This is a genomic window from Streptomyces sp. SAI-127 (assembly GCF_029894425.1).
GTDB lineage: Bacteria > Actinomycetota > Actinomycetes > Streptomycetales > Streptomycetaceae > Streptomyces.
In genome coordinates this window covers 9,595,892-9,649,498 of the sequence record NZ_JARXYJ010000001.1, presented here as the reverse complement: position 1 = coordinate 9,649,498, position 53,607 = coordinate 9,595,892, and the positions used below count along the sequence as shown (strand labels likewise).

At 71.3% G+C, this 53,607-nt stretch carries 60 protein-coding genes (2 of these 60 only partly in view); 29 read left to right on the top strand and 31 right to left on the bottom strand.

The features are described from left to right. Window positions 1–749, top strand: the 3' portion of a protein-coding gene (locus M2157_RS44185; protein WP_280855504.1) for a streptophobe family protein. Its footprint begins 529 nt before the window's first position; the window shows 749 of its 1,278 coding nt (coding positions 530–1,278); its start codon lies beyond the left edge, outside the window; it ends in the stop codon at window positions 747–749. Window positions 750–793: 44 nt separating this feature from the next. Then, window positions 794–1,207 (top strand): nuclear transport factor 2 family protein, encoded by a 414-nt coding sequence (locus tag M2157_RS44180; protein ID WP_280868004.1) that lies wholly within the window; start codon window positions 794–796, stop codon window positions 1,205–1,207. Here M2157_RS44180 and M2157_RS44175 read toward each other — a convergent pair whose 3' ends face one another. From M2157_RS44175 to M2157_RS44160, 4 genes are read right to left on the bottom strand one after another with little or no spacing between them, the layout of a single operon-like run. Beyond that, window positions 1,208–2,185, bottom strand: coding sequence for a serine/threonine-protein kinase (locus M2157_RS44175; RefSeq protein WP_280855506.1), 978 nt, complete (start codon window positions 2,183–2,185; stop codon window positions 1,208–1,210). Continuing rightward, on the bottom strand, window positions 2,175–2,723 hold the full coding sequence (locus tag M2157_RS44170) for a hypothetical protein (RefSeq protein WP_266520222.1): 549 nt from the start codon (window positions 2,721–2,723) through the stop codon (window positions 2,175–2,177). Before M2157_RS44170 ends, M2157_RS44175 begins: the two co-directional genes overlap by 11 nt. Window positions 2,724–2,730: 7 nt before the next feature. Beyond that, the gene (locus M2157_RS44165; RefSeq protein WP_280855508.1) at window positions 2,731–5,064 is read right to left on the bottom strand and encodes an FHA domain-containing protein; all 2,334 of its coding nucleotides are present in this window, start codon (window positions 5,062–5,064) and stop codon (window positions 2,731–2,733) included. Between the two features lie 46 nt (window positions 5,065–5,110). Further along, window positions 5,111–5,521 carry a hypothetical protein gene (locus M2157_RS44160; RefSeq protein ID WP_280855509.1) on the bottom strand — a complete coding sequence of 137 codons (411 nt, stop codon included), beginning with the start codon at window positions 5,519–5,521 and terminating at the stop codon, window positions 5,111–5,113. Between the two features lie 331 nt (window positions 5,522–5,852). Here M2157_RS44160 and M2157_RS44155 point away from each other — a divergent pair, with 331 nt between their 5' ends. Beyond that, window positions 5,853–6,236, top strand: coding sequence for a nuclear transport factor 2 family protein (locus tag M2157_RS44155; protein ID WP_280868003.1), 384 nt, complete (start codon window positions 5,853–5,855; stop codon window positions 6,234–6,236). Between the two features lie 71 nt (window positions 6,237–6,307). Beyond that, window positions 6,308–6,592: a DUF1905 domain-containing protein gene (locus M2157_RS44150; RefSeq protein WP_280855512.1), complete on the top strand. Its 285-nt coding sequence runs from the start codon at window positions 6,308–6,310 to the stop codon at window positions 6,590–6,592. A gap of 73 nt (window positions 6,593–6,665) precedes the next feature. Here M2157_RS44150 and mgrA read toward each other — a convergent pair whose 3' ends face one another. After that, the gene (gene mgrA, locus M2157_RS44145; RefSeq protein WP_266520233.1) at window positions 6,666–7,661 is read right to left on the bottom strand and encodes an L-glyceraldehyde 3-phosphate reductase; all 996 of its coding nucleotides are present in this window, start codon (window positions 7,659–7,661) and stop codon (window positions 6,666–6,668) included. A gap of 122 nt (window positions 7,662–7,783) precedes the next feature. Here mgrA and M2157_RS44140 point away from each other — a divergent pair, with 122 nt between their 5' ends. From M2157_RS44140 to M2157_RS44130, 3 genes are all read left to right on the top strand, one after another. Further along, complete coding sequence (locus tag M2157_RS44140) at window positions 7,784–8,701, top strand: LysR substrate-binding domain-containing protein (RefSeq protein WP_280855515.1); 918 nt, start codon at window positions 7,784–7,786, stop codon at window positions 8,699–8,701. A gap of 67 nt (window positions 8,702–8,768) precedes the next feature. Continuing rightward, complete coding sequence (locus tag M2157_RS44135) at window positions 8,769–10,265, top strand: carotenoid oxygenase family protein (RefSeq protein WP_280855516.1); 1,497 nt, start codon at window positions 8,769–8,771, stop codon at window positions 10,263–10,265. 28 nt (window positions 10,266–10,293) lie between these two features. Continuing rightward, the gene (locus M2157_RS44130) at window positions 10,294–10,803 is read left to right on the top strand and encodes a DUF664 domain-containing protein (RefSeq protein ID WP_280855517.1); all 510 of its coding nucleotides are present in this window, start codon (window positions 10,294–10,296) and stop codon (window positions 10,801–10,803) included. Here the strand turns inward: M2157_RS44130 and M2157_RS44125 are convergent. Further along, window positions 10,791–11,855 (bottom strand): adenosine deaminase, encoded by a 1,065-nt coding sequence (locus M2157_RS44125; protein WP_280855518.1) that lies wholly within the window; start codon window positions 11,853–11,855, stop codon window positions 10,791–10,793. The two genes, M2157_RS44130 and M2157_RS44125, sit on opposite strands and share 13 nt — an antisense overlap. A 41-nt stretch (window positions 11,856–11,896) precedes the next feature. Further along, window positions 11,897–12,289: a VOC family protein gene (locus M2157_RS44120; RefSeq protein WP_280855519.1), complete on the bottom strand. Its 393-nt coding sequence runs from the start codon at window positions 12,287–12,289 to the stop codon at window positions 11,897–11,899. Window positions 12,290–12,489: 200 nt separating this feature from the next. Here M2157_RS44120 and M2157_RS44115 point away from each other — a divergent pair, with 200 nt between their 5' ends. Next, window positions 12,490–13,197 (top strand): dienelactone hydrolase family protein, encoded by a 708-nt coding sequence (locus M2157_RS44115; protein ID WP_280855520.1) that lies wholly within the window; start codon window positions 12,490–12,492, stop codon window positions 13,195–13,197. Between the two features lie 1,175 nt (window positions 13,198–14,372). Continuing rightward, complete coding sequence (locus tag M2157_RS44110; protein WP_280855521.1) at window positions 14,373–14,828, top strand: pyridoxamine 5'-phosphate oxidase family protein; 456 nt, start codon at window positions 14,373–14,375, stop codon at window positions 14,826–14,828. 4 nt (window positions 14,829–14,832) lie between these two features. Here the strand turns inward: M2157_RS44110 and M2157_RS44105 are convergent, their stop codons facing one another. Beyond that, window positions 14,833–15,738: an aldo/keto reductase gene (locus M2157_RS44105; RefSeq protein WP_280855522.1), complete on the bottom strand. Its 906-nt coding sequence runs from the start codon at window positions 15,736–15,738 to the stop codon at window positions 14,833–14,835. 52 nt (window positions 15,739–15,790) lie between these two features. After that, a complete protein-coding gene (locus M2157_RS44100) occupies window positions 15,791–17,578 on the bottom strand; it encodes a sugar phosphate isomerase/epimerase and 4-hydroxyphenylpyruvate domain-containing protein (RefSeq protein WP_280855523.1) in 1,788 nt (595 codons plus the stop codon). Between the two features lie 188 nt (window positions 17,579–17,766). Between M2157_RS44100 and M2157_RS44095 the strand changes: the two genes are divergently transcribed. After that, entirely contained in the window at window positions 17,767–18,561 is a 795-nt protein-coding gene (locus M2157_RS44095) for an IclR family transcriptional regulator (protein ID WP_280855524.1), read from the top strand. A gap of 41 nt (window positions 18,562–18,602) precedes the next feature. On the opposite strand, the gene M2157_RS44090 is transcribed toward M2157_RS44095, so the two are convergent. The 7 genes from M2157_RS44090 to M2157_RS44060 form a co-directional block, all read right to left on the bottom strand. Next, entirely contained in the window at window positions 18,603–19,025 is a 423-nt protein-coding gene (locus tag M2157_RS44090; protein ID WP_280855526.1) for a PPOX class F420-dependent oxidoreductase, read from the bottom strand. A gap of 28 nt (window positions 19,026–19,053) precedes the next feature. After that, window positions 19,054–19,938, bottom strand: a complete 885-nt coding sequence (locus M2157_RS44085; protein ID WP_280855527.1) for an NAD(P)-dependent oxidoreductase — start codon at window positions 19,936–19,938, stop codon at window positions 19,054–19,056. A 4-nt stretch (window positions 19,939–19,942) separates the two neighbouring features. Further along, on the bottom strand, window positions 19,943–20,182 hold the full coding sequence (locus M2157_RS44080) for a hypothetical protein (protein ID WP_280868002.1): 240 nt from the start codon (window positions 20,180–20,182) through the stop codon (window positions 19,943–19,945). Window positions 20,183–20,237: 55 nt separating this feature from the next. Continuing rightward, window positions 20,238–21,029: a tRNA-dependent cyclodipeptide synthase gene (locus M2157_RS44075; RefSeq protein WP_280868001.1), complete on the bottom strand. Its 792-nt coding sequence runs from the start codon at window positions 21,027–21,029 to the stop codon at window positions 20,238–20,240. 107 nt (window positions 21,030–21,136) lie between these two features. Further along, window positions 21,137–22,459: an aldehyde dehydrogenase family protein gene (locus tag M2157_RS44070; protein WP_280855530.1), complete on the bottom strand. Its 1,323-nt coding sequence runs from the start codon at window positions 22,457–22,459 to the stop codon at window positions 21,137–21,139. Between the two features lie 97 nt (window positions 22,460–22,556). Then, window positions 22,557–23,747 (bottom strand): RNA polymerase sigma factor, encoded by a 1,191-nt coding sequence (locus M2157_RS44065; RefSeq protein ID WP_280855532.1) that lies wholly within the window; start codon window positions 23,745–23,747, stop codon window positions 22,557–22,559. After that, window positions 23,747–24,103 carry a YciI family protein gene (locus tag M2157_RS44060; RefSeq protein ID WP_280855533.1) on the bottom strand — a complete coding sequence of 119 codons (357 nt, stop codon included), beginning with the start codon at window positions 24,101–24,103 and terminating at the stop codon, window positions 23,747–23,749. The genes M2157_RS44065 and M2157_RS44060 overlap by 1 nt, the downstream gene beginning before the upstream one ends. 94 nt (window positions 24,104–24,197) lie before the next feature. On the opposite strand from M2157_RS44060, the gene M2157_RS44055 reads away from it, so the two are divergent. Then, window positions 24,198–25,244: an acyl-CoA dehydrogenase family protein gene (locus M2157_RS44055; protein ID WP_280855534.1), complete on the top strand. Its 1,047-nt coding sequence runs from the start codon at window positions 24,198–24,200 to the stop codon at window positions 25,242–25,244. Here M2157_RS44055 and M2157_RS44050 read toward each other — a convergent pair. The 6 genes from M2157_RS44050 to sfnG form a co-directional block, all read right to left on the bottom strand. After that, window positions 25,241–26,065, bottom strand: coding sequence for an alpha/beta hydrolase (locus tag M2157_RS44050; RefSeq protein ID WP_280868000.1), 825 nt, complete (start codon window positions 26,063–26,065; stop codon window positions 25,241–25,243). The two genes, M2157_RS44055 and M2157_RS44050, sit on opposite strands and share 4 nt — an antisense overlap. Before the next feature lie 57 nt (window positions 26,066–26,122). Next, window positions 26,123–27,268, bottom strand: a complete 1,146-nt coding sequence (locus M2157_RS44045) for an LLM class flavin-dependent oxidoreductase (protein WP_280867999.1) — start codon at window positions 27,266–27,268, stop codon at window positions 26,123–26,125. 31 nt (window positions 27,269–27,299) lie between these two features. Then, window positions 27,300–28,484, bottom strand: a complete 1,185-nt coding sequence (locus tag M2157_RS44040) for an SfnB family sulfur acquisition oxidoreductase (protein WP_280867998.1) — start codon at window positions 28,482–28,484, stop codon at window positions 27,300–27,302. A gap of 5 nt (window positions 28,485–28,489) precedes the next feature. Then, window positions 28,490–29,044 (bottom strand): NADPH-dependent FMN reductase, encoded by a 555-nt coding sequence (gene ssuE, locus M2157_RS44035; protein WP_266520273.1) that lies wholly within the window; start codon window positions 29,042–29,044, stop codon window positions 28,490–28,492. Between the two features lie 63 nt (window positions 29,045–29,107). Further along, entirely contained in the window at window positions 29,108–30,325 is a 1,218-nt protein-coding gene (locus M2157_RS44030; protein ID WP_280867997.1) for an acyl-CoA dehydrogenase family protein, read from the bottom strand. 30 nt (window positions 30,326–30,355) lie between these two features. Further along, on the bottom strand, window positions 30,356–31,456 hold the full coding sequence (gene sfnG, locus M2157_RS44025) for a dimethylsulfone monooxygenase SfnG (protein WP_280855539.1): 1,101 nt from the start codon (window positions 31,454–31,456) through the stop codon (window positions 30,356–30,358). Window positions 31,457–31,799: 343 nt separating this feature from the next. Between sfnG and M2157_RS44020 the strand changes: the two genes are divergently transcribed. From M2157_RS44020 to M2157_RS44005, 4 genes are read left to right on the top strand one after another with little or no spacing between them, the layout of a single operon-like run. After that, window positions 31,800–32,720, top strand: a complete 921-nt coding sequence (locus tag M2157_RS44020) for a LysR family transcriptional regulator (RefSeq protein WP_280855540.1) — start codon at window positions 31,800–31,802, stop codon at window positions 32,718–32,720. An 18-nt stretch (window positions 32,721–32,738) separates the two neighbouring features. Beyond that, the gene (locus tag M2157_RS44015) at window positions 32,739–32,861 is read left to right on the top strand and encodes a hypothetical protein (protein WP_280855541.1); all 123 of its coding nucleotides are present in this window, start codon (window positions 32,739–32,741) and stop codon (window positions 32,859–32,861) included. Window positions 32,862–32,879: 18 nt separating this feature from the next. Further along, window positions 32,880–33,002 (top strand): hypothetical protein, encoded by a 123-nt coding sequence (locus tag M2157_RS44010; protein WP_280855541.1) that lies wholly within the window; start codon window positions 32,880–32,882, stop codon window positions 33,000–33,002. A gap of 18 nt (window positions 33,003–33,020) precedes the next feature. Continuing rightward, entirely contained in the window at window positions 33,021–33,143 is a 123-nt protein-coding gene (locus M2157_RS44005; protein ID WP_280855541.1) for a hypothetical protein, read from the top strand. A 26-nt stretch (window positions 33,144–33,169) separates the two neighbouring features. Here M2157_RS44005 and M2157_RS44000 read toward each other — a convergent pair whose 3' ends face one another. After that, entirely contained in the window at window positions 33,170–33,358 is a 189-nt protein-coding gene (locus M2157_RS44000) for a hypothetical protein (RefSeq protein WP_059208846.1), read from the bottom strand. 377 nt (window positions 33,359–33,735) lie between these two features. On the opposite strand from M2157_RS44000, the gene M2157_RS43995 reads away from it, so the two are divergent. The 3 genes from M2157_RS43995 to M2157_RS43985 all read left to right on the top strand — a co-directional run bounded on the left by M2157_RS43995 (window position 33,736) and on the right by M2157_RS43985 (window position 37,241). Further along, window positions 33,736–35,262, top strand: a complete 1,527-nt coding sequence (locus tag M2157_RS43995) for an SDR family oxidoreductase (RefSeq protein ID WP_280855542.1) — start codon at window positions 33,736–33,738, stop codon at window positions 35,260–35,262. Between the two features lie 36 nt (window positions 35,263–35,298). After that, the gene (locus M2157_RS43990) at window positions 35,299–36,672 is read left to right on the top strand and encodes a deoxyribodipyrimidine photo-lyase (RefSeq protein ID WP_280867996.1); all 1,374 of its coding nucleotides are present in this window, start codon (window positions 35,299–35,301) and stop codon (window positions 36,670–36,672) included. 128 nt (window positions 36,673–36,800) lie between these two features. Then, on the top strand, window positions 36,801–37,241 hold the full coding sequence (locus M2157_RS43985) for an SPW repeat protein (protein WP_280855544.1): 441 nt from the start codon (window positions 36,801–36,803) through the stop codon (window positions 37,239–37,241). A 65-nt stretch (window positions 37,242–37,306) separates the two neighbouring features. Here the strand turns inward: M2157_RS43985 and M2157_RS43980 are convergent, their stop codons facing one another. Beyond that, entirely contained in the window at window positions 37,307–38,044 is a 738-nt protein-coding gene (locus tag M2157_RS43980; protein ID WP_280867995.1) for a phosphotransferase, read from the bottom strand. A gap of 28 nt (window positions 38,045–38,072) precedes the next feature. Here M2157_RS43980 and M2157_RS43975 point away from each other — a divergent pair, with 28 nt between their 5' ends. Beyond that, entirely contained in the window at window positions 38,073–38,624 is a 552-nt protein-coding gene (locus M2157_RS43975; protein WP_280867994.1) for a GNAT family N-acetyltransferase, read from the top strand. Window positions 38,625–38,667: 43 nt separating this feature from the next. After that, a complete protein-coding gene (locus M2157_RS43970; RefSeq protein WP_280855548.1) occupies window positions 38,668–39,213 on the top strand; it encodes an AAA family ATPase in 546 nt (181 codons plus the stop codon). Here the strand turns inward: M2157_RS43970 and M2157_RS43965 are convergent. Beyond that, on the bottom strand, window positions 39,206–40,645 hold the full coding sequence (locus M2157_RS43965; RefSeq protein WP_280855549.1) for a hydrolase: 1,440 nt from the start codon (window positions 40,643–40,645) through the stop codon (window positions 39,206–39,208). The genes M2157_RS43970 and M2157_RS43965 overlap by 8 nt on opposite strands. Before the next feature lie 232 nt (window positions 40,646–40,877). Here M2157_RS43965 and M2157_RS43960 point away from each other — a divergent pair, with 232 nt between their 5' ends. After that, complete coding sequence (locus tag M2157_RS43960) at window positions 40,878–41,141, top strand: GlsB/YeaQ/YmgE family stress response membrane protein (RefSeq protein ID WP_057611480.1); 264 nt, start codon at window positions 40,878–40,880, stop codon at window positions 41,139–41,141. A 256-nt stretch (window positions 41,142–41,397) separates the two neighbouring features. Then, window positions 41,398–42,279, top strand: coding sequence for a GNAT family N-acetyltransferase (locus tag M2157_RS43955; RefSeq protein ID WP_280858907.1), 882 nt, complete (start codon window positions 41,398–41,400; stop codon window positions 42,277–42,279). Here M2157_RS43955 and M2157_RS43950 read toward each other — a convergent pair whose 3' ends face one another. From M2157_RS43950 to M2157_RS43940, 3 genes are all read right to left on the bottom strand, one after another. Further along, on the bottom strand, window positions 42,280–43,203 hold the full coding sequence (locus tag M2157_RS43950) for an NAD(P)-dependent oxidoreductase (RefSeq protein ID WP_280867993.1): 924 nt from the start codon (window positions 43,201–43,203) through the stop codon (window positions 42,280–42,282). A gap of 77 nt (window positions 43,204–43,280) precedes the next feature. Next, window positions 43,281–44,054, bottom strand: coding sequence for a GNAT family N-acetyltransferase (locus tag M2157_RS43945; protein ID WP_280867992.1), 774 nt, complete (start codon window positions 44,052–44,054; stop codon window positions 43,281–43,283). A 41-nt stretch (window positions 44,055–44,095) separates the two neighbouring features. Next, entirely contained in the window at window positions 44,096–44,473 is a 378-nt protein-coding gene (locus M2157_RS43940; protein ID WP_280855552.1) for a MerR family transcriptional regulator, read from the bottom strand. A gap of 60 nt (window positions 44,474–44,533) precedes the next feature. Between M2157_RS43940 and M2157_RS43935 the strand changes: the two genes are divergently transcribed. The 4 genes from M2157_RS43935 to M2157_RS43920 all read left to right on the top strand — a co-directional run bounded on the left by M2157_RS43935 (window position 44,534) and on the right by M2157_RS43920 (window position 48,524). Then, on the top strand, window positions 44,534–45,730 hold the full coding sequence (locus tag M2157_RS43935; protein ID WP_280855553.1) for an MFS transporter: 1,197 nt from the start codon (window positions 44,534–44,536) through the stop codon (window positions 45,728–45,730). 32 nt (window positions 45,731–45,762) lie between these two features. Continuing rightward, window positions 45,763–46,242: a nucleoside deaminase gene (locus M2157_RS43930; RefSeq protein ID WP_280855554.1), complete on the top strand. Its 480-nt coding sequence runs from the start codon at window positions 45,763–45,765 to the stop codon at window positions 46,240–46,242. Window positions 46,243–46,363: 121 nt separating this feature from the next. Then, window positions 46,364–47,950 carry an alpha/beta hydrolase gene (locus tag M2157_RS43925; RefSeq protein ID WP_280855555.1) on the top strand — a complete coding sequence of 529 codons (1,587 nt, stop codon included), beginning with the start codon at window positions 46,364–46,366 and terminating at the stop codon, window positions 47,948–47,950. Between the two features lie 25 nt (window positions 47,951–47,975). Continuing rightward, a complete protein-coding gene (locus tag M2157_RS43920) occupies window positions 47,976–48,524 on the top strand; it encodes a GNAT family N-acetyltransferase (protein ID WP_280855556.1) in 549 nt (182 codons plus the stop codon). Here M2157_RS43920 and M2157_RS43915 read toward each other — a convergent pair. Continuing rightward, window positions 48,521–48,949, bottom strand: coding sequence for a MarR family winged helix-turn-helix transcriptional regulator (locus M2157_RS43915; protein WP_280867991.1), 429 nt, complete (start codon window positions 48,947–48,949; stop codon window positions 48,521–48,523). The genes M2157_RS43920 and M2157_RS43915 overlap by 4 nt on opposite strands. Before the next feature lie 80 nt (window positions 48,950–49,029). Here M2157_RS43915 and M2157_RS43910 point away from each other — a divergent pair, with 80 nt between their 5' ends. After that, window positions 49,030–49,458: a PaaI family thioesterase gene (locus M2157_RS43910; protein WP_280855558.1), complete on the top strand. Its 429-nt coding sequence runs from the start codon at window positions 49,030–49,032 to the stop codon at window positions 49,456–49,458. 71 nt (window positions 49,459–49,529) lie between these two features. Then, window positions 49,530–50,627, top strand: a complete 1,098-nt coding sequence (locus M2157_RS43905) for a chemotaxis protein (protein ID WP_280867990.1) — start codon at window positions 49,530–49,532, stop codon at window positions 50,625–50,627. A gap of 23 nt (window positions 50,628–50,650) precedes the next feature. Here the strand turns inward: M2157_RS43905 and M2157_RS43900 are convergent, their stop codons facing one another. Continuing rightward, window positions 50,651–51,064, bottom strand: a complete 414-nt coding sequence (locus tag M2157_RS43900; RefSeq protein WP_280855560.1) for an SsgA family sporulation/cell division regulator — start codon at window positions 51,062–51,064, stop codon at window positions 50,651–50,653. 384 nt (window positions 51,065–51,448) lie between these two features. Here M2157_RS43900 and M2157_RS43895 point away from each other — a divergent pair, with 384 nt between their 5' ends. Next, window positions 51,449–52,879 carry a PP2C family protein-serine/threonine phosphatase gene (locus M2157_RS43895; RefSeq protein ID WP_280867989.1) on the top strand — a complete coding sequence of 477 codons (1,431 nt, stop codon included), beginning with the start codon at window positions 51,449–51,451 and terminating at the stop codon, window positions 52,877–52,879. A 5-nt stretch (window positions 52,880–52,884) separates the two neighbouring features. On the opposite strand, the gene M2157_RS43890 is transcribed toward M2157_RS43895, so the two are convergent. Next, on the bottom strand, window positions 52,885–53,607 hold the 3' end of the coding sequence (locus tag M2157_RS43890) for a hypothetical protein (RefSeq protein ID WP_280855562.1). It continues 771 nt past the right edge of the window; only the last 723 of its 1,494 coding nucleotides appear in the window; the start codon falls outside the window, past its right edge; it ends in the stop codon at window positions 52,885–52,887.

The window sequence follows — 53,607 nt, the reverse complement described above, 5'->3', positions numbered from 1 at the left end:
TGTTCGGCCTGCTGTGGATGGCCGGCGTACTGGTGCTGGCCCTGCTGGTGTCGGCCCGGGCTCCGCTGCCCGGTCGGCTGCTGCCGTTCCAGGAGTCGGTACGGCCCGCCGCCCACGCCATGGTCGTCCTGCTGCTCGCCCACGTCGTGCTCGGCACCCTCATCGCCCTGGTCGTCGCCGTGACGCGCGGCCCTGCGCGCGAGACGATCGCGGTGATCCTGCTGGGCATGCCGAACCTGGTCTGGCTCACCCTGACCATCGGTCTCGGCGCCACCTGGAACGGCCGGGTGGAAGGGCCCTTCGGACTGCCCATGCCGCACGTCCTGGACGAGGTGCTGCGCTCCAAGGACACCGCCACGCTCGATCTGAGCACCCTCGCCGAGCACGACGGCCGGGTCTGGTGGCTGGTGGTCGTCGACGCGGTCCTGCTGCTGGCCGTGGCGTTCCTGATGGCGGCCCGCTCACCCGCCCGGGTCCGCGCCTGGCGGCACGCCGTGCATATGGCCGTCGCCCTCGCCCTGACGGTTCTCATGATCTGCCTCATGGGCCGGATCTCCGCCCACTACGGGCTGTCGGTACTCGGCATCGGTGACCTCGGGGGCGGTCTGGGCGGAAAGCTGTTCCTCGAGCCGGAGCTCTGGACGGCGGTCGGCCTCGGCGCCCTGTGGGGCCTGGTCACCGGTTTCCTCGGCGCGCTGATGGCACGGCCCGTGCGACGCAAAGGAGAGATCAAACCGGCTCAAGCGTGACGCGGGGCGTGGCAGGGTGCGCTCAGCCGAGGAAGGGGTACCGCATGACGTTGGCTCTCGAAGACCGCCTTGCCGTGACCGAGTTGATCGCGCTGCACGGACACCTGGTGGACGCCGGGGCGCTGGACCGGATGTACGAGGTCTTCACCGCGGATGTCGTCTACGACCTGTCCGACTTCGGCCAGGGCGAACTCACCGGGCTCGTCGCGGTCAAGGAGGCGGCCCTTGCCCTGGGTGCCGGAAACCCCGTGGCGCACCACGTCACCAACGTGTTCGTCGAGGAGATCACCGACGACCGGGTCCACGCCCGCTCCAAGGGCCTCGGCATCATGGCGGACGGCTCGTGCGGCTCGGTCACGTACGAGGACACCGTGGTCCGCGTCGGTGGGCAGTGGCGGATCAGCCACCGCAGAATGCTGGCGCGGAAGGTGCCCTTGAACGGGCTGGGCCAGGGCTGACTACCGTCCCCGGACCACCGGCTCCGCCCAGCGGGGTGGGGGCTTCGGTCGGGTTTCCTGCGGTTTCACGGTCGGCAGGGCGACCTCCGTCGGCGGGTGAGCGCCCATCGCCGCCGAGCGGAGGGCCGCGACGAAGGCCAGGCAGGAGTCGTGGCGGTCGTCGGGCGTCTTGGCGAGGGCCTTGGCGAACACCGCGTCGAGCGGTGCGGGGAGGCCGGGGCGGGACTCGGACAGGGCAGGCGGGGCGTCGTACTGGTGGGCCCACAGCAGGGCCATGTCGTCGTCGCGGCGGAAGGGCGGGTGGCCCGTGAGGGACTCGTAGACCACGCAGGCGAATCCGTAGACGTCGCAGCGGCCGTCGACCGGGCGGCCCGAGATCTGCTCGGGTGCCACGTAGTCGAGGGTGCCGACGAACTGGCCGACCGTCGTGAAACCGGTCAGCGACAGGGACTTCTTCGTGAGGCCGAAGTCGGTGAGGTAGGTGTGCTCGGGGTGGTCGCTGTCGGTGCCGCGGGCGACGAGGATGTTGCCGGGTTTCACGTCCCGGTGGACGAGCCCGTGCTCGTGGGCCGCGTCGAGCGCGGAGGCGACCTGCGCGGCGATCCGCAAGGCGGTCGGAAGGGGCAACGGTCCCTGGCGGTCCAGGAGATGACGCAGGTCGCTGCCGGCGACGTACCGCATGGCGATGTACAGGACGCCGTCCGTCTCGCCCGCCTCGAAGACGGGGACGATGTGCGGGTGGTCGATCGCGGCGGCCACCCGGGACTCGTGGCTGAAGCGGTTGCGGAAGGTGTCGTTGCGGGCGAGTTCGGGGGCCAGCAGCTTCAGCGCCACCGTGCGGTCCAGGCGCAGGTCCCGGGCCCGGTAGACGACGGCCATGCCACCGCGGCCGATCTCCTGCTCGATGCGGTAGCTCGCGACCTGTCTGCCGACGAGTTCGGAGGGGCTGCCGGAGAAGAGGCTGGTCTCACGTGCCATCGCGCGTCACGACCTGGGTCGGGGCGTGTCCGCCCGCTTGAGGCCCGTCCGCTTGTGGCCCGTCATCGGTGGCGTAGGTGTTCAGCCGGGTCCCGTCGGCGTACACCCAGCGTCCGTGCTGGGCGTCGTACAGCCACATGTGCTCTCCGTCGACGACCACCCCGATCCGCAGTCCCCGCGTGCGGCCGCGGAACGCCTCCCCGTCCAGGCCGCCGCCGGCCAGCTCCTCGACCGCGGCCCGGTAGCGCGCGAGGGTCTCGTCCGCGCGGGCCAGCAGGGGGCGTGGGTCGGCGGCTCGGGTGAGCGGGCTGTCGGGGGCGGGTGGATCCTGCGGTACGGCGACCAGGTGGCGGCCGTCGACCCAGGCCGACCAGCCGTTGGCGCACAGGACGTGGGCCCAGTCACCGCGTCGCTCCACGAGTTGCACGGGCAGGAGCGGGTCGAAGGGGACGGTGGGCCGGGCCGGGTCGGGGGCCTCCCAGGCGGGCATGCCCTGGCCGGGGACGACGTGGGTGGGCCGGAAGCCGGGGGTCGTCATCGGCGGCCTACTTCCGCATGACCGCGGGTTCGTGGCGGCGCAGCAGCCGGGAGACGACGTATCCGAAGAGCACGGAGAGGACGACGAGCATGCCGATGTTCAGCAGCCACACGCCCACCGAGTGCTTGAACAGCGGATCGCCGGTGAGGTCGCCCGGCACGATCCGGGCCAGGCCGATCGTGCCGGCCATCGCTCCGAGCGCCCAGCGCGAGGGCACCAGCCAGGACAGCTGTTCCAGGCCGGGCACACCGTCGAGCTGCAGCAGGGCCCCGCAGAAGACGACCTGGACGATGGCGAGCAGCACGAGCAGCGGCATCGTCACCTCTTCCTTGCGCACCACCGCGGACACGAGCAGACCGAGCATCATCGCCGTGAACGCCAGGAGGGCCACAGCGATCGTGATCTCGGCAAGGGGCGGCATCAACACGCCTTCGCCACCGGGCGCGTTGAGGTCGACCCCGAGGAGGGCGACCAGGGTCAGGACCACCGCCTGCACGACGGTGATCGTGCCCAGCACGACGACCTTGGACATCAGATACGCCGATCTGGAGAGGCCGACGGCTCGTTCGCGCTGGTAGATGACCCGCTCCTTCACCAGCTCGCGCACGGCGTTCGCGGCGCCGGTGAGGACGCCTCCGACGCACAGGATGAGCAGGGCGTTCATCGCGGTGTCGCGGGTGAGTTGGCTGCCCGCGAGGGCCCGGGCCATGGCGCCCATGACGAACGGCAGGGCGATCATGATGACGAGGAAGGTGCGGTCGGCGCCGAGAGCGGCGCAGTAGCGGCGGATCAGGGTGCCGAGTTGGGCGCCGCGGCTGCGGGGCCTCGGCGGGGGCGCGATGATGACCGGCTCGGAGCGGGGCATCCGGGGCTGCGCGGTGGCCTCGGTGACGTACTGGTGCTGGAAGGGCGAGGTGCGGAAGTCGCCGGACCAGTCCCGGTCCTGGTCCCGTTCGAAGGCCTCGAAGGCCTCCGGCCACTGCTCGAAGCCGAAGTAGGCGAGAGCGTCCTCGGGCGGGCCGTAGTAGGCGATCTTCCCGCCGGGTGCGAGGACGAGGAGGCGGTCGCAGACGTCGAGGCTCAGGACGCTGTGGGTGACGACGATGACCGTGCGGCCGTCGTCGGCGAGGCCGCGCAGCATGTGCATCACCGAGCGGTCCATGCCGGGGTCGAGGCCGGAGGTCGGTTCGTCGAGGAACAGCAGGGAGGGCTTGGTCAGCAGCTCCAGGGCCACGCTGACCCGCTTGCGCTGGCCGCCGGACAGGCTGTGCACGGGCTGGGCGGCTCGCTGTTCCAGGCCGAGTTCCCGGATGACCTCGTCGACCCGCTCCCGGCGCTCGGACTTCGCGGTGTCCTGCGGGAAGCGCAGTTCGGCGGCGTACGTCAGGGCGCTGCGGACAGTCAGCTGGGCGTGCAGGATGTCGTCCTGCGGGACCAGGCCGATGCGCTGGCGCAGCTCGGCGTAGTCGCGGTAGAGGTCGCGGCCGTCGTAGAGGACGGTGCCGTGGTCGGCGGGGCGCTGTCCGGTGAGGGCGTTCAGGAGGGTGGACTTTCCGGCGCCGCTCGGGCCGACGACCGCGAGCAGGCACTTCTCACCCACCGGGAAGGACACGTGGTCGAGCAGGGTCTTGCGGCCGTGGTCGACGGCGACCGTGAGGTCCTGGACGTCGAGGGAGACCTCGCCGGTGTCGACGTACTCCTGGAGCGTGTCGCCGACCAGGCAGAACGCCGAGTGGCCGATGCCGACGATGTCACCGGGGCCGAGGGCGGCGCCGGTGACGGGCCGGCCGTTGAGATAGGTGCCGTTGTGGCTGCCGAGGTCGGCGATCTCGTAGCTGTCGTCGGGCAGGGCGCGCAGCTCGGCGTGGTGGCGGGAGACGACCAGGTCGTCGATGACGAGGTCGTTGTCGTCGGCGCGGCCGATACGGACCGTGCGGGTGGGCAGCGGGCGTACGGCGGTGGGCCGCCGGAAGGTGCCCGTCAGGCCCGGCATCGAGACGGCGGAAGGGCGCTCGGGGGCGGGACGGCCCAGCAGGACCGCGCAGGGACCGTCGGCGGGGCTGCCGAAGTGGATCACACTGCCGGGGCCGACGTCCCACTCGCGGACGCGGCGGCCGTCGGTGTAGGTGCCGTTGGTGCTGTTCTCGTCCTCGAGGGTCCAGTGGTCGGCGTCGGGCCGCAGCACTGCGTGGTGCCACGAGACCCGGGCGTCGTCGATGACGATGTCGCTCAGCGGGTCGCGCCCGACGTGGTAGTCGTGGCCCGGGCTCATCACCGTGGAGCCGGTGTCGGTCTCCAGGACGAGCTCGGGCGCCGTCGGTGCAACCGGCCGCTCCGCCATACAAGAATTCTACCGATTCGAACCTTTTGTCGCCCGGTGGCGCGGATCAGGCGACCGGCGTGAAGAGCGCCGAGGCCATCCGGTGCATTCTCACCGCGTCCACGGACTCGGCGAGCAGTTCGTATTCGGTGGTGTCGTCACTGGCGGCGATCCTGACCAGTCGGCCGGCCGCCAACTCGTCGGCGACCAGATCCTGTTGGTACAGGTCGGCACACCAGGCCCGCATGACGGCGGGTACGTCGAGCACGGTGCCGGCGACGGGGGCGAGGGCGCCTGCCGGGAAGTGCTCGGCCTCGGGCTGGGGGTCTAATCGGTCGGCGATCCACGAGGCCCGGTCACGTAACCACCACAGGGCGAGGGCGAGGGTGGGGGCGCGATAGGTTCCGAGCGGTACGCCGATGCGCCGCCCGTCGCAGATGCCGTACCCCGTGACATGGCACAGGAATTCGTCGTGCACGATCCACTCCCCCGCTTGCTCCGTTCACCTGACGGCAGGGCCTCGCTTTCGTGCGGCTCATGTGCGGTACGCGGTCCTCAGTGCTGTACGTGACGGGCTCTTCGCTCGATGTGAAGGACCTGTCAGTCGAGTATGTTCACTACTGAAACACTGTCACCACATCTTTTTGGCCAGTCTCCTGGCATATTCACCCACCCTTCTGGCCGAAATCTGACGGGTACACGCTCAAACGTCATTACCCGGGAAGTAATCGACGGTTCCGAGAGTCGCGGGCAGGGTTGCGGTACCAGGTCCCACCAGCACAGACGACCTCGACGGAGGCTGATCACCCATGTCCGCGAACACCGATCGTTACGAGAACGCCGTCAGCCGCTACTTCGAAGCCTGGAACGCCAGGGAGCCGAAGGCACGTACGAAAGCCGTGGCGGCCGCCTGGGCGGTGGGCGGCGGCTACACCGACCCCCTCGCCGACGTGGTCGGCCACGAGCAGATCGCCGGGGTCATCGCGACGGCCCATGAGCAGTTCCCCGGTTTCGCCTTCCGGCTCACCGGCGCCGTCGAAGGGCATCACGACACCGCGCGGTTCTCCTGGGAGCTCGTGAGTGAGGTCGACGGCTCGGCGCCCGTCGCCGGATCCGACGTGATCACGCTGGCCGGTGACGGCCGGATCAGGGCCGTGCTCGGATTTCTCGACCGCGTTCCGGCCGGGGCGTGAGCGACGGCGGCGATGAGTTCTCCCCTCGCCGGTGGTCTCTTGGAGAGAAGCCATCGGCGAGGGAGGACCTCATGGCCAGTACCGGAAAAGTGGACGCGGAATTCACCGCGGTCCTCAGCAGGAAACCGGAGAAAGGCAGCTGGACCTGTGTCCACTGGCCCGCCTCCGTCGAGTTCTTCGGCACCCACGGACTGGTGAAGGTCCGCGGGACGATCGACGGACACCCCTTCCAGAGCTCCTTCATGGCGCTCGGGGACGGCACGCACATGCTGCCCGTGAAGGCCGACGTGCGGAAGGCCATCGGGAAGGAGGCCGGGGACACGGTCACCGTGCGGATCGAGGAGCGGACCGGCTGATCGGGCCTTCCCCACGGGATCGCGAGGTACTTGTACGCAAGCCGGCCTCCCGCGGCCATGACGGCCGCGCCGGTCATGCCTTGACGATCGCCTCGATCCTCGCCAGTTCCTCCGCGTCGAAGTCCAGGTTGGCGATCGTGCCCACGCTGTCCTCGATCTGCTTCGGGCTGCTGGCGCCGACGAGGGCCGAGGTGACGCGGCCGCCGCGCAGGACCCAGGCCAGGGCCAGCTGGGCGAGGGTCTGGCCACGGCCCTTGGCGATGTCGTTGAGCTCGCGGAGCTGCTGCACCAGGTCCTCGGTGACCGCGTCCGAGTTCAGGAAGGGGCTGTCGCTCGCGGCTCGCGAGTCCTCGGGGATGCCGTCCAGGTAGCGGCCGGTCAGCAGGCCCTGCTCCAGCGGGGAGAAGACGATGGAGCCGACCTGGAGCTCGTCCAGCGCGTCCAGCAGGCCGCCGTCCTCGGGGCGGCGGTCCAGCATCGAGTAGCGCGGCTGGTGGATGAGGAGCGGGGTGCCCAGCTCACCGAGGATGCGGGCGGCCTCGCGGGTCTGCTCGGCCGAGTAGTTCGAGATTCCGACGTAGAGCGCCTTGCCCTGCTGGACCGCGGTGTGCAGGGCGCCCATCGTCTCCTCCAGGGGAGTCTCCGGGTCGGGCCGGTGCGAGTAGAAGATGTCGACGTAGTCCAGGCCCATCCGGGTCAGGCTCTGGTCCAGCGAGGACAGCAGGTACTTGCGGGAACCCCACTCGCCGTACGGGCCGGGCCACATCAGGTATCCGGCCTTGGTGGAGATGATCAGCTCGTCGCGGTAGGCCGCGAGGTCTGCCTTGAGCGCCTCGCCGAAGGCGGACTCGGCGGCGCCGGGCGGCGGGCCGTAGTTGTTGGCGAGGTCGAAGTGGGTGACGCCGAGGTCGAAGGCGCGGCGCAGGATGGCCCGCTGGGTCTCGACGGTACGGTCCGCCGGGCCGAAGTTGTGCCACAGGCCGAGCGAGATCGCGGGAAGCTTCAGGCCACTGCGTCCGGTGCGCCGGTAGGGCATCTCCGCGTAGCGGTCGGGGTGTGCGGTGTACAACGCGACTCCAGAGGGGTTGGCACGGTGGAACCAGGGTCTTGAACCTGTCCACTCTTTCGCGACCTGGGGGCATTGGTCCAACAGAAGAATCCGATGGAATTCAGCGGATAGGCTTCTCAATCATGGAACTGCGCCATCTCCAACACTTCGTGGCCGTCGCCGAGGACCAGCACTTCACCCGGGCCGCCGAGCGGCTCCTGGTGTCCCAGTCGGGACTGTCCGCGTCCATCCGGGCGCTGGAGCGGGAGCTGCAGACCCCGCTGTTCGTGCGGACCACGCGCCGGGTGACGCTCACCCCGGCGGGGCGGGCACTGCTCGGCGAGGCCGAGCGGATCCTCGCGCAGGTGCGCTCGGCCCACGAGGCGGTGGCGGCCGTGCAGGGGGTGCTGCGCGGGATGCTCGCGCTGGGCTCCGAACAGTGCATCGCCGGGCTGCACGTGGCGGGGCTGCTCGCCGCTTTCCGGCGGCAGCATCCGGACGTCGAGATCTGTCTGCGCCAGGCGGGGTCCGCGGCCCTCGCCGAGGAGGTCGCCGCCGGACGGCTCGATCTGGCCTTCGCCGTCCGGGCGGCGCAACAGGACACCGACCAGCTGCGCGTCGTACCACTGTCGAGCGAGCCCATGACCGTGCTGTGCCACCCCAGCCACCGGCTCGCGGCCGTCGGCGCGGCCGTGACGCCGGAGGATCTGGGCGGCGAGGTCTTCGTCGACTTCCATCCGGACTGGGGCCCGCGCCGCACCACCGACGCCGCCTTCGCCGCCGCGGGACTGCGCCGCAACGTCGCGCTGGAGGTCAACGACGTGCACAGTCTCCTCGACCTCGTGGACGAGAACCTCGGCGTGGCCGTCGTTCCCCAGCACTTCCGGCACAAGCGGGCGTCGCTGACGGCTCTGCCCGTCAAGGGCACCGGCGAGACCGTGTACGAGACCGTCGCGCTGCTGCCGCCCTCGCAGGCGACGAGTCCTGCGGCCCGGGCACTGATGTCCCTGCTGGAAACAGGGGGTCTGAGTACACCCCCCGACGGGGTCCACACCTCGTGACCTGATCCGTCCCGCGCACCAGACTCATGACCGTTCCCGAGGACAACCACGGTCAGGAGCAGGGAAGATGACGGACCCCACACGACGGAACGTACTGCGCGGCGCGGCGGCGATCACGGCGGCCGGCGCGCTCGTCGGCACCGGAGCGGGCTCGCTGCCCGCCTCGGCGGCGCCCCGGACAGCGCGCCGCTACCCCTTCCTGGAGGGCGCGTTCGAGCCCGTCACCGAGGAGCTGACGGCCTTCGACCTGCCGGTCACCGGCCGCATCCCGCGCGAGCTCAACGGCCGATATCTGCGCAACGGCCCCAACGCTCTGGGCCTTGAGGACCCGCGTGCCCACCACTGGATGCTCGGCGAGGGCATGGTGCACGGCGTCCGGCTGCGCGAGGGCCGTGCGGAGTGGTACCGCAACCGCTGGGTGCGCTCGTCCCAGGTCGCGAAGAAGCTCGGCGAGACCTACCCCGGCCCGGTGCCGCCGGACGACTTCCCCTGCAACACCCATGTGATCCCGCACCGGGGGCGGATCCTGGCGCTCCAGGAGAGCGGGCCGCTGCCGTACGAGCTCGACGACGATCTGAACACCGTGGGCACGTACGACTTCCGGGGCACCCTGGAGGGCGCGTTCACCGCGCACACCAAGTACGACGTCCACGCCGGTGAACTGCACGCGATCGCCTACTACCCGACCTGGGACCATGTGCGGCACCTGGTCGTGAACCCGGCGGGCCGCGTCTCGCGCAGTACGCGGATCCCGGTGGCGGACGCGCCGATGATCCACGACTTCGCGCTCACCGAGAACCATGTGGTGATCCTCGACATGCCGGTCACCTTCGACCCGGCGGGCGCCGAGCGCGGCGACATCGTGCCGTACGTCTGGAACGACCGGCATCCGGCACGGGTCGGTGTGCTGCCTCGCGCCGGGGGCGCGGTCCGCTGGTTCGAGGTCGACCCGGTGTACTACTCGCACACCCTCAACGCGTACGAGGAGGGCCCGAACCTCGTCATCGACATGACCAACTTCGACGCGCCCTTCCTCGTGGCGGGCAACGGCTCGGGCGGGCCGTACGGGGCGAGTACCCCCCGGCTTGACCGCTGGACGGTCGACCTGCGTCAGGGGCGGGTACGGACCCGGACCCTCGACGACCGCCCGCAGGAATTCCCGCGCGTCAACGAGGCGTTGGTGTCCCGCCGGCACCGCTACGGCTACTCGGCGGCGGCCGCGGAGATGGTGCTGGCCTATCAGGCGGTCGACGGCAATCCGCCCGACCGGGCGTTCAGCAACGCGCTCATCAAGCACGACCTGCTGCGCGGCACCTCGCAGGTGCACCGGCTGCCCCGGGGCGCGGCGGCGAGCGAGGCCGTGTTCGTGCCGTCCGACCCCTGCGACGAGCGGGCCGCGGAGGACGACGGGTACGCGATCGCGTATGTGCACAACCCCGGTCGAGGGGCGTCGGACCTGGTGATTCTCGCGGCCCAGGACTTCAGCGGCGAGCCGGTCGCCCGGATCCATCTGCCGGGACGGGTGCCGTTGGGCTTCCACGGGAGCTGGATTCCCGACGCGTGACGCGGCGCGATGCGCGATGGTGGACACCATGCATGCAAAGGACATCCTCATCGACGCGTACACCCGCATCCAGGAAGAGGTCCACGCGGCCGTCGAGGGCCTCACCGTCGACGACCTCCACCGTCGCCCCGGCCCCGACGCCAACTCCGTCGCCTGGCTGGTCTGGCATCTCACCCGCGTCCAGGACGACCACGTGGCCGGCGCCTTCGACCTCGAACAGGTCTGGCTGACGCAGGACTGGGAGAAGCGCTTCGGCCTGGACCTGAAGCCCCATGACATCGGGTACGGCCACACCTCCGCGCAGGTCGCCAAGGTGCGGGTCGACTCCGCCGACCTGCTGACCGGCTACTACGACGCCGTGCACGACCAGACACTCGCAGCCCTGCGCGGCCTGACGGCCGAGGACCTGGACCGGGTCGTGGACGAGAACTGGGATCCGCCGGTCACGCTGGGCGTCCGGCTGGTCAGCGTCCTGTCCGACGACTACGAGCACGTCGGACAGGCCGCCTATCTGCGGGGGCTGTATCAGAGCGCGTAGCCCGGCAGGACGACGTCCTCGATGAGGGCCGTGCGCTCGTCGAAGGGGATGAACGCGCTCTTGAGAGCGTTCACCGTGACCGTGCGCAGGTCCTCGACCGTCCAGCCGGCCTCCTCCACCAGCAGGGACATCTCCCGGGTCATCGTCGTACCCGACACGAGCCGGTTGTCGGTGTTGAGGGTGACCCGGAATCCCAGGTCCTTCAGGGCGGTGATGGGGTGCTCGGCGATCGAGGTGGCGGCGCCGGTCTGGAGGTTGGAGGTCGGGCACATCTCCAGGGCGATCCGGTGGTCCCGCACCCAGCCCGCGAGCCGGCCGAGCTTGCCGTCGACGATGTCCTCGGTGATCCGTACCCCGTGGCCGAGGCGCTGGGCGCCGCACACCTGCACGGCCTGGTGGATGCTGGGCAGGCCGTGGGCCTCACCGGCGTGGATGGTGAACGGCACGCTCTCGCGGCGCAGGTGCTCGAAGGCGTCCCGGTGGTCGGCGGCCGGGAAGCCGTCCTCGGCGCCGGCGATGTCGAAGCCGACGACACCGGCGTCCCGGAAGGCCACGGCCAGGTCGGCGGCCTCGCGCACCCGGTCGAACATCCGCATCCCGCACAGCAGCGTCCCGACCCGCACCGGAGTGCCCGCGGCGGCGGCCTTCGCCATACCGGCGGCCAGGCCCTCCTGGACCGTCTCGACGACCTCGGCCATGGTCAGTTCGCCGTTGGTGTTCAGCTCGGGGGCGTAGCGCACCTCGCCGTACACGACCCCGTCGGCGGCCAGGTCGAGGACGTACTCCTCGGCCGTGCGCAGCAGGCCCTCGCGCGTCTGCATGACGGCGAGGGTGTGTTCGAAGGTGGCTATGTAGCGCACCAGGTCGCCGGAGTTGGCGGCCTCGAAGTACCAGGCGGCGAGCTCGTCCGGGTCGGTGGTGGGCAGGGTGTGACCGGCCTCCGCCGCGAGCTCCACCACGGTCGCGGGGCGCAGGCCGCCGTCGAGGTGGTCGTGCAGGACGGCCTTGGGGAGGCGGCGGATCAGGTCGGCGTCTACGCGCGTAGCGGTCATGGCGGGGTCTTCCTCGGACTTCGAACAGGGTGGCGTGAAGGTCAGTCGGCGGGCTGGAGCAGGTCCCAGCGGTTTCCGTAGAGGTCCTGGAAGACGGCGACCGAGCCGTAGGGCTCGTGGCGCGGCTCCTCCAGGAAGGTCACGCCCGCGGCGAGCATGCGGGCGTGGTCGCGGGCGAAATCGTCGGTCTGCAGGAAGAATCCGACGCGCCCGCCGGTCTGGTCACCCACCCGGGCCTGCTGAGCCTCGCCCTTGGCGCGGGCGAGCAGCAGGTCGGTGCCGCCTTCGCGCTCGTCCGGCCGTACGACGACCCAGCGGGAGCCGTCGGAGCGGGGCGCGTCCTCGACGAGCCGGAAGCCGAGGGCTTCGGTGTAGAAGCGGATCGCCTCGTCGTAGTCGTCGACGACGAGGGTGACCAGGGCGATGCGTCTCATCGGAACCTCTCGGGACGGGTGCTCGACGGGTGGTTGACAGGTGATTGACGGGAGAGGTTATACGTAAAACGTCGTCGGCGCCAGTCCGGTCGCCGGGGCTCCTGTGCGTGGGCCGTACGCCGCGTGACAGGCTGGTGATCACCGCCGGGGTCACGGCTCCGGCGCCCCATCACCGGACTGCCGCACAGGAGTCGAGCACCATGACAGAACTGCCGAAGTCGACTGGAGCTCCCGCCCGCCAGAACGTCACCTTCCCGAGCGGCGGCACCACCGCGCACGGTTATCTGGCACTGCCGCCGTCCGGGAGCGGGCCGGGCGTCATCGTGATCCAGGAGTGGTGGGGCCTGACCGACCACATCGCCGACGTCGCCGACCGGCTGGCGGCGGAGGGCTTCGTGGCCCTCGCCCCCGATCTCTACGGCGGCAATGTCGCCCACGAGAGCGCCGAGGCCCTGCGGATGATGCAGGACCTCCCGGTCTCCCGGGGTGTGGAGCTGCTCTCCGGCGCGGTCGACCACCTGCTGGCCCTGGACGAGGTCACCTCGGACACCGTCGGCGCGGTCGGCTTCTGCATGGGCGGCGGATTCGTGCTGTACCTCGCGGCGGCCGACCCCCGGGTGAGTGCCGCGGTGCCGTTCTACGGCGTGATCCAGGGCGAGCTGCCCGACTTCTCGGGCCTGAAGGCGGAGATCCTGGGCCACTACGGCGAGCTCGACGAGAGCATCCCGGCGAAGAGCCTCGACGCTCTGCGCGAGACCGTCCAGGAGCAGTCCGGAATCACCCCGGACCTGCGCCTCTACCCGGCGAACCACGCCTTCTTCAACGACGGCCGCCCGGTCTACGACGCCGAGTCCGCCACCCGCGCATGGGAGAGCACGGTGCCCTTCCTGCACGAGCGGCTGGGCTAGGGGCTGCGCTGAGGAGCGGGGCTGCTGCGAGGCGGGTGCCTTGCGGAGGCTGGGGCTGCGGCATGGCGCGGGCGCGGACGGACCGGACCGGCTGTGAAGCGAGGTGCCCTGCGGCGGCTCGGGCTGCTGCAAGGCACGGGCGCCGACGAGCCGAACCGGCAGCAAGCGCAGGCACCCCGCGACGAACCCGACCGGCTGCAACGCGAGGTGCCCCGCGACGGACCGGGCTGCTGCAAGGCACGGGCGCCGACGAGCCGAACCGGCAGCAAGCGCAGACACCCCGCGACGAACCCGACCGGCTACAAAGCGAGGTGCCCCGCGACGGACCGGGCTGCTGCAAGGCACGGGCGCCGACGAGCCAGACCGGCAGCAAGCGCAGACACCCCGCGACGAACCCGACCGGCTACAAGACGAGGTGCCCAGCGACGGCTCAGACTGCTACAAGGCACGGGCGCCGACGGACCGAACCGGCTGCAAGCGCAGACACCCGCGACGAACCCGACCGGCTGCAACGCGAGGTGCCCCGCGACGGCTCAGACTGCTACAAGGCACGGGCGCCAGCAGGCCGGACCGGCTGCAAGGCGAGGTGCCCTGGGACGGATCGGGGCTGTGGATCAGCGGGCCCGGTCGGCTGAGGCGGGCGGGGCCCGGTGCCCGCAGCCGCACGGCGGAGAAGCCCCGTGACAGCCGGCGTGCCCGGTCAGCTCAGACGCGACTGGTAGTACGCCCAGGCGCACAGCGCAGGAGCCCATGACGGCCGGCGCGCCCCATCAGCCCAGACGGGACCGGTACGCCCAGGCGCACAGCGCAGGAGCCCATAGCGGTCGGCGCGCCCCATCAGCTCAGACGGCACCGGCGCGCCCAGCCGCACAGCGGAGAAGCCCATGACGGCCGGCGTGCCCAGTCAGCTCAGACGGCACCGGCGCGCCCAGCCGCACAGCGGAGAAGCCCATGACGGCCGATGTGCCCAGTCAGCCCAGACGGCACCGGCACGCCCAGCCGCACAGCGCAGGAGCCCGCCACGGCGGACGGGGCGCTGACCGGTGGGTCCCCGCTCGAGCGAGTCCGAGTCCGAGTGCGGGGACGGTGACTGCAGCGCTGCCGGTGAGGGTGGTCGGCGGTCGTAGGGCCCCGGACCGAGGCGCCGGGGTGAGGCGGCCGGTAGCGTCCCGGCCATGACGATCACCGAGAGCCGCACCCTCGAACAGCGCAAGCGCGACGTACTGACCAGGCTGGAGCGGGAGACGGACATCTGGGTGGCCTCGGCGGACGCCGACGGGCTGCCCTGTCTGGTCGCGCTGTGGTTCGTCTGGGACGGCGAGTCCGTCTGGCTGTCCACGCGGATCACCAATCCCACGGGCCGCAATCTGCGCGACGGCGGGCGCACCCGGCTGGCGTTCGGGGACACCCAGGACGTCGTGCTCATCGACGGGGATGTGCGTACCTACGGCGGGGAGGACGTGCGGGCCGCGGCGATCGACCTCTTCATGGCGAAGACGGGCTGGGACCCACGCCGCGACAGCGCCTCCTACGCCTTCTTCCAGGTGCGCCCGCGCACCGTGCAGGCCCTCAACGGACAGCACGAGATGCGCGGGCGGCACGTCATGCAGGACGGCGTGTGGGCCGTCTGATCTCTCAACCGGCTTTCTGATGCAGTGCGTTCAGGACGTCCAGCTCGTCGTCGGTGAGCCTCAGCGCGCCTGCCGCGATGTTCTCGGTGAGATGGTCGGGGTTGCCGGTGCCGGGGATCGCCAGGACGTGCGGGCCCTGGGCGAGGGTCCAGGCGAGCCGGACCTGGGCGGGGGTCGCGTCGTGCGCCCGTGCGACGGCGAGCACCGCCTGGTCGTGGGCGGTGGTGGCGCCCTCGGCTCCGGCGTCCCCGGCGATCGCGAAGAACGGCACGAAGGCGATGCCCTGTTCGCCGCAGATCCGCACCATGTCGTCGGTGGCCCGGTTGCGGGAGTCGAGCCCGAAACGGTTCTGCACGGACACCACCGGCGCGATGGCCTGCGCCTCGGCGAGGTGCCGGGGCTCGACGTCGGAGATGCCGAGGTGCCGGATCAGGCCCTTGTCGCGCAGTTCGGCGAGGGCCCCGAAGTGCTCGGCGATCGACTCCTGGCGCATCCGGCGGAGATACACCAGGTCGAGCTGGTCGCGGCCGAGCTGGCGGAGGTTCTCCTCGACGTGACCGCGCAGGTCCTCCGGTCGGGCCGAGGTGCCCCACTCGCCCGCGTAGTCCCGGAAGGGCCCGACCTTTGCGGCGATGATGAGGTCGTCGGGGTACGGGGACAGCGCGCTGTTGATGATCTCGTTGGCGGAGCGCAGCGAGGAGAAGTAGAAGGCGGCCGTGTCGATGTGGTTCACGCCGAGCTCGATCGCCCTGCGCAGCACGGCGATCGACCGCTGCCGGTCGCTCGGGGTCCCGAAGTGGAAAGCCGCGCTGCCCGTCAGCCGCATCGCGCCGAAGCCGATGCGGTTGACGGTGAGATCGCCGAGTGTCCAGGTGCCTGCCGCGTCCGCGGTGATCGTTTCGGAGGTCATCGGCGGATGATGACACACCTGCGGCCCACCTCCGCGGGCAGTTTCCGAACTCCTACCTTCGCTGGGCGGCCAACCGGATGGGCGCGTTCGCCGCGCCGAACCCCGCATAGCCGCCGGTCCGCTGCACGAACTCGAAGAAGACGTGGCCGACCGTCTCGGTGTAGCAGTGCCGGAACTCGCCGCCCCGCTCGTCACGGTCGTAGAGGATGCCCAGTTCGCGGTAGGTCTCCAACTCGCCCTCCGCGAACTCGAATCGCGCCTCGAGGTCGTCGTAGTAGTTCGCCGGGACGCGCAGCAGCCCGGCCCCGGCCGCCCGGAAGCGGCGCACCGCGGCGACGATGTCGCCGACGGCGAACGCCACGTGCCGGGCGCGGGTTTCGCCGCCCTCCTCCGGAGCGGGCGCGAGGTTGAGGACCAGCCGGGGCCCGTCGGACGAGGCGGACAGGGCTCGGCTGCGGAACAGGCCGTAGGGGTCGGCGAGTTCGACGGTCTCGTGCGGGCTGAGGCCCAGCACCGTGCGGTGGAAGAGCACCGATTCGTCGAAGTGGTGCCACGGCTGGGTCAGCGCGAGGTGGTCGATGACGGTGGCTTCTCCGGGTCCGCTCTCGGCCGTGTACGTGAAGTCGTCGGTCCAGCTGGGGAGTTCGGGGCGGCCGGTCGAACAGAAGAGGACTTCGGTGCCGTCGGGGGCCGCTATCGACTCCAACGGAACGTCCTGTGCGGCACGGCGCTTGGGCAGGGCGGGCGCGAGCAGGGCTTCCGCGCGGCGGGCGGAGGCTGCCGGATCCGCCGTCTCCAGGCCTACGGCGGCCAGGGTGGTGTCCGTACGGCGACCGGCGGCACCCGTGTTGACCAGGATGCGGGCTCCGCCCTGCTCCCAGAGGTCGACCGGCTTGCCGTGATGGCGGGCGGTGCGGGTGAAGCCGAGGGCGGTGAGGAGTTCACCGACGGGTTCCGGGTCGCTGGTGGCGAGTTCCGCGAAGGCGACGCCGGAGGGGATCACCGGGGCCGGGAGCGGGGAGACGCCGGCGTTCTCCTCGAGGGCGAGCAGGGAGCGCAGCCCGTCCAGCGCGGTGCGGCCCGCGTCCGCCTGGCGGAAGACGTCGTTGAAGACCTCCAGTGAAAGGGGGCCGTCGTATCCCGCGTTCAGGACGTGGCGGAGAAGTCCGGCCACGTCGAAGCCGCCCTGGCCGGGGAAGCAACGGTAGTGGCGGCTCCACTGGAGGACGTCCATGGCCATCAGCGGGGCGTCGGCGAGCTGGAGGAAGAAGATCTTGTCGCCGGGGATGTCCGCGATGCCTTTGAGGTCCTCGGGTCCAGAAGCCCGGGAGAGGATGTGAAAACTGTCCAGGCAGGTGCCGAGCGCAGGATGGTCTGCGGCTTCGACGATCCGCCAGGCGTGGCCGTACGTGCTGACGTGCCGCCCCCACGCGAGTGCCTCGTAGGCCACCTTGATGCCGAACTCCTGGGCCAAGTCGGCGAGTCGGCTCAGCTGCTCGGCCGCGAGGGCGTCGTCGTCCACGGCCTGGGGGGCGATGCTGGAGCAGACGAGGACGGTGTCGGCGCCGAGCCTGCGCATCAGCTCGAACTTGTGCCGGGCGCGCCTGAGGTTGCGGGCGAAGATCTCTTCCGGGACCGCCTCGATGTCCCGCATCGGCTGGTAGAGGTCGATACCCAGACCGAGGTCGGCTGTACGGGCGGCGATCTCCTCGGGGGCGAGCGGGCTCGCCAGGAGGTCGTTCTCGAAGATCTCGACGCCGTCGAAGCCGGCCCGTGAGGCGGCCGTCAGCTTCTCGGTGAGGGTGCCGCTGAGGCAGACGGTGGCGATGGACTTACGCATACTCGCTCCCGAGGCCGTCACTGGGACTCCCAGCTGACCACTAGATGGTCCTATTGATCCGCTGTGCGGTCAGAGTAGGGGGCGTAGGCTCCTCGAGCAAGGGCCCAGGTTTCCCTGGTCCGCACAGCGGACTACGGTCGGGAGCAGCATCGGCCGAGGGCCGCGGGGAACGTACGGGGAGGCAGCGGGTGAGTGAGGGACAGTCGCGGGCGGGGGGTGACGCCGATCAGCAGGCGGGCGGGGTGCGCAGTGTGCGGCGGGCCTTCGACATCCTCACCCTGCTCACCGAGGACCGGCCCGTGATCAGCCTGCGGGAGATCACCGAGTCGACTGGGCTCGCCAAGACGACCGCGCTGCGTCTGGTGCAGACCCTGGAGGAGACCGGCCTGCTGGGCTCGCACCCGTCCGGCTACACCGCGGGTCCCGCGCTGTGGCGCTGGGCCTATCTCGCGCGCAGCCAGTGGGAGGTGCCGCAGGAGACCCGGAAGGTCATGCGCGATCTCGCGGACCGGCTCGGCGAGACCGTCAATCTCTTCGTCGCCCGGGGCGTCCACCGCATCTGCGTCGCCCACGAGGAGAGTCCGCACCCGCTGCGCCATGTCGTCGACGTCGGCGACGAACAGCCGCTGTGGGCCGGCGCCTCCTCGAAGATCCTGCTGCGGGACGCCTCCGAGGTGTTCCTGAGCCGGGTCGCCGCCGCCTCACCACAGGGCGAGGCCCATGTCGAGCGGCTGCGGGCCTGGGCCACGGAGGCGGCCGAGCGCGGCTACGCCGTCAGCAGCAGCGAGTGGGACGAGGGGCTCACCGCCGTGGCGGTGCCGGTGACCGGCCGCACCGGCAAGGTCGTCGCCTCCCTCTCCCTGAGCGGCCCCAGCCACCGCTTCCCCTACGAGGCCGTCGAGCGCTTCGCCACGGAGCTCGCCGAGGGCGCCCGCCTCATCTCCGGCCAGGGGTTCAGCCATCCACTGAGCAGCGCCGTCTGAGGCTGGTGAGAATTCCCGGCCGCCGTTGGCCGGTCCTCTCCTCAGCCGGAAGCCTGGTCACTGTCCTTCATCTCGCCCCAGCCGTGCCAGCGCTCGACCTCGATCCGGGCGCTGAAGCGGGTCCGGACCCGGTTCGGGTAGGCACGGCCGCCGTAGTGGGTGGAGAGGCGGTCGATGTCGACGAGGCCCTCGTCCTCGTACGTCTCGATCACGCGGCCGATGAGCGTGACGTGCGTGTACCAGTTGTCGCCGTCCAGGACGGTGAGCGTGACGCGCGGGTCGCGGCGCAGGTGCTTCAGCCGGATCCTGCCCTCGTCCAGGTTGATCAGGACACGGCCGTCCTCCCAGAGGTACCAGGTGGGGGTCGACACCGGCGTTCCGTCGGAGCGGAGGGTCGCCATCACGCACGGGTTGGGGCGCCGCAGCAGTTCGACGGCCGCGGGCGGCAGCGGGGGCTTGGACACGAAGGGTTCCTCCTCGGGAGCCTCGGGTTCAGGCGTTCTCGTCGAAACTCGCATAGTAGGCGGCGGCCATGTCCTCGTCGCCGTGGCCCTGGGCGGCGGCGCGTTCGAAGCGTTCGGCGCTCGCGGCGGCCACGTCCAGGCGGACTCCGCCCCGCTCACCGGCCTCGACGATCAGGCGGGCGTCCTTGGCGGCGGTGGAGACCGCGAACTGGGCCGGTGACAACTGGTCGTTGAGGACCAGGCCCGACTTGGCCCGCAGGTAGCCCATGTCCAGGGGACCGCCGTCGATGGCGTCGAAGAAGCCCTGCGGGTCCACGCCGAGGGCCTTCGCGAGGGCGAGGACCTCTCCGGCCGCGTTGGTCACCGCGAGCACCCAGCTGTTGGCGACCAGCTTCAACCGGGTCGCGCTGCCCTCGGCGCCGTCCTCGCCGGTCCACACCGTGCGCGCGCCGACCGCGTCGAAGACGGGGGTCACGGCACCCCGGCCGTCGACCGGGCCGGCCGCGAGGACCAGCAGCTGTCCGGCCTCGGCGGGCTGGCGGGTGCCCAGAACGGGCGCGTCGAAGAAGACCAGTCGGTGCTCGCGGGCGAAGGCGGCCAGGTCGGCGATCCCCTCGACGCCGGCGGTGGTCGACTGCACCCACGCGATGCCCGGGCGGAGCCCTTCGGTGGCCTGACGCATGACGTCCAGGGCCGCGGGACCGTCGTACAGCATGGTCAGGACCACGTCGGCGCCCCGCACGGCCTCGGCGGGGCTGTCAGCGATCTCGACGCCGTCCGCGGCCAGCGGCTGTGCCTTGCCGGCGCTGCGGTTCCAGGCGCGGACGGTGTGTCCGGCGCGGGCGAGATTGCGGGCCATCGCGGCGCCCATGATGCCGGTGCCCAGGACGCTCACGGTGAGCTTGTCGGTCATGACGTCAACTCTCTGCGGGGGTGCGGATGTGCGGTCGGTCTTCGAGCTTGCCGGAAGCGGCGCGGATCGGGGTGAGACGCTCCTGGGCCGGCGCGGCGGCGGGATTGCCGATCCGCGTCTCCTGTGTCGGGACGCGGGCCCGGTCACCGGGGAGATCCTCCACCGGCCAGGCGTGCGGCACATCGAACCGCTCCTCGGACTCACCGTCCCGCCTGGCGGTCCAGGCGGTCTCGGCGGCCGACACCTGGAACTCTACGACGTGCGTGGTCGGCGTCGGACCTCGCCTGCCCGGTGGACGGTCACTGCGTGGCCGGGACGGGTTCCAACGTGACGAATCCCTGCGTGTCCGCGGCCGGGAGCGGCGCGTCCGGGCCGTAGAGAAATCCGGCGAGGGCCGGTGTCGCACGGTAGGCGAAGACGGACGCCGGTACGCCGAGGATGGCCGGGGTGTCGAGGAGGAAGGGCAGCTCGCGGTCCAAGTACTCGGCGCCGATGGCGAGTTGGTCGACGGTCGGGGTCCAGTCGGCGGGCATCGTGGTGCGCGGGACGCCGGTGACCATGCGGGTGCGGGTGGCGTGGAACGCGGGCTGCTCCTGGAGTGCGCGGGTGATGCGGTCCAGGGCGGCGCGGTAGGCGGGGGTGTCGTAGAAGTCGGAGAACTGCGCGACGTGCAGCCGGGCCGGGTCGATCCGCGCGGCGGTCACGGCGCGGGAGATCCGGTTGACCGTCTGGCGTACGTCGCGGTGGGCGCGGGCGTGCCGGGGTTCGTATCCGCGGCCGAGGTAGGTGCAGGCGACGGTGTCGGTGCCGGGGTGGGCGAGGTCGACCCGGGTGAAGCGGGCTGCGGCCCAGCGCAGCAGGGCGACGAGGCGGTCCTCGGAGAAGTAGCCGTTGCCGGGACTGATGCCGAGGAACACGTGGTGTCCGGCTTCCACGAGGCCCGCGCAGCGCTCGGAGAAGGGGGTGGCGAGGAAGCCGTCTCCCCTCCGGGCCGCGGTGGAGGGTGCCGAGGCCGTCGGCATCGCCCAGTCGTGCATGGTTCCCCCGTGTTCCGCGCGGTCGGTGCGCCGTAGTGCTCGCGTCGTCGACATCGAGGCCAGGAGCAGTCGGTGATGCCGTCGGCCGATCGGCGGGGAACTCCCGCGGATGGCCCAACTGGGATGTCGGGGCGGGTGGTGCCCGCCCCCCACCACTCTCCCTAGCCGAGGGGCTTCTCGAGGATCGCCTTGCGGTGGCTGAAGGTCTCGATGGAGTAGCGGCCGTGGTAGTTGCCCATGCCGCTCTCCCCGACTCCGCCGAACGGCAGGTCGGAGACGGTGAGATGGGCGAGGGGCAGGCCGTAGCCGAGGCCGCCGGAGGAGGTCTCGTCGGCGATGCGGCGCCGCGTCGTGTCGGAGTCGGTGAAGACGTACAGCGCGAGTGGCTTGTCCCGGTCGTTGATGAAGTCGATGGCCTCGTCGAGGCCGGGGACGGTGACGATCGGCAGGATCGGGCCGAAGATCTCCTCCTGCATCACCGGGGACTTGGGGTCCACGTCGGCGAGGACGGTGGGCGCGATGTACTTGTTCGTACGGTCGCTCGCGCCGCCGACGACCGTGCGTCCCGAGTCGAGGAGGCCGGTGAGGCGGTCGAAGTGCCGTTCGTTGATGATGCGTCCGTACTCGCCGGAGTCGGCGGGGTCGTTGCCGTACAGCGTTTCCACGGCGCCGGCCAGCAGCGGCTCCAGGGCGGCCGCCGTCCGCGGGTCGGTCAGGACGTAGTCAGGGGCGACGCAGGTCTGCCCGGCGTTGAGGAACTTGCCGCGGGCGAGGCGGTCGGCGACGACGGTGAGGTCGGCGTCGCGGTCGACGAACGCCGGTGACTTGCCGCCCAGTTCGAGGGTGACCGGGGTCAGGTGCTCGGCGGCGGCGCGCAGGACGATACGGCCGACCGCGCCGTTGCCGGTGTAGAAGATGTGGTCGAAGCGCTCGGCCAGCAGGGCCGTGGTCTCCGGGATGCCGCCCTCGACGACGGCCACGGCGTCCGTGTCCAGGTGGGCGGGCAGCAGCCGGGCGAGGGCGGCGGAGGTGGCCGGGGCCAGCTCGCTCGGCTTGGCGACCACCGCGTTGCCCGCGGCGAGGGCGCCGACCACCGGGGCGAGCAGCAGCTGGGCCGGGTAGTTCCAGGGTGCGATGACGAGGACGACGCCGAGCGGGTCGTACTGCGTCCGGGCGCTCGCGTCGGCGCCGAGGTGTGCCGGGACCGGGGCGGACTCGGGCCGCAGCCAGTCGGCGAGGTGGTCCAGGGTGTGGTCGATCTCGCGGATCGTGAAGTCGATCTCGGTGCGGAAGGCCTCGGTGGAGCTCTTGCCCAGGTCGGCATGGAGGGCGGCGGCCAGCTCCGTGCCGTTCTCCGTGAGCATCTCGCGCAGACGGCGCAGCTGGGTCGTACGCCATTCGACGGGCTTGGTGCGGCCGCTGCGGAAGGTGGCGCGCAGTCGGGCCACGACGTCGGCGGGCTGCTCGGGGACGGGGTGGTTCACGGGTGCCTCGCTGGGGTGGGCGGGCCTTGCGGCCTCGGTCTCGACGGTCAGATGTATATTGCAACCTTTTCGCGTCCGGGTAAATTCCGGGCCGCCGTCAGGACTTTCCGTGACGAGGTGACAGCGATCGGCGGCGGTGTTCGAGGTAGGTGCGCTCCGCCGGATTCTCGGTGAGTTCCGCGGCCTTCGCGTACGCGTCCGCGGCCTCCCGGTCGCGGCCGAGACGGCGCAGCAGGTCCGCCCGGACGGCGTGGAGGACGTGGTAGCCGTCGAGGTCCAGCGCGTCCACCAGGGCGAGGGCCTGCGCGGGACCGTCGGTCTCGGCCACGGCGACCGCCCGGTTCAGGGCCACGACAGGACCGGGAGCCACGGCCATCAGCTGGTCGTACAGCCGGCGGACCTGCCCCCAGTCGGTGGGCGCGTCGCTGTGCACGGCCTGGATGGCGGCCTGGATCTGGTACGGCCCCGGCCGGTTCCGGCGCAGGCACCGTCGTACGAGTGACTGGCCCTCCGCGATGAGCGCGTGGTTCCAGCGGCCGGGGTCCTGCTCCGACAGCGGCACGAGCTCACCGTTGCCGTCGGTGCGGGCGGCCCGGCGGGACTCGACGAGCAGCATCAGTGCGAGGAGACCGGTGACCTCGGGTTCGTCCGGCATCAGCTCGGCCAGCAGACGGCCCAGGCGTACGGCCTCCGCGCACAGGTCCGCCGTACCGCCGTAGCCCTCGTTGAAGATCAGGTAGACGACGGCGAGCACTCCCTTGAGCCGGTCGGGGAGGTCGGCGTCGCGGGGGACGCGGTAGGGGATGCGGGCGTCGCGGATCTTGGCCTTGGCCCGGACGAGGCGCTGGGCCATGGTCGGCTCGGGGACGAGGAAGGCGCGGGCGATCTGAGCGGTGGTGAGGCCGCCGAGCAGGCGCAGGGTGAGGGCGACCTGTGCCTGGGGTGCGAGGGCGGGGTGGCAGCAGGTGAAGATGAGCCGGAGCCGTTCGTCGCGCACGGGGCCCTCCTCGGGCGGTGCGTCGGGGGCGTGCAGCAGGGCGGCCTCGGCATGGCGGGCCTCTCGAGTGGACTCGCGGCGCAGCCGGTCGATCGCGCGGTGACGGGCGGTGGTGATGATCCAGCCGGCCGGGCTGGGCGGCACACCCGTCTCCGGCCAGCGCAGCACAGCCGTGGTGAAGGCGTCCTGGACCGCCTCCTCGGCGAGGTCGATGTCGCCGAGGAAGCGGACCAGGACCGCGACCGCGCGGCCGTACTCCTCGCGGAAGACGCCGTCGATGTCCAGGGTCATCAGTCCTCGGACTCGTGCTGGAAGGGGCGCACCTCGATGGGCAGGGTGGTGGCCAGAGCCGCCTTGCGCGCCCATTCCAGGGCCGCGTCCAGGTCGGGCGCCTTCACGATGCAGAGTCCGCCGAGCTGTTCCTTGCCCTCGGCGTACGGCCCGTCCGTGATCAGCACGTCGCCGTCACGGGGCCGCAGCACGGTCGAGGCGTCAGGGCTGTGCAGTCCCCCGGCGAAGACCCAGGCCCCGGCCTCGCGCAGCTCCTGGTGGAAGGCGTCGAGCCGCTTGCCGATCTCGGCCAGAACCTCGGGTGCGGGCAGTTCGTCCCAGCCGGGCTGCATGACGTTGAGCAGGTAGTACTGCATGTCGCTCTCCTCCTGTGAGTGTGTCTCACCTCCTACACGAACGGCACACCCCCGGATCGACACCGCGCGCGACGGGATCGGGAGAATCTTGTCCATGACCACCGCACCGCACCCGCTCCTCGCCACCGCCCACGCCCTCGCGGCCGGCCTCCTCGCCCCGCACGCGGCACGGGTCGACCAGGAGGGCGTCCCCGCGAGCCACCTCGACGCGATCGGGCGCTCTGGCCTGCTCGGGGTGAGCGCGCCGACGGAGTACGGCGGTGCGGGCGCCCCGGACGCGGTGGCGCGGGAGATCCAGGAGATCCTCGCCGGGGCGTGCTGCTCCACGTGGTTCGTGCAGACCCAGCACCACTCGCCGGTGCGGCTGCTCGCGCAGTCCGCCCTGCCGGTGCGGGAGCGGCTGCTCGGGCCGCTGGCGACCGGTGAGCTGCTGGCCGGGATCGCGTTCGCGCACGTCCGCGCCTTTCCGCGGGTGCCGGTGCGGGTGACGGCCGAGCGGGACGGCTGGCGCTTCGACGGGACAGTGCCGTGGTTCACCGGCTGGGGTCTGAACGACGTGATGCTGCTGGCCGGGGTGACCGAGGCGGACGAGGTGGTGTTCGCGTTCACCGAGGCACGCGAGCAGCCGGGACTGCGGGCGTCGGAGCCGATGCGGCTCGCGGCGCTCACCGCGGCCCGGACGGTCTCCCTGGATCTGGACGCCCTGTGGCTGCCCGATGACGCGGTGGTGCTGCGCACTCCGCAGGAGAAGTTCGCGCTGGTGGACCAGCCCCGCAACACCAACGCCTCCCCCGCCGTCTTCGGGGTGGCGTACGCGGCGCTCCGCGTACTGGAGGAAGCCGGGGAGTCCGAGACCGCGGGTGCCCTTCGCGGCCGCCTCGACGAAGTGCGCGGGCAGGCGTACGCCTTGGCCGACCACCCCGTCCCGTATGAGCGCGTCGACGAACGGCTGGCGCTCAAGACACGGTCGTACGACCTGATGCGCACCGCCACGACCGCGGCCGTCGTGGCCGGGGGCGGCCGGGCCATGGGCCTCGACGGTAGGGCCCAACGGCTGTTCCGCGAGGGGATGTTCCTGCTCGTGCAGGGACAGACCACCGAGGTGCGCCGCGCACACCTGGACGCTCTGGCGCAGCTCTAGGCAAGGAAGTCGAGCAGAGCGGCCGTGAGATGTGCGGGGGCGTCCTCCTGGACGAGGTGACCGGCGCCCGGGACCGTTTCGAGGCGTGCGCCCGGGATGCGCGCGACGAGTTCGTGCCCCTTGTCGACGGGGATCCAGGTGTCGTCCTCGCCCCAGCACACCAGGGTCGGGACCGCGATCTCGCCGTACCGGTCCTGCACTTCGTCGGTGTGGCGCTGGTCGGCCTGGGCGATCTGGCGGTAGAAGGCCGCCTGTCCCGGGTCGCCGAGCCAGGGTTCGACCAGCCGGTCGAGGACGGCGGGGTGCAGGTTGGGGCTGCTGGCGGAGCCGACGTACTCGCGGACGAGGGCCCGGTGCAGGGCGGGCGGCAGTTGGTCGAAGACGTCGGAGTGCTTGCCGACGAGTTTGAAGAACGGCGATCCCCAGGGGGCCAGCGCGACCGGGTCGACCAGGGCGAGCGACCGGTAGCGGGCGTCGTGCAGCAGATGGGCCCGCAGGGACACGGCGCCGCCGAAGTCGTGGGCCACGACCCGGGGTCGGTCGAGGTCCCAGTGCGCCAGCAGCTCGGTGAAGACCCGGCCCTGGGCCGCCAGGGAGACATCCTGGCCGGCGGACATCTCCGAGGCCCCGTAGCCGGGCATGTCCCACACGAAAACGTGGTGGCGGCGGGCGAGGGCGCGGGCGACTCCACGCCACACATAGGAGGAGAAGGGCGTGCCGTGGAGGAGGACGACCGGGTCCCGGCCCGGGTCTCCGAGGCTGTCCCAGCGGACCTCACCGGAGCTGCTGCGGAATGTCCTGGTCAACGGCCAGTCGCTCACGGGCTGTTCCTCTCGACGGTTACGCAGGTCGAGCCCGTGAGCGTACGTGGTGACGGCCTAGCTCGCGAACGGCACCTGCGCCGAGGGCGCGGCCCGGTCGCCGGACGGGTGCTGCCACAGCCCCTGTGCCGCCAGGCGCGGCAGGACTCCCTCGCCGAACCAGTAGGCCTCCTCCAGATGCGGGTAGCCGGAGAGCACGAACTCGTCGATGCCGAGCGCGTGGTACTCCTTGATCCGCTCCGCGACCTCGTCGTGGCTGCCGACCAGCGCGGTCCCCGCGCCGCCGCGCACCAGGCCGATGCCGGCCCACAGGTTGGGGTGGATCTCCAGGCCGTCCCGAGCGCCGCCGCCGTGCAGGGCGAGCATCCGCTGCTGCCCCTCGGACTCGCTGCGGGCGAGCCCGGCCTGCACCGACCTGACGGTCTCGGGGTCGAAGCCCTCCAGGAGGCGGTTCGCCTCGGCCCAGGCCTGCTCGGAGGTGTCGCGCGTGATGACGTGCAGGCGGATCCCGAAGCGCAGGGTGCGGCCCTCCTTGGCCGCGAGCCCCCGGATCCAGGCGATCTTCTCGGCGACCTGCGCGGGCGGCTCGCCCCAGGTGAGGTACACGTCGACGTACTTGGCGGCGACCTCCCCGGCGATGGGCGAGGACCCGCCGAAGTACACCTCGGGCACCGGGTCGGGCACGCGCGCCAGTTTCGCGTCCTCCACCCGGAGGTGCTCGCCGTGCAGGTCGACGGTCTTGCCCTCCCACAACCCCCGTACGACGTCGAGGAATTCTCCGGTACGGCGGTAGCGGGCGTCCTTGTCGAGGAAGTCCCCGTAGGCCCGCTGCTCGTGGCTCTCCCCGCCGGTGACCACGTTGAGCAGCAGCCGCCCGCCGGTCTGCCGCTGGAAGGTGGACGCCATCTGCGCGGCGAGGGTGGGTGAGACGAAGCCGGGCCGGAAGGCGACCAGGAACTTCAGGCGCTCGGTGTGCTGGCTGACCATGGCGGTGGTCAGCCACGCGTCCTCGCACCAGGCGCCGGTGGGCGTGAGCGCCCCCACGAAGCCCAGGTCCTCGGCCGCGCGGGCGATCTGGCTCAGGTAGGCGACCGTCGGCGGCCGGTCCCGTCCGGAGACGGTGGCGGGCGTGCCGTGACCGCCGCCCACGACATGGCGGCTGTCGCCGTTGGTGGGCAGGAACCAGTGGAAGGTGAGGGACATGGGGGCTCCGATCTGGAAGGTCCGCAGTTGGTCAGAGGAGGCCGTGGCGGGGTGGCCGGGTGCCGTTGAGCACGTACCTTCCGATGTGCTGGATCTTCCAGCGGGTCGGGTCGTGCAGGGTGTGGGTGCGGGCGTCGCGCCAATGCCGGTGCAAATTGAGGGAGTTGAGCGCCGATCGGGTGCCGGACACCTCGAACAGGGCGCTCGCGACCTCCACCGCGGCCTGCGCCGCCGACACCTTGGCCGCGGCCACGGCGATGGACGCCTCGGCCGTCGAGTCGTCGGTGAGATCGGCCCGCGCGGCTTCCACGGCACTGGCGGCTTCCCGTAGCAGGGCCTCGGACCCCCTTACCTGGATTGCCAGTTCGCCGAAGCGCTGGATCAGCAGGGGGTCCTCGGCGGCGGTCTCGACACCGCTCTCGAACCACGGACGGCTCTTCGTCCGGACGAACTCCGCCGCCGCCGCGAGCGCTCCCCCGGCGATCCCGGCGTCGATGGCGGCGTGCAGCAACTGGGCGACGGCTCCATGGAGTTGGGGGCCCTCGAAGGTGAGGTGGTGGGGCAGGACCCGGTCGGCCGGGACCTCGACGCCCTCGAGACGGACGGTGCCGCTGGCCGTCGTACGCTGGCCGAGTCCGTCCCAGTCGTCGATCACCGTGAGGCCGGGAGCGTTGCCGGCGACGTAGGCGACGTGCAGTTTGTCGTCCTCGGCGCGGGCCAGCACGGGGATCCAGTCGGCGAACAGGGCGCCGGTGGAGTAGTGCTTCACGCCGTCGAGGACGTACGAGCCGGCCGGCCCCGGGTGCAGGCGGGTGCGGATGTCCTGGACGTGCTTGGTTCCGGCCTCCGACTGCGCGTTGCCGAAGCGGCGGCCGGCGAGCAGCTCGGCGAAGAAGAACTTCCGCTGTTCGTCGGTGCCCTGACGGTGGATGACGTTGACGTAGGCGAAGTGGCTCTGCGGGATCTGGGACAGGCTCGCGTCGGCGGAGGCGAGCAGTCGGAAGATCTCGGCGAGGGTCGGCGCGCCGACGTCCGCCCCGCCGTGCTCGACGGGGACGGTGACGGCGAGCAGCCCGGAGGCAGAGAGCCGGTCCAACTCCTCGCGCGGAAGCCTGCGTTCGGCGTCCCTGGCGGAGGCGCCCGCGCGGAACTCCTCGGCCAGCGACGCGGCGACCGCGAGGGCCTCCGCGTCGTCGGCGATCACATGGGCGGTCATGTCCTTCAGCCCGCCGCCGCGAGCACCGGCCGCCGTCCCAGCGCGGTCGAGAACTGGTCGACGACCTGCGTGAGCGCCTCGGTCGCGGCCGGCGCCACGGTCAGCGAGCCGTCCTCCTGCACGGTGATGTCCTTGTCGAGGGTGAACCAGCCCTGCACGATGTGTGCCGCGCCCATGGAGCTGAGGACCGGGCGGAGCGCGTAGTCGATGGCCAGGACGTGGGCGGTGGAGCCGCCGGTCGCCAGCGGCAGCACGGTCTTGCCGAGGAGGGCGTACTGCGGGAGCAGGTCGAGCAGGGCCTTGAGGACACCGGAGTACGACGCCTTGTAGACGGGAGTGCCCACGACGATCCCGTCGGCGCGCTCGAAGAGCTCGGTGGCCTCGACGATCGCCGGGTGCTTGAAGTCGGCGCCGAGCAGGGCTTCGGCGGGGACGGTGCGGACGTCGAGCGGGATCACCTCGTGACCCTGCGCGGTCAGGCGCCGGTCGAGGTGGCGCAGCAGCCGGTTGGTGCGGGAGGAGGCGGAGGGGCTGCCGGAGACGGACAGGACGGTGGCCATGAGGTCCTCTTTCGGGGAGGAGGGGCGCCCCCTGTTCAGGAGGGGGCGCCCCTCGGGAAGGGGTCAGGAGTACCAGGTGGGCTCGGGCAGCTCGCCTTCCAGGACCCAGCGGCCGACCTCGCGCCGCTTGTACGCGACCGGGTCGTGGAGGGTGTGGGTGCGGACGTTGCGCCAGAACCGGTCCAGGCCCTCCGAGGTGGCCGTGGAGCGGGCGCCCGTCACCTCGAAGATCCGGTGGGAGATCTCCAGGGCCACGTCGGTGGCGCGGGCCTTGACCGCGGCCACCCGGACCTCGAAGTCCCCTCGCGTCTGCTCGGTGACCGCGTCGGGGTCGTCGTGGAGCTTCTGTCCCTCGGCGGCGACGGCGTCGGCGAGGGCCTCGGCCGCCCAGAGCTTGGCGGTGAGGTCACCGTAGATGTCGATGACGTACGGCTCGTCGACCGCGCGCTCGTAGCCGCCGTGCAGCCAGGAGCGGGACTTCTCGCGGGTGTAGGTGGCGGCCGTCTCCAGCGCGCCGCCCGCGATGCCCAGGTAGAAGTTGACGAAGACCAGCTGGATGGTGGGGACGTTGAGGGTGTTGTAGACGCGCGGCTGGAAGACCTTGTCGACATATCCGGCCGCGTTCGACCAGGGGGTGCGGACGCCGTCGAGGGTGACGCGGCCGCTCTCGGTGAGGCGCTGTCCGATGTTGTCCCAGTCGTCGTGGAAGGTCAGGCCTTCCGAGTCGGAGGGCACGATCGCGAAGACGTGCTGGTCGGTGCCCTCCAGGACGCCTTCCAGGACGGTGACGTCGGAGACCTTGCTGCCGGTGGAGAAGGACTTGCGGCCGGTGTAGACGAGGTCGTCGCCGTCCTCGGTCACCACGACGTCCTTGTCGCGCGGGTTGACCGCGCCACCGAAGAACCAGCGGTTGCGGGACGCCTCGGCCTCGACGTGCTCCCACTGCTCGCGGGTGCCGACCAGGCGGGCGGCCCAGAACCACAGGTAGTGGTAGCCGAGGAGCTGGCCGATGGAGCCGTCGGCCCTGGCGACCTCGCGGACGACCCGGTAGGCGGTGGGCCAGTCCTGGCCTCCACCGCCGTGCTCGGTGGGGCCGAGCAGGGTGACGAGACCGGCGTCCTTGAGGAGCTGCACCTCGGCGTACGGGGTGGCGCCCACGTGGTCGCGTTCGGCGGCGTCGGTGGCGAGGACGGCGGCGACCTCGGCGGCGCGGGCGATCCAGTCCTGGGCGGTCGCGGGGGTGGGGCGGGTCTGCCAGTCGGTGGGCGTGACGGTGCTCATGCGGGTGACCTCTTTCGCGGGGTGGGGGGATCAGGCGTCGGAGTCCGGGAGCTGGGCCTCCAGCTCCCGCACGAGCGGCAGCACTCGCTTGCCGAAGTACTCGACCTCCTCGTGGTAGTGCAGGAAGCCGAGAAGGAGGAGGTCCACCCCGAGCTTCTTGTAGGCGACGATCCGCTCGGCGATCTGCTCCGGCGTGCCGATGAGGCCGGTGCGGAAGCCGTCGTTGTACTGGACGAGGTCCTCGAAGGTGGAGTCCTGCCACATGCCCTTCTTGTCGCCGGTGGACTGTCCGGCCTGCTTCACGGCCGCGCCGAATCCCTCGACGGCCTCCGTGTCGGCCTTGGCGACGATCTCCCTCAGCGTCTCGCGGGCCTCGGACTCGGTGTCCCGGGCGATGAGGAAGCCATTGAGGCCGAACTTCGGTGCCCTGCGCCCGACTTCGGCGGCGGACTTGCGGACGTCGGTGATCTGCTCGACGACTCCGTCGAAGTCCTTGCCGTTGGAGAAGTACCAGTCGGAGACCCGGCCGGCCATGGCGCGGGCGGCGCTGGAGTTGCCGCCCTGGAAGATCTCCGGGTGCGGCCGGTCCTCGGTGTTGAGTGGCTTGGGCTTCAGGGTGAAGTCCCGCAACCGGTAGAAGTCACCGCCGAGTTCCGCGTGGTCCTCCGTCCAGATCTTCCGCAGGGCGGTGATGAACTCCTCGGAGCGGCGGTAGCGCTCGTCGTGCTCCAGCCAGGGTTCACCGAGGGCGGTGAACTCGCCCTTGAACCAGCCCGATACGACGTTCACGGCGAAGCGGCCCTTGGAGAGGTGGTCGGCGGTGGCGCCGAGCTTGGCGAGGACGCCCGGGTGCCACAGGCCGGGGTGGACGGCGGCGATGACCTTCAGGCGCTGGGTGGCGAGCAGCAGGGCGAGGCTGAAGCTGGTCGACTCGTGCTGGTACTCGGCGCCGTAGCTGGCCATGTAGCGGACCTGGCTGAGGGCGTAGTCGAAGCCGTTGTTCTCGGCGAGGACGGCGAGTTCGCGGTTGTAGTCGTAGCCCCAGTCGGTGCGCTGCTCGATCTTGCTGGTGACCAGTCCCCCACTGACGTTGGGGACCCAGTAGGCGAATTTCACGGGCGCGGCAGGCATGCGTGACTCCTGTTGCGGAATGTTTTCGGGCACGCCGAATTCAAGAGGTGCGCGGGCACAGGGAATTCAGGCGGGGAAACTCTCGGAAAGAGGGAAAGCGCGGCGGATCACAGGAGGTTGATCAGGCCGCGGCGCAACAGGAGGCGCTGGAGACGCGCGCGAGGTCGACATGGCGTCGCCGCGTGAGGTCCAGTCGCATCTTCATGCCGTCGATCGTGACAGCCGGTGGCGAGAGGCGTCAAGGAGAACCCGACCGGTCTCGTATCGCGGACCATTGAATTTCACGAACGTGTGACAGGGAAACCCTTGAACCGGGCGGGAAAAGGACCGCATTCTGCGGGGCATGCGGACGGAACAGCTGGAATACATCGCCGCGGTGACCCGGCTCGGCTCACTGCGCCGGGCGGCGGACGAACTGCGCCTGTCACAGCCCGCGTTGAGCGAGACCGTTCGGAACCTGGAGCGGGAGCTCGGGGTCGACCTGCTGGAGCGCAAGCGGTCCGGGGCGACGATGAGCGCGGAGGGCCGGGAGCTGCTGCCGCACATCGTCGGTGTGCTGGAGGCGGTGGACCGGCTGCGGGCGGCGGCGGGCGAGCAGCACCGCATCAGCCGTATGGTCCGGGTCGGCACGGTGAACGCGGCGACCGTGCCGCTGCTCATTCCGGCGGTCGAGGACTTCCGGGCCGCTCATCCGGTCACCCAGGTCGAGGTGGTCGGCGCGCAGCAGACGGACATCCACCGGGCCCTGTCCGAGGGCGGGTTCGACCTCGGTCTGGTCAATCACCTCGACGGTGACGACACGCCTGCCGGATTCGAGTCCACGCAGCTGCTGCGGGGGCGGCCGGTGGTGTGTCTGCGCCCGGACAGTCCGCTGGCCGCGCGGGCCTGCGTGCCGGTGGACGACCTGCTCACCCAGCCGTTGATCGCGATGCGCACCGGCTATGTCATGCACCGTTTCGTCCACCGGCTGCTGGGCCATCGCGGCTCGTCCTTCGCGTACTCCACCGACGGCGCCGAGATGGGCAAGCTGATGGTGGCCGAGGGGCTGGGGGTGACCGTGCTGCCCGACTTCAGCGTGGTCGGGGATCCGCTGGAGCGGCAGGGCACGATCACCCACCGGCCGATCGAGGGCGACACGACCCGGGTGCTGCTGATGCTTCAGCGCCGCAGGGCCGAGTCCGTGCCGCGGGCGGCCCGGGACCTGCACGAGGTGTTCGTCCGCAGGGCCCGGCACCTGGGCGGGACCCTCACCCCGCCCGGCTGAACCGCTCCGAGCAGGGACATGCCCGTTCGTTCCCGTTCGCGCCGCAGGGCCGAGTCCGTGCCGCGGGCGGCCCGGGACCTGCACGAGGTGTTCGTCCGCAGGGCCCGGCACCTGGGCGGGACCCTCACCCCGCCCGGCTGAACCGCTCCGAGCAGGGACATGCCCGTTCGTTCCCGTTCGCGCCGCAGGGCCGAGTCCGTGCCGCGGGCGGCCCGGGACCTGCACGAGGTGTTCGTCCGCAGGGCCCGGCACCTGGGCGGGACCCTCACCCCACCCGGCTGAACCGCTCCGAGCAGGGACATGCCCGTTCGTTCCCGTTCGCGCCGCAGGGCCGAGTCCGTGCCGCGGGCGGCCCGGGACCTGCACGAGGTGTTCGTCCGCAGGGCCCGGCACCTGGGCGGGACCCTCACCCCACCCGGCTGAACCGCTCCGACGAGGAGCGGGCCCGTTCAGTCCTCGTCGCGCCCCGGGACGACCACGAGGAACGCGTCCGACTTCAGATCCATCACGACGGTCGCGGGCTCACCCTTGGCCCGGCGCTCCGCCGCGTACTCCTCCGCCGGCCATGATCCGCGAGGAGCTCCCGCAGGAAACCGCTCCAACACCTTCGCGCCCATAGCGGCGAACACCTCCAGCATCGATGTACGACTCGAACCGTCCTGTCCCGTACGAGTGCGGCTTCCCGCGATGGGCGCGATCATGTTCCCGAGCCCGCGTTTTCGTCCACGGCGTTGGCCGTCGGCAGGAACCGGACCGGCGCAGCACGGTCACGAATGCGTCCCAGCCGCTGCTCGCCCTACTCCTGCTCCGGTTCCGGTTCCGGTTCCGGTTCCGGGACGGGACGGGACGTGCCAGGGGCAGCGGGCCCAGAGCGGTCGAGGCGGCCGTGTGCGCGGTCGGCGCGGCAGCCGGGGCGCGGCCACACCGCCGACGAGTTCACGAGGCACCGCATCCGAAGCGAGCCACGGCACGGAAGTGATCAGCAGGGGGGACCCGGACGAAGGACCGAGGGCCGATGGAGCACGACGACACGCGAGAGGGACTGCGCTGCCTGGTGACCGGCGCCACGGGATACATCGGCGGCCGGCTCGTCCCCGAACTCCTCTCGGCGGGACACGGGGTGCGCTGTCTGGCCCGCTCCCCCGACCGGCTGCGCGACCATCCCTGGGCCGACCGTGCCGAGGTGGTGGCCGGTGACGTGACCGACGCCGCGTCCGTCGCCCGCGCACTGGCCGGGGTGGATGTGGCGTACTACCTGGTGCACGCGATGAGCTCCGGCCGGGGCTTCGAGGAGACCGACCGCAGGGCGGCGCTGATCTTCGCCGAGCAGGCCCGGATCGCGGGCGTGCGGCGGATCGTGCACCTCAGCGGGCTCACCCCGGCGGGCGTGCCCGAGCACGAGCTCTCCCCGCATCTGCGTTCCCGTGCCGAGGTGGCCCGCATCCTGCTCGATTCCGGGGTCCCGACCACGGTCCTGCGGGCGGCCGTGGTCATCGGGTCGGGTTCCGCGTCCTTCGAGATGCTGCGGTACCTGACCGAACGCCTTCCCGTGATGATCACCCCGAGCTGGGTGCACACCCGCATCCAGCCCGTGGCGGTCCGCGATGTGCTCCGGGCCCTCGTCGGCAGCGCCCGCATGCCGTCGGACGTCAGCCGGGCCTTCGACCTCGGCGGCCCGGAGGTGCTGACGTACCGGCAGATGATGCTCAGGTACGCGGCGGTCGCCGGACTGCCGCGCCGGATCATCCTTCCGGTGCCGGTGCTCACCCCCGGGCTCTCCAGCCACTGGGTGGGCCTGGTGACACCGGTGCCCGCCTCGATCGCCCGGCCGCTCACCGAGTCACTGCGGCACGAAGTGGTCTGCCACGAGCACGACATCGCCCGCCATCTCGCCGGCCCACCCGGTCGTCCGATCGGCTTCGACGAGGCCGTACGACTGGCTCTGCAGCGGGTTCGGGAAGCGCGGGTCACGACACGGTGGTCGTCGGCCTCGGTGCCGGGCGCCCCCAGCGATCCGCTGCCCACCGACCCCGACTGGGCGGGCGGAAGTCTCTACAGCGACCACCGGGAGCTCCCGGTCGACGCCTCGCCGGAGGCCCTGTGGCGGGTCATCGAGGGCATCGGCGGCGAGAACGGCTGGTACTCCTTCCCGCTCGCGTGGGCGGTGCGGGGCCGGCTGGACCGGCTGGTGGGCGGGGTCGGGCTGCGCCGGGGGCGCCGGGACGCGGCCCGGCTGCGGATCGGCGACTCGCTGGACTTCTGGCGGGTCGAGGCGATCGAGCCCGGCCGGCTGCTGCGGTTGCGGGCCGAGATGCGGCTGCCGGGCCTGGCCTGGCTGGAGATGCGCGCGATCACGGACGAGGACGGCCGCACTCGCTACCGGCAGCGCGCCCTGTTCCATCCGCACGGTCTGCTCGGCCAGGCCTACTGGTGGAGCGTCTCCCCCTTCCACGCGATCGTCTTCGGCGGCATGGCCCGCAACATCGCCCGGACCGCGGCCGGTTCGGCGGCCCGCGATCCGGAGCACACCCCTGCCCACTGACCTCCCGGCACCTGCCCGCATCCCGGAGTACGCACCATGAGCATCTCGGTCGTCCTGTTCACCTGCGACCTGCGGCTGCACGACCACCCGCCGCTCAGAGCCGCCCTCGACGGCACCGAGCAGGTCGTCCCGCTGTTCGTGCGGGACCAGGCCGTGGACGCCGCCGGATTCACCGCCCCCAACCGGCTGGCGTTCCTGGCCGACTGTCTGCGCGACCTCGACGCCGGTCTGCGCGAGCGGGGCGGCCGGCTGGTCGTGCGCCACGGCAGCCTCGTCGACGAGGTGTGCACAGTGGCCGCCGAGGCGGACGCGGACGAGGTGCACATGGCGTCCGACGTCAGCGCCCACGCCCACCGGCGGGAGCAGCGGCTCCGCCGGGCCCTGGAGGCGGAGGGCGTACGCCTGCACGTCCACGACACGGTGACCACGGCCGTCGCTCCCGGCGCGGTGCTCCCGGCCGCCTCGGACCATTTCGCCGTCTTCACTCCCTACTTCCGGCGCTGGTCCCAGGAGCGGCTGCGGGACCCGCTCGCGGCCCCGCGGAACGTGCGGGTCCCGGCCGGCGTCGGCTCCGGGCTCCTGCCGTCCCGTGACGAGCTGTCCGGACTCGCGGATGGACTCGCCGCCGGCGGTGAGACGGAGGGCCGCAAGCGGCTCACCACCTGGCTGCGGGCGGGCGTGACCGCGTACGAGGACCGCCACGACGACCTGGCCGGCGACGCGACCTCCCGGCTCTCCCCGCACCTTCACTTCGGCACCCTCTCCCCCGTAGAACTCGTCCACCGGGCGCGCCGGACAGGCGGTCCGGGCGCCGAAGCGTTCGTACGGCAGCTCGCCTGGCGCGACTTCAACCGGCAGGTGCTCGCGGCCCGCCCCGCCGCGGCCGGCGCCGACTACCGCACCCGGCACGACCGCTGGCGCTCCGAGCGGGCCGCCGCCGAGGACATAGAGGCGTGGAAGGAGGGCCGCACCGGCTACCCGATCGTCGACGCGGCGATGCGCCAGCTGCGCCACGAGGGGTGGATGCACAACCGTGGCCGTCTGCTGACGGCGAGCTTCCTCACCAAGACGCTGTACGTGGACTGGCGCGTCGGTGCCCGGCACTTCCTGGATCTGCTGGTCCACGGCGACCTCGCCAACAACCAGCTCAACTGGCAGTGGGTGGCCGGAACCGGCACCGACACCCGGCCCAACCGCGTCCTCAACCCCGTCACCCAGGCCAAGCGGTACGACCCCGACGGCACCTACGTCCGCCGCTGGGTGCCCGAACTGGCCGCGCTGCGGGGTCCTGAGGTGCACGAGCCGTGGAAGCTGCGGGGTCTGGACCGCGCCGCGCTCGACTATCCGGATCCGATCGTGGAGCTGTCCGAGGGGCTCGCCCGCTTCAAACGGGCCCGTGGCCGTGACTGAGGTCAGCCGGGAGACAGGGCCTGCCACCTCTACACATAAAGGGAAAATAAGCGCAGAATGTATGCAGGCGGCGCTTACCGCACACCGCACCAGACGCGGTCAGGCCAGTAAGTCAAAGGAGACGAGTCATGGCCAACGTCTCGCACACCAGAGGTGACATCACCAGCCACCCTGACGCTCCAGAAATGCGGGAACGCTACGCCCGCATGCTCGGCGGTCGCGATGTGGCGCTCGTGGACGGACCGGTGTTCCTGCTCGGTCTGTACTGCGCCGTGTCCCCCTGGATACTCCACTACACGACGAGCCAGCCCGCCCTCGTGACCCACAACCTCATCGTGGGCATAGCGATCGGTCTGCTGGCCCTCGGATTCACCCAGACCCCTGAGCGCATGTACGGCCTCAGCTGGGCCTTCTGCGCGGTCGGCATCTGGATGATCATCGCTCCCTGGGTCGTCGGCGACAGCCCCGACGCCGGTGTGGCGCTGAACAACATCATCATGGGCGCCCTCGCGGTGATCCTGGGGCTGATGTGCACCGTCACGGCGGCGAAGAGCGCCCCCAAGCCGTAGAGGACCCTCGACCCCTCAGAAGGGGGCCGGCCCACGCTCGGCGGACCGGCCCCCGCCGTATGCCGTCACTCCAGGAGGGAGCCCAGCTCGCGCCGATGACCGGCGACCCACTCCCACGCGGCCCGCACCTCGTCCACGGCGCCCTGTTCCCGCAGCCCGACCATGGCCGGCTCGCCTCGCAGCGCCCCGGCCTCGATCCCTCGCCAACACTGGTCCTGCCACCACAGCACCGTGTCCACCAGCCGGTCCCGCCCGTCCAGGCCGTAGGCGTCGCAGACCAGCCGGATCCGGCGAGCGGCCTCCGCCACGTCGGTGACGGTCGGCCCCAGGTCGAGGTACTGCCAGCACACATGGGCGACGTCGTGGATCCGGGCGCCAGGAGCGGCCAGGTCCCAGTCGATGAAGGCCGAAGGGCGCCACACGCCGGCCGCCACGGCGTACACGGTGTTCTTCGGCGCGAGGTCGTTGTGGCAGACGACGTCCCGGTCGCCGGCGAGCGGCGTCCCGTGGGTCAGGTCGTGGAAGGCCCGGACGAGTCGGGCGACCTCCACGAGGGCCTCGTCGTCGCGGACGGCGACGCGCTCGGTCGAGGTCACGGCGGCCCTCCCCTCGATGTAGCCGAACGTCTCCCGGCCGTGTTCGTCGATGCCGAGGAACCGGGGCGCGCCCCGCCAGCGGGCGCTCTCGAACAGTGCGAGCAACTCCCGTACGAACGGCGACCGTTGCGACGGTGTGCGCCGCACGGTCTCTCCGACCCGGACGACCTCGTTGACCGCGCCGCCGCCGAGCACCGACTCCTCCACCGACCGCCTCCCGGGGCAGGATCGACCCATGGACACGAACAAGACCTTCACCCTCGTCGCGCCCGCACGTCTCGAAGGCTACGGCGTCCGGCTGCGTGAGTGGGCGGACACCGACCTCGCCGACCTGGTCGCGCTCTACGACGATCCGGAGATGGCCCGCTGGACGCCGGTGGCCTCACCGTTCGACCTGGACGCGGCGCGCGCCTATCTCGCCGGTGCGCGCGAGGGACAGGCCGAGGGACGGAAGATCCAGTTGGCCGTCACCACGGACGGGCTCCTCCCCCGCGGGGAGGTGTTGCTGTTCCGCAGCGGTTCGGACGAGCGTGACCTGGAGCTCGCCTACGGCGTCGGGCCCGCCCACCGGGGCCAGGGGCTCGCCGGGCGGGCGGTGCGCCTCGCGGCCGAGTACGCGGTTCGGGAGATCCGGCCCCGTCGAGTGGTGCTGCGCATCGACGCCGCCAACGCGGCGAGCGAGGCGGTCGCCCGGTCCTGTGCGTTCGAGCTCACGGACGAGCCGCCGGTCACAAGGGTGTCGCGGGGCCGGGAGGTCGTCCTGCGCACGTGGCGGCTGCGGGCCTGAAACTCCGTGGCCCTGCGGGGACTTGGCGTGCCAGTCTCGCCGTATGGATCATGCGGAGGTACTGCTCCTCGGAGGACGCGCCGGAGTCGGCAAGACGACCGTGGGCTGGGAGGTCTCGGCGCGGCTGCGGGCCGCTCACGTCGCCCATGCCGTGATCGACGGGGACTTCATGGGGCAGGTGCATCCGGCCCCCGAGGGCGATCCGCGCCGGGCCGCCATCGCTGAGCGCAACCTGACCGCCGTGTGGGGGAACTACGCCGAACTCGGTTACCGGCGTCTCGTCTACACCAACACCGTGAGCGTGCTGGAGGAGTCGACGGGCGTGTTCCGGCGGGCGATGGGCGACGGTGTCCGGATCGTGCGGGTCCTGCTCACCGCGAGCGACGAGACGACCGAGCGGCGTCTCGCCGGGCGGGAACTCGGCTCCGAGCTGGAGGAGGAGCTGCGGGGCAGCGCCCGCAAGGCACGGATGCTGGACGAGCGTGCGCCCGTCGGCACGCTGCGCGTGGTGACCGACGGGCGCACGGTGATCGACATCGCGGCCGAGGTGACGGCCGCGACCGGGTGGGTCCCGGAGCGGGTCAGCTGACGTTCAGTGCCGTGTCGTCGATGACGAAGGACGTCTGGAGGGTGGAGCCCTCCGTGCCGGTGAACTTGAGGGTGACGGTCTGGCCGGCGTAGCCCGCCAGGCTGAAGCTGCGCTGGGTGTAGCCGGAGGCCGCGTTGAGGTTCGAGTACGTGGCCAGGGTGCTCAGTACGGTGCCCGAGCTGTTGAGGACCTGCACCTTGAGGGTGTCGTAGGCGGTGCTGGTGGTGGTCTCGGCCGTGTCGACGTGCAGGTAGAAGCTGAGCGCGGCCGTGGTGCACGCGGCCGGGACCGTCACCGACTGGGACAGGGTGTCGGTGTGCGCGGAGCCGTAGCCGGCGAGCCAGGCGTAGTAGGAGCCGGTGCGGGCGGACTCGTCGGCGGAGTTGGTGATCACGCCGCTGGTGGAACTCCAGGTGCTGCTGCCCGACTCGAAGCCGTTGTTGCCGAGGAGCTGGGCGGACGTGCAGGTGGAACCGCCGCCGCCGTCATCGCCGCCGCCGCTGGTGCTGCCGCCGGCCAGCCATTCCGTGGCGTTCAGAGCGAGGGCCGCGTTGGTGGCGCCGGAATCGTTCCAGCCGTCGTAGAGGGTGTTGCCGGACTGGCCGGTGTCGTCGTCGATGGGTGAGCTGTCGCCCCAGAAGGCGACGCGGCCGCTGCCGAAGGTGCTGGTCGCGAAGAAGGCTCCGGTGTTGCCCGAGTAACCGGTGCGGTAGAGCAGGCCCTTGACGGCGGAGTTGTCGGCGGGCTTGAGGGTGGCCGTGGTGCCGCTGGCGATCAGGCTCTTGGTCACGGTGCCGAAGGAGCCGTGCAGGACGGGGTTGCTGCTGTCGCTGATGGCGCTCGGGTAGTCCGAGCTGATGCTCAGCGAGTCGATGGAGAAGCCGAACGGGTCGGTCGAGTCGACGCTGTTGTTGGTCATCAGGTCGTTGAGGATCTCGACCGCGTCCTCACCGTCGTTGTTGCGGTCGGCGCCGGTGTGGTCGGAGATCATGAAGAGGCCGCCGCCGTTCTTCACGAAGGTCATGATCGCCGTCTTCTCGGCGGTGGTGAAGAGCGTGTTGGGCTCGGGCAGGACCAGGGTGTCGAAGTTCGACAGGTCGGTGGCCGAGGAGCCGCCGTAAGTGAGGGCGCTCGTGGCGGTCTTGAGGCTGTAGTCGCCGGTCTTCTGGAGGGCGACGCCCCAGGAGGAGATGGCGCCGGTCCAGTCGGTCTCGGCGGAGGGCGAGGAGTCCTCGCCCAGGGGGTCGGGCTGGCTGGTGGAGATGATCCAGTCCGCGTTGCCGGCCGTCTCGGCGTGGGCGTTGTCGAAGAGGATCCGGTGCGGGGTGGCAGCGGCGGCGGGGGTGACCTGCACGGCGACACCTGCGGCGACGAGGCTGAACCCGGCGAGGACCGCGCCGAGTCTGTGGCGGGGAACGGTAAGTCCGAGCATCCGGCATACCTCCGTGAGGAGTTGGGGAGTGGTGATGCGGGGAGGGGGACTACGCGCATAGATACACGATCAATTTGAACGGTACATGACACTCATAAGGCTGAACAGAACCGCCCAGGTCCTCCCGACCAGGATTGACCGGGTGTTGACCGATGGTTGGGACGGAGCCGGACTGACGCCGCTCCCAGGGGGCATCCGGACTACATCGGGGCTCATCGGAAAAGGGGCGGAGATGGAAGTCGACGGCATCATCAGTGCCATCGTGATCGGCATAGTCATCGGTGTCCTGGGCCGGCTCGTGGTTCCGGGCCGTCAGCGCATCGGAATTCTGTGGACCATTCTGGTCGGCATCGTGGCCGCGTTGATCGGCTCGGCGATCGCCGGGGCCTTCGACGTGGCCGACACCAAGGGCGTCGACTGGGTCGAGTGGCTCATCCAGATCGGCCTCGCCGCGCTCGGCGTGGCGGCGCTGGACCGGTCGAAGGCGCGCCGCTGACGGTCTGACGGGACCAGGCACCACGCACCACAGCAGCACGCACCACAGCAGCACGCGCGAGAACGCGGCGCGCCGGAGTCTCCGGCGCGCCGCCGCGCGTGGGTGCCCTGAGTGGGGGTGCTCCGACGCGCGTGGGTGTCCCGAGTGGGGGTGCTTCGACGTGGGGGCGCCCCGACGGCAAATCCCGTTGCGCCCGCCGGAGTACGACGGCAGGCTTCAAGCGCCCGCCGCCCCTCCTCCCGTGACGGAGACTCGCTTGCCCTTCCACATCACCCCGCTCGCCGACCCCGAGCCCGCCGCCTCCAGCCGCCGTCTGGCCTGGCTGGCCTCGGGCGACGACGGGGTCCCGCTCGGGTCCGCCTTCCTGCGGCTGTTCACGAAGGAGGGGCAGGAGCACCTCGCCGAACTCCAACTGGCCGTGCACGGCGCCGAGCGGCGGCAGGGCGTCGGAAGCCGGCTGCTCGAGGCCGCCGTGGGCGCCGCGAAGGCAGAGCGGCGGCGGTCGGTGATCGCGCAGGCCGTACAGGGCTCACCCGCCGATCTGTTCCTGGCCGCGCGGGGATTCCGGCAGGTCCTGGCGCTCACGTACGCCCGGCTGCCGCTGGCCGACGTCGATCGTGCCGCGATCGACGCACTCCTCGAACTGCCGCACCCCGGTTACCGGTTGACCGAGTGGGAGGGCACGGTGCCGGACGCGCTGGCGCGGTCCTTCGCCGACTCGCGGCGGGCGATGGACGACATGCCGATGGAGGGCACCGACTTCGGCAGGGTCGTCTGGGACGTGGAGCGCGTGGTCGCGGCCGCGGAGGCGGTCGCGCGACGCGGCGAGCTGCTGCACACCGTCGCCGCCGTGGACGCGACGGACGGCAGCGTGGTCGGCTTCTCCGAACTGGTCGTGCCCGGCGACGGGTCGGGGGACGGCCAGCACTACGGCACCGCCGTACTGCCCGAGCACCGCGGGAAGGGCCTCGCCCGCTGGATGAAGGCCGCGGCCGTCCGCCACGCCCTCGAACGGCACCCGAGACTGTCCGGGTTGTGCACCGACACCGCCGAGAGCAACAAGCCGATGCTCGCCGTCAACGACTCACTCGGTTATCTGCCGACGCACAAGTCCGTGGAGTACCAGCTCGACCTGTGATCACCGGGTCGTCGCGGCCCGCAGTGCGGCCAGACCGTCGCGGCTTGCGGGGTAAGCGGGCGTCCAGCCCAGTTCCCGCTCGGCTTTCTCCGCCGACACCCTCAGGTTCGCCGAGAACATCGTGTGCGCGTAGCTCATCGGCCTCGTGAGCCACAGCGGTACGGTCATCGGCCTCGGCAGTCCGAACTCCTCGGCCACGCACAGCAGATGGGCGCGGAAGCCGAGCGGCGTACGGTCCGCGACGTTGTACGCCTGCCCCGGGCGCCCGTGTGCGACCGCCGCGGCCACCGCGCGGCCCGCGTCGGTGAGTTCGACCCACGGCAGGACCCGGCCGTGGTCGGCGGGGGCGGGCAGTTGCCGCTTGCGCAGCAGGGTCAGGATGTTGTCGGTGCCGCCGGGGCCGTAGAAGAGGCCGAAGCGCAGTGCGATGCCCTCCAGCCCGGCCGCCTCGAAGGTGAGTCGCTCCTTCGTGCGCATCCCGGCGAGGTGCCGTTCCAGCTCGGGGTCGGTGCCGCGCGGCCCGAACTCGTCGTCCTCGGTGATCAGATGGTCGCCGAAGTCGCCGTAGCCGTATCCGAAGACCATCGACTCCGTGATGAAGCGGCGGGCACCGGTGGACTGCGCGGCCTCGATCAGGTGGGCGGTGCCCTCGATGCGCAGCGCGTCGGTGGCGTACATGTCACGGTGGCGCATGGGTGGCTTGCGCAGGGCGGTCGCCGCGTGGACGACCGTGTCGAAGTGCTGTCCGTCCACGGCCCGCAGCAGGGCGTCGCGGTCCATGAGGTCGGCCCGGACGCCGTTGCCCTCGCTCCGGCCGAGTCCGGTGACCTTGTGGCCCGCGTCGGTCAGGGCCTTGGCGATGTGCCGGCCGAGGACGCCGGTCGCGCCGGCGAGGAGGATGCTCTGGTTCTGGTTCGTCGTCATACCGGTGCGACGGATCGGGCGGGCCCGGATGTGACATCGCGGCCGCCGGGCCCCGCAGCTGTCCCGGCCACCAGGCGCTACGGCTGGTACACGTGCGGCTGCGTGATCGTCAGCGGCTCGAATCCGAGGCGTTCCAGGATCGGCCGGCTCGTGGCCAGCGCGTCGACCTGGAGGTAGCGGTATCCGCGCTCCACGGCGGCGCGGGCCCGGTGGGCGACCAGGGCGCGGTAGATCCCGCGGCCGCGCCAGCTCTCCACGGTGCCGCCGCCCCACAGGCCGGCGAATCGGGTGCCGGGCACGAGCTCCATGCGGGCCGCGCTGACCGGCACGTCTCCGGCGAGCGCGACGACGGCGACCACCGAGTCGGGGTCGTCCAGCCGGGCGAGCAGCTGGTGCCGCAGCCGGGAGCTGTCGGTGCCGAAGGCCTTCTCGTGCACCTCCGCCACGAGGTCGACACCCGCCCGGTCCGTGACCGGAAGGAAACGGATCCCCTCGGGCGGATCGACGTCCAGGGTGAGGTCGGCGACCTCGGCGATCATCAGCGTCTCCTCGGGCTCGGCGGTGAATCCGGCCGCCCTGAGCCGCTGTCCGAGGTCGAACGGCAGGTCGTGGCCGTACAGCTTCCACTCGAACTCGCGGCCGAGCCCGGTGTAGTACGCGATCTGCTCGGCGATCGCCTTGTCGGCGCTCGACGCGTCCAGGTCGGACCAGACGACGCCGTTCCAGCCGTGCTCGGCGGCGACCTGGCGGACCACCCCGCCGACCCGCTCGACACGGGCAGCGGGACCGTCCGGCTGTGCGCCTTCGCGCATGTCCCGGTCGAAGAGGGCGAGTACCGCAACATGATCCATGGGCCCACTTCATCACCCGGACGCCTCCGCGGCAATGGCGATTACGGCCGCCCGGCCTCCGCGCGCACCGCCGCCAGGTAGGCGCTGAGCCGGTCGCGGTTGCGGGCCAGACAGTCGATCCGGGCCTGGATGCGATCGACGTGGGCCTCCAGAAGGGCCGCGGTCCGAGGTGTCAGGTGCTCGGGCGGCAACAGGATCTCCTCCGGCCCCGAAAGGTACGGCAGGATCGCGCGGATCATCTCCGTGGTCAGACCCGAGTCCAGCAGCCCGCGGATCTGCTGGACGTCGCGGACCGCCGCCTCTCCGAAGGCGCGGTAGCCGTTGTCGGTGCGCTCCGGTTGCAGCAGGCCCTGCTCTTCGTAGTAGCGCAGGAGCCGGGTGGGGACTCCGGTGCGGCGGGACAGTTCACCGATCCTCATCACGTACTCCCGAGTCTCGCGCTTGCCTTCACACTGATGTGAAGGTCCGAGCATGGTCGCATGTCCACCACCTGCCCGGCCAAGGGCACAGCCCCGCCCGCGTCCGCCCCGCTTCCGTGGTCCGGGCTCCTCGCCCTGTCGACGGCCGCCTTCACCGCAGTGCTGACCGAGCTGCTGCCCGCGGGTCTGCTGCCCCGCATGGCCCCGGATCTGGGCGTCACCGAGGCCCGGATCGGCTTTCTCGTCACCGGGTACGCGCTCGCGTCCTTCGCCGCCGCGATCCCGCTCACGGCCCTGCTGCGCGGGCTGCCACGCCGGCCGGTGCTCGTCGGGGCGCTGCTCGGCTTCGCGGTGAGCAACGCGGTGGTGGCGGTGTCCTCGTCGTACGCCCTCACCTTCGGGGCACGGTTGGTGGCCGGCGGCATGGGAGGGACGCTCTGGGCGATGCTCGCCGGGTACGCGGCACGGATGGTGCCGGCCGAGCGGCGCGGCCGGGCGATCGCGATCGTCCTCGCCGGGATCACCCTCGCCCTGTCCCTGGGCGTCCCGGCCGGGACCGCGCTGGCCGGGACGGTGGGCTGGCGCACGGCGTTCGGGCTGCTGTCCGGGCTCGCGGTGCTGCTGGTGGGCTGGGTGCGGTGGCGGGTGCCCGGTTTCCCGGGCGAGACGCCGCACGCGCGCGTGCCGCTCGCCCGGGTCGCCGCGCTGCCGGGCATCCCGGCCGTCCTGTCCGTCACGCTGTTCCTGCTGGTGGGGCACCAGGTGATGTACACGTACGTCGCCCCGTTCGCGGCGCATGCCGGTTTCGGCCGTACGGGACTGGTGCTGCTGGTGTTCGGGGCGGCGACCGTGGTGGGGATCTGGATCACCGGGGTGCTGGTGGACCGGCGTCTGCGGCCTACGCTCGTGGGCGCGCTGGCGCTGTGCGCGGTCGTGATGCTCGCGCTGGGGCTCGCCGCCGGGGTACCTGGTGTGCTGCTGATCTCGGTCGCCCTGTGGGGCGTCGCCTTCGGGGGTGCGCCGACGCTGATCCAGACGGCGCTCATCGACGCGTCGGGTCCGGAACGGGCGGACGTGGCGACATCGTTGCAGACCACGGTGTACAACGCCGGGATCGCGGTGGGTTCGCTGACCGGGGGTCTCGCGCTGGACGGCTGGGGCGCCGGGGCGCTGCCGTGGACCGCGTTGCCGTTGGTCGCGGTGGCCCTCGGGGTGACCACCGTGGCCCGAAACGCGTTCCCGGCGACGCGGCGATGACCTTAGGCTCGTGGCGAGGAGGGCCGTACTCCATGGTCGTGAAGGACACAGAACTGCCGTATCTGCACCGCTGCGTCGAGCTGGCCACCGAGGCGCTGGAGGCCGGGGACGAACCGTTCGGCTCGGTCCTGGTGGGCGCCGACGGCGAGATCCTCGCCGAGGACCACAACCGCGTGGCCTCAGGCGACCGCACCCGGCACCCCGAGTTCGAGCTGGCCCGCTGGGCGGCGGCGCACATGACGCCCGAGGAGCGGGCGGCGGCCACCGTGTACACCTCCGGCGAGCACTGTCCGATGTGCGCGGCCGCGCACGCCTGGGTGGGCCTCGGACGCATCGTGTACGTCGCCTCGTCCGAACAACTCGCAAAGTGGCTCACCCAGTTGGGCGTTCCGGCACCACCGGTACGGACACTGCCGGTCAACGAGATCGCCCCCGACGTGATCGTGGAGGGACCGGTGCCCGAGTTGACGGAGCGTGTGCGGCAGTTGCACGGCCGGTTCCATCAGAGCTGACACCCGCGTCCGAGCAGGCACGGATCAGGGCACATTCCGTGATCACGCTCCCCCGGAGGCGTCCCGCCGAAGGGCCGCTTATCGTGATCGAGGGCGCCGATGGGCGTCCTTGGAGGCATGGATGCTCGCCAAGGTGACGAGGCGGCGATGCGCAGTCTCCGGAGCCGTGGGGCTGGCCCTGCTCGGCGCCGGACTGCCGTCCGTGGTCACGGACGGCTCCGGACCGGATCTGTCGCGCTTCTACCGCCAGAAGATCAAGTGGTCGAAGTGCGTGGGCATGGAGGCCCCCGCCGACCTGCAGTGCGGAAAGGTCACTGTGCCCGTCGACTACGCGAAGCCCCGCGCGGGCACCCTCGAACTGGCACTCGCCCGCTACCGGGCCGCGACCAAGCACAAGCATGGCTCGGTGCTGCTGAACTTCGGCGGCCCGGGCGGCGCGGGCGTGCCCGCACTCGCGGCCGGCGGCGACGACTTCATGAACCTCACGGACGAGTACGACGTGGTGTCCTTCGATCCGCGCGGCGTGGGCAGGTCCTCCCCGGTCAGCTGCGGCAACGGCACCGACGAGGCGCTGGCGGCCACCGACGACGACAGCGCCTTCACCCGGGATCCGCAGGCCGTGCTCGGAAGGTTGCGGAAGGCCGCCGACCAGTGCACCAAGCACTCCGGGCCCGTGCTCCCGCACATCGGCACGGTGAACGTCTCCCGCGACCTGGACATCATGCGCCAGGCCCTCGGCGACAAGAAGCTCAACTACCTCGGCTTCTCGTACGGCAGCCGGCTGGGCGCGGTGTACGCGGCCCAGTTCCCCAAGAAGGTGGGCCGGCTGGTGCTGGACGGTGTGGACACCCTCACCGAGCCGCTGGCCGAACAGGGTGTGGCGGGCGCCGCCGGGCAGCAGACGGCGCTGGAGGACTTCGTCGACTGGTGTGTGAAGGACATCGCCTGTCCGTTCGGCACCGACGCGCGCGGCGCCCGGGAACAGGTCCTGCAACTCGTGGCGTCGCTGGACGAGGACCCGGTGCCGACCGACTTCGGCCCCGCCTTCACCGGACAGGACCTGGTGGGCGCCATCAGCCAGGCCCTCTACAGCAAGGATCTGTGGCCCTCGCTGGAGCGGGCGCTCGCCGAGCTGGTGGAGCAGGGCGACACGACGGGCGTCCTCGGCTTCGCGGGCGGCGGCTCCGATGTCCTCACCCGCGCGCGCCCTCCCTCCGACGACCCGACGCACAGCACTCTCGCCGACGTGGAGGACGTGCCGTTCGACAATCTTCCGGCGGCGCTGATGGCGGTCAATTGCGCGGACGATCCCGACCGCCCCGGCGCCGACCGGATCACCAAGGACCTGGCCCGGCTGCGTGCCGCTTACGTGCAGGCCTCGCCGGTCTTCGGCCGCTACCGGCTCACCGAGTACCTGATCTGTTACGGCCGCCCGAAGGGCACGGACTTCATCCGCGAGAAGGTGCGCGACGTCCGCACCCCGAAGATCCTCCTCGTCGGCACCCGCGGCGACCCCGCGACGCCGTACCGCTGGACCGTGGAGACCGCGAAGCGCCTCGGCGACTCGGCCGTGGTCCTCGACAACAAGGGCGAGGGCCACACCGGTTACGGCTCCTCCAAGTGCGTGCGCCGCAAGGTCGACGACTTCCTGCTGTACGGCAGCCTCCCGCCCGACGGCAGCTCCTGCGGGCCCGAACGCGACGGCTGAGATCCACTCGGTCTACGATCCCGGCATGAGTGAACGGAGTGAAAGGGCCGAAGAGTTGAGGACCGCCCGACTGTGGCTGCGGCGCCCGGCCGAAGCCGACATCGACGTGATCCTCGGCGTCCACAGCGACCCGGAGACCTGCGTGCACAACCCCTCCGACGCACTCACCCGGCATGAGGAGGCCGAACAGCTCTACCGGCGCTGGGACAAGCAGTGGGAGCAGCACGGTTACGGCTACTGGGTCGTCGGGCGCCACGACAGCGCCCGGCAGCTCGGCTTCTGCGGGATCAAGCCCATGGAACTCCACGGCGTACAGGTGCTGAACCTCTTCTACCGTTTCGCCGCCTCGGCCTGGGGTCAGGGCTTCGCCGGTGAAGCCGCCACCGCGGTCACCACCTGGGCAGCGGCGCACGTGCCCGACATCCCGCTGATCGCCCGCGTGCGCCCGGCGAACGTCGCCTCACAGCGCGTGGCGCAACGCGCCGGACTCAGCCGTGCCCCGCATCTCGACACCGAGGGCTACGACGGCTTCGACTGGATCTACGTGGCGCAACCCGAGCGCTGGGCCCCCTAGGACTCCCAGTACGCGAGCCGGTGCATGGCCGTCGCCGCCCCGGTGAAACCGTCGTCGCCCAGTGCCTCGCGCAGTTCTGTGTTGAAGCGGTCGATCTCGGGCTGGGCGGCCCGCAGGGCACCGGTCCCGGCGTCGGTCAACTCCAGTACGACGGCCCGGTGTTCACGCGGGTGCGGCCTCTTCGCGAGGAGACCCGCCGCCGTCAGCCGCCCGACCAGCCCGGTCACGGCCGACTCGCGCAGTCCGAGCGTGCGCGCCAGCCGCTGCTGGGTGATGCCGGCCTCGTCCCGCACCGCGAACAGGGCGCCGAGCTGGGCCGTGGTGACCCCCGCGGCGGCCAGGCAGCGCCGGTCCGCCGTGGTCCGCAAGCGGTGTGCGGCCCGCTGGAGCAGGAAGTAGAGACGCTGGTCCTCGGGCTCGGACATGCGCCGATGTTGACAGACGGGAGGGGCTCGCGCCAGTCTCACTTCACCAGTGAAGTGAGAGGCGAGAGGGGGGTGGGCGGATGACCCGGACCCTGGACCTGGAGCTGGCCCGGAAGGTCCTGGCGGCACAGCCGTTCAGCACGTTGGTCGGTGCCCGTCTGACCGCCTTCGAGGAGGGCGGGGCGACCCTGGAGTTCGACATCCGCGGCGATCTGCTCCAGCAGCACGGCACCGTGCACGGCGGAGTGCTCGGCTACGCGGCGGACAACGCGCTCTCCTTCGCGGCGGGCTCGGTGGCCGGCTCCGCGGTGACCACCGCCGGCTTCTCCATCGACTTCCTGCGTCCGGCCCGCGGTGAGATGCTGCGCGCCCGCGCCCGGGTCGTACGGGCCGGCCGCACCCGTGTGGTGTGCCGCTGCGACCTGAGCACCGTGGACGCCGACGGCGCCGAGACCCTGTGCGCGGTGGCCCAGGGCTCGATCGCCGTACTCGAGCCGCTCAGGACATGAGCCGTCTGCCCTGAACGCCCGATCTTGTTGCCCCAAATGCCTGATCGGCCGATCGGTCCTATGGTGCTGTTATGGAGCACGCACTCAGCCCTGCGACCCTCTCCGAACTGCGCCGCCCGCGCGCCTATCCGGCGGTGTCCGTACTGACGCCGACCCACCGCCGTGAACCCGAGAACGCCCAGGATCCGGTCCGGCTGCGCAATGTGGTGGCCGAGGCCAAGAAACAGCTGGAGGCCGACCCGGCGGTCCCCCGGGAGCGGCGCGCCGACGTCGTCCGGCAACTCGACCTGGCCCTCGCCGAGATCGATCTGGCGCATGCCGAGGACGGTCTGGCGATCTTCGCCGCTCCGGGCGAGCACCAGGTGTGGTCCCTGTCCCGTGCCGTACCGGAGCGCGTGGTGCTCTCGGACACCTTCCTGACCCGCAACCTCGTCTCCGCCCAGGCCTCCGAGCGCCCGTTCTGGGTCCTGTCGGTCTCGGCCGACCGCGCCACCCTGTGGAACGGCGGCGTCGACCGCGTCACCGAGCACCGCGCCCACGGCTTTCCGCTGACCAGGATCCGCGAGAATTTCGACGCCGAGCGCCTGGAGCGGATCGGTGACATGCCGAGCACCTTCCGGGACGAGGACACGCGGCACTTCCTGCGGGACGCCGACACCGCGCTGGCCAAGCTTTTGCGCGAGGAGCCGCGGCCGCTGTACATCACCGGCGAGACCGCGGCGCTGTCCGCGCTGGACGACGTCGGCAGCGTCACCACGGACGCGGTGCACGTCCCGCACGGCGGTCTCGCACACGGCACCCCGGACGCGGTCTGGCACGCGGTCCGGCCGCTGATCGCCGCGGAGGCCCGCAAGAGCACCGACGCGGTGACCCTGGAGCTCGAAGCGGCGCGCGGACGGCGGGCGTTCGCGGCCGGTGTCGACGAGATCTGGCAGAGCGCCCGGGAGGGCCGACTGCGACTGCTGGCCGTCGAGGAGAACTACCGGGTGACGGTCCGCGACGGGGACGGTGACCATCTCATCCCGGCCGAGAGCGGCGACCTCGACGCCCGCGAGGACATCGTGGACGAGATCGTCGAACAGTGCCTGGAGACCGGCGCCGACGTCCGCTTCGTACCGGACGGCACGCTGGGCGGCTCCGACCGCATCGCGGGGGTGCTGCGGTACTGAGCGGCCGGGACCGCCGTAGCCACTCAGACACCCCCGAAGAGCGCGCTGAGCCCCTGTTCGACGGCCGCGCCGAGATCCTCCTGTCCGGCGCCGACCACCGCATAGGTCCGCAGCAGGAACTCGCGCAGAGCGGGCGTGTCGAACTGGAGGAGGGCGAGGCCGTACGGCGAGTGGAACTCCACGACCGTCGTGCTCCGGCCGCACGGCCAGATGTGCACGTCCCCGCCGCCGGCCGGGCCACGCAGCCCCTCCTCCAGCAGGACACGGGCGAAGGTCCAGGTGACCTCCTGTCCGTCCAGGGAGACCTCGGGCGGGAAGTCGACGTGGACGGCCAGCGGATCGGTGGAGCCGTAGCGCAGGATGGCGGGAACGGGCAGTTGCTGGTTCTCCGCGGTGATCAGCCGGGCGCGGGCAGGCTGCTCGAGTGTCGTGTCCATACGATTACGACCTCGCAGGTGCCGTTTGCATTACGCCTGAGCGGGGGTGAATTAATGTGACGTGCGTCACTTAGCAAGATTCCTCGACTTCACCACAAGGTCTTGCCAGACTCCTTAGAACACAGGACCGTCGAACACACAAATGAACACCGGATCGGCCACCCCACCGACCCGCCAAGTCTCGTACATCGCCTACGACTTGAGACATCAAAGAGCGTAGACAAAACGCTCCGCCCGACCGCTTCTGAAGACTGTGGCATATGCCAGAAGCACCACCGTATCGTGTGCCGCCAAATCCCTTACAGCGCGTCGCGCCCTGTGCAACAGTCGTAACGGTCCCTCCGTCCCGACCGAGTCGAACCGTCCCCCGCATCGGAGTGCGTCATGTCGTCCCACCTCTCCGCGGACCACCCCGCCGCCCAGCCGCCAGGACGCGGCTCGGTCGACGCGCTGATTTCGCAGACGCGGCGACTCAAGGGCGACGTGGACGCCGTACGACGGGACGCGCCCGGTGACGGCTTGGACCCCCAGGAGCGCTGGCAGCGCGCGCTGTACGACCTCGCACTTCACCAACTCAGCGATCTGGACGAGCACTTGGCGCAGCTGCGGGACGGCCCGCCGCCCGTGCCGTCGGTGCCCGGGGCACAGTCCGCCGCGCGAACCGCGCCGCCCGCTCCCCGGCGCGGCTCGCTGCTCAGCCGGGTCGGCAGCGCGGAGTGGAACCTCCTTACGGACGAGGCGAGTTGGTCCGGGGAGCTGTACCAGATACTCGGCCGCGACCGCACCGCTCCCCCGCTCACCCTCGACGAGCTCCCTTCCCTGGTGCTCGACGAGGACCGGCCGAGACTGACGGGCATGGTCACGGACTGTCTGGTCGACGCCAAGCGCATAGACGGCGAGTTCCGTGTCGTGCGCCCGGACGGCGAGGTGGGCACCGTCCACATGATGGGCGAGCCCGTGCTCGCCGCCGACGGCAGCACCGCCTCGATGTGGGCCGTGCTGCGGGACGTCAGCGAACTGCGGCGCAGTGAACGGGCGGTGAGCGAGACCCGTGACTCGTTACAACGCCAGAGGCAGCGCGCGCAGAGCGAGCACCGGCTCGCGGTCGAGCTGCAGGAGGCCGTGCTGCCGCCGTGGCGTGGCTCCCTGCGGCTCCCGCACCAGGGCACCGAGACCCTGGACCTGGCCGCCCACTATCTGCCCTCGTCGGCCAGCGCCCTGATCGGCGGTGACTGGTACGACGCACTCGAACTGGCCGACGGCGAGACCCTCCTGAGCGTCGGCGACCTCACCGGGCACGGAGTCGCCGTCGCCTCCGGCATGGCCACCCTCCTCGGCGCCGTGCGCGGCATGGCGATGGCGGGCACCCAGCCCGGCCAACTGATGTCCCTGCTCAACCAGTTGCTCGACGCCACCGTGCAGCCGGCCCTCGGCAGCGCCGTCTGCTGCCGCTACCGTCCCGAGACCCGCACCCTGGTCTGGGCGCAGGCCGGACACCCCGCCCCGCTGCTGTTCCGGAGCGGGACGGGGCGCAGGCTGAACTCACCCGACGGCGTGCTCCTCGGCGCGACCTCCGGAGCCGTCTACGCGCAGGCCGAGGAGACCCTCGAACCGGGCGACCTGCTCCTGCTCCACACGGACGGACTGGTGCCCGGGCGCACCAGTACGGCTGCCGTGAACCGGCTCCTCGACCTGGCCCCCCGTTTCGACGGGGCGCGCACCGCGCAGGACTGTGTGCGCATGGTCATGGAGGAGTTCGGCGAGACCGAGCGCGAGGACGACGCCTGCGTGCTCATCGCCAAGGTGACTTCATAACAACCTCACGCCCGAGCGCTGTTGCCACCCCTTCCCTTCGGCTTCGGCAGCGCCAGCCTGATCTCCTCGCGCAGCTCGTTGATCTTCGGGTAGCTGGAGTACTCGGCGGTGAGCCGGTACATCTGACGCAGCCGGTCCCAGGTGCGGTGGGAGGAGTTGGAACCCATCGACACCAGAGCCAACCGCGCGTAGCGGTCCGCCTGTTCGGGGTCGTCGGCGATGAAGCAGGCCGAGGCCATCGACAGGAAGTCGAAGATCTTCGACCGCTGCCGTCCGTCGACCCGCAGGGCGAGGGCCTTCTCCGCGTAGTGCTGGGCGTGCACGGCCGCACCCGGCTCGTGCTCCGCCAGCGTCCGGTAGGCCAGGGCCTGCATGCCGTACAGGTCCTCCTCCTTGAAGGTCTGCATCCAGCTCGGCGGTGGCACGTCGCTCTTGTCGGAGACGAAGAGGTCCTCCGCCTGCCCGAGGGTGCGGCGCATCGCCTGGCCCTTGCCCATGGAAGCCTGCGCCCAGGCCTCGATGGTGTAGAGCATCGCCCTGGTGCGGGGCAGCACCTGTTCTCCGGAGCCGGACTGGGCGAGCTTCATCAGGTCGAGTGCGTCGTCGGGCCGGCCCAGGTGCACCATCTGGCGGGCCGCCCTGGAGAGCGCCTCGCCGGCGCGGGGCCGGTCACCGCCCTCTCTCGCGGCATGGGCGGCGATGACGAAGTACTTCTGAGCCGTCGGTTC

Excerpts from the sequence above, each read along its gene's own strand:
- M2157_RS44180 (WP_280868004.1), top strand. The coding sequence starts at position 794 with ATGACGTTGGCTCTCGAAGACCGCCTTGCCGTGACCGAGTTGATCGCG.
- M2157_RS44175 (WP_280855506.1), bottom strand. The coding sequence starts at position 2,185 with ATGGCACGTGAGACCAGCCTCTTCTCCGGCAGCCCCTCCGAACTCGTC.
- M2157_RS44170 (WP_266520222.1), bottom strand. The coding sequence starts at position 2,723 with ATGACGACCCCCGGCTTCCGGCCCACCCACGTCGTCCCCGGCCAGGGC.
- M2157_RS44165 (WP_280855508.1), bottom strand. The coding sequence starts at position 5,064 with ATGGCGGAGCGGCCGGTTGCACCGACGGCGCCCGAGCTCGTCCTGGAG.
- M2157_RS44155 (WP_280868003.1), top strand. The coding sequence starts at position 5,853 with ATGTCCGCGAACACCGATCGTTACGAGAACGCCGTCAGCCGCTACTTC.
- M2157_RS44150 (WP_280855512.1), top strand. The coding sequence starts at position 6,308 with ATGGCCAGTACCGGAAAAGTGGACGCGGAATTCACCGCGGTCCTCAGC.
- M2157_RS44140 (WP_280855515.1), top strand. The coding sequence starts at position 7,784 with ATGGAACTGCGCCATCTCCAACACTTCGTGGCCGTCGCCGAGGACCAG.
- M2157_RS44135 (WP_280855516.1), top strand. The coding sequence starts at position 8,769 with ATGACGGACCCCACACGACGGAACGTACTGCGCGGCGCGGCGGCGATC.
- M2157_RS44130 (WP_280855517.1), top strand. The coding sequence starts at position 10,294 with ATGCATGCAAAGGACATCCTCATCGACGCGTACACCCGCATCCAGGAA.
- M2157_RS44125 (WP_280855518.1), bottom strand. The coding sequence starts at position 11,855 with ATGACCGCTACGCGCGTAGACGCCGACCTGATCCGCCGCCTCCCCAAG.
- M2157_RS44120 (WP_280855519.1), bottom strand. The coding sequence starts at position 12,289 with ATGAGACGCATCGCCCTGGTCACCCTCGTCGTCGACGACTACGACGAG.
- M2157_RS44115 (WP_280855520.1), top strand. The coding sequence starts at position 12,490 with ATGACAGAACTGCCGAAGTCGACTGGAGCTCCCGCCCGCCAGAACGTC.
- M2157_RS44110 (WP_280855521.1), top strand. The coding sequence starts at position 14,373 with ATGACGATCACCGAGAGCCGCACCCTCGAACAGCGCAAGCGCGACGTA.
- M2157_RS44105 (WP_280855522.1), bottom strand. The coding sequence starts at position 15,738 with ATGACCTCCGAAACGATCACCGCGGACGCGGCAGGCACCTGGACACTC.
- M2157_RS44100 (WP_280855523.1), bottom strand. The coding sequence starts at position 17,578 with ATGCGTAAGTCCATCGCCACCGTCTGCCTCAGCGGCACCCTCACCGAG.
- M2157_RS44085 (WP_280855527.1), bottom strand. The coding sequence starts at position 19,938 with ATGACCGACAAGCTCACCGTGAGCGTCCTGGGCACCGGCATCATGGGC.
- M2157_RS44075 (WP_280868001.1), bottom strand. The coding sequence starts at position 21,029 with ATGTCGACGACGCGAGCACTACGGCGCACCGACCGCGCGGAACACGGG.
- M2157_RS44065 (WP_280855532.1), bottom strand. The coding sequence starts at position 23,747 with ATGACCCTGGACATCGACGGCGTCTTCCGCGAGGAGTACGGCCGCGCG.
- M2157_RS44060 (WP_280855533.1), bottom strand. The coding sequence starts at position 24,103 with ATGCAGTACTACCTGCTCAACGTCATGCAGCCCGGCTGGGACGAACTG.
- M2157_RS44055 (WP_280855534.1), top strand. The coding sequence starts at position 24,198 with ATGACCACCGCACCGCACCCGCTCCTCGCCACCGCCCACGCCCTCGCG.
- M2157_RS44045 (WP_280867999.1), bottom strand. The coding sequence starts at position 27,268 with ATGTCCCTCACCTTCCACTGGTTCCTGCCCACCAACGGCGACAGCCGC.
- M2157_RS44040 (WP_280867998.1), bottom strand. The coding sequence starts at position 28,484 with ATGACCGCCCATGTGATCGCCGACGACGCGGAGGCCCTCGCGGTCGCC.
- ssuE (WP_266520273.1), bottom strand. The coding sequence starts at position 29,044 with ATGGCCACCGTCCTGTCCGTCTCCGGCAGCCCCTCCGCCTCCTCCCGC.
- M2157_RS44030 (WP_280867997.1), bottom strand. The coding sequence starts at position 30,325 with ATGAGCACCGTCACGCCCACCGACTGGCAGACCCGCCCCACCCCCGCG.
- sfnG (WP_280855539.1), bottom strand. The coding sequence starts at position 31,456 with ATGCCTGCCGCGCCCGTGAAATTCGCCTACTGGGTCCCCAACGTCAGT.
- M2157_RS44020 (WP_280855540.1), top strand. The coding sequence starts at position 31,800 with ATGCGGACGGAACAGCTGGAATACATCGCCGCGGTGACCCGGCTCGGC.
- M2157_RS44015 (WP_280855541.1), top strand. The coding sequence starts at position 32,739 with ATGCCCGTTCGTTCCCGTTCGCGCCGCAGGGCCGAGTCCGTGCCGCGG.
- M2157_RS44010 (WP_280855541.1), top strand. The coding sequence starts at position 32,880 with ATGCCCGTTCGTTCCCGTTCGCGCCGCAGGGCCGAGTCCGTGCCGCGG.
- M2157_RS44005 (WP_280855541.1), top strand. The coding sequence starts at position 33,021 with ATGCCCGTTCGTTCCCGTTCGCGCCGCAGGGCCGAGTCCGTGCCGCGG.
- M2157_RS44000 (WP_059208846.1), bottom strand. The coding sequence starts at position 33,358 with ATGCTGGAGGTGTTCGCCGCTATGGGCGCGAAGGTGTTGGAGCGGTTT.
- M2157_RS43995 (WP_280855542.1), top strand. The coding sequence starts at position 33,736 with ATGGAGCACGACGACACGCGAGAGGGACTGCGCTGCCTGGTGACCGGC.
- M2157_RS43990 (WP_280867996.1), top strand. The coding sequence starts at position 35,299 with ATGAGCATCTCGGTCGTCCTGTTCACCTGCGACCTGCGGCTGCACGAC.
- M2157_RS43985 (WP_280855544.1), top strand. The coding sequence starts at position 36,801 with ATGGCCAACGTCTCGCACACCAGAGGTGACATCACCAGCCACCCTGAC.
- M2157_RS43975 (WP_280867994.1), top strand. The coding sequence starts at position 38,073 with ATGGACACGAACAAGACCTTCACCCTCGTCGCGCCCGCACGTCTCGAA.
- M2157_RS43970 (WP_280855548.1), top strand. The coding sequence starts at position 38,668 with ATGGATCATGCGGAGGTACTGCTCCTCGGAGGACGCGCCGGAGTCGGC.
- M2157_RS43965 (WP_280855549.1), bottom strand. The coding sequence starts at position 40,645 with ATGCTCGGACTTACCGTTCCCCGCCACAGACTCGGCGCGGTCCTCGCC.
- M2157_RS43960 (WP_057611480.1), top strand. The coding sequence starts at position 40,878 with ATGGAAGTCGACGGCATCATCAGTGCCATCGTGATCGGCATAGTCATC.
- M2157_RS43950 (WP_280867993.1), bottom strand. The coding sequence starts at position 43,203 with ATGACGACGAACCAGAACCAGAGCATCCTCCTCGCCGGCGCGACCGGC.
- M2157_RS43945 (WP_280867992.1), bottom strand. The coding sequence starts at position 44,054 with ATGGATCATGTTGCGGTACTCGCCCTCTTCGACCGGGACATGCGCGAA.
- M2157_RS43940 (WP_280855552.1), bottom strand. The coding sequence starts at position 44,473 with ATGAGGATCGGTGAACTGTCCCGCCGCACCGGAGTCCCCACCCGGCTC.
- M2157_RS43935 (WP_280855553.1), top strand. The coding sequence starts at position 44,534 with ATGTCCACCACCTGCCCGGCCAAGGGCACAGCCCCGCCCGCGTCCGCC.
- M2157_RS43930 (WP_280855554.1), top strand. The coding sequence starts at position 45,763 with ATGGTCGTGAAGGACACAGAACTGCCGTATCTGCACCGCTGCGTCGAG.
- M2157_RS43925 (WP_280855555.1), top strand. The coding sequence starts at position 46,364 with ATGCTCGCCAAGGTGACGAGGCGGCGATGCGCAGTCTCCGGAGCCGTG.
- M2157_RS43920 (WP_280855556.1), top strand. The coding sequence starts at position 47,976 with ATGAGTGAACGGAGTGAAAGGGCCGAAGAGTTGAGGACCGCCCGACTG.
- M2157_RS43915 (WP_280867991.1), bottom strand. The coding sequence starts at position 48,949 with ATGTCCGAGCCCGAGGACCAGCGTCTCTACTTCCTGCTCCAGCGGGCC.
- M2157_RS43910 (WP_280855558.1), top strand. The coding sequence starts at position 49,030 with ATGACCCGGACCCTGGACCTGGAGCTGGCCCGGAAGGTCCTGGCGGCA.
- M2157_RS43905 (WP_280867990.1), top strand. The coding sequence starts at position 49,530 with ATGGAGCACGCACTCAGCCCTGCGACCCTCTCCGAACTGCGCCGCCCG.
- M2157_RS43900 (WP_280855560.1), bottom strand. The coding sequence starts at position 51,064 with ATGGACACGACACTCGAGCAGCCTGCCCGCGCCCGGCTGATCACCGCG.
- M2157_RS43895 (WP_280867989.1), top strand. The coding sequence starts at position 51,449 with ATGTCGTCCCACCTCTCCGCGGACCACCCCGCCGCCCAGCCGCCAGGA.